Consider the following 50,588-nt stretch of genomic DNA (forward strand, 5'->3'; position numbering starts at 1 on the left):
AGGATCGCCACTTCCGGCGCGTTGACGATCGGCGTGAAGCCGGTGCCGCCAATGTGGCCGAGGCTGGAAATGGTGAAGCAGGCGCCTTGCATGTCGTCAGCGGTGAGCTTCTTGTCGCGGGCCTTGGCGGCCAGCGCAGCGGCTTCGGCTGCCAGTTGCAACAGACTCTTCTGGTCAACGTTCTTGATGACCGGTACGAGCAGGCCTTCAGGGGTGTCGACGGCGAAGCCGATGTTCACGTATTTCTTGCGGATGATCGCTTTGCCGCTTGGTGCCAGCGAACTGTTGAAGTCCGGCAGCTCCTTGAGCAGGTGCGCGCAGGACTTGAGCAGCAGCGGCAGGATGGTCAGCTTCACGCCGGCCTTCTCTGCAGCGGCTTTCTGAGCGATACGGAACGCTTCCAGCTCGGTGATATCAGCCGAATCGAACTGAGTCACATGCGGGATGTTCAGCCAGCTGCGGTGCAGGCTCGACGCACCGATCTGCATCAGGCGGGTCATCGGCACTTCTTCGATTTCACCGAAGCGGCTGAAGTCCACGACCGGAATCGGCGGGATACCCGCGCCGCCGGTTGCGCCAGCAGCGGCGGCCGGTGCTTCCTTGGCCTTCTGCATCATGGCCTTGACGTAAACCTGCACGTCTTCTTTCAGGATGCGACCGTGCGGACCGCTGGCGCCGACAGCGCTCAGCTCGACACCGAATTCACGGGCCAGTTGGCGTACGGCCGGGCCTGCGTGAACCTTGGCGCCAGGCTTGGCTGGAGCAGCAACCGGAGCGGCGGCAGCAGGAGCAGGAGCAGGAGCAGCGGCTGGCGCAGGAGCGCTCGCAGCAGCGCCAGCAGGTGCCGGGGCAGCGGCAGGCGCTGCACCTTTGACTTTCAGCTTGAGGATCAGGTCGCCGGTACCGACTTCGTCGTCCAGCTTGATGGAAACGCTTTCCACCACACCAGCGGCAGGCGATGGAATTTCCATGCTCGCCTTGTCGGATTCCAGGGTGATCAGCGACTGATCGGCTTCAACCGAGTCACCGGCCTTGACCAGCACTTCGATGATCTTGGCCTTGCCCGCCGAACCGATGTCCGGAACGTGGATGTCCTGAACGCTGTCTGCAACGGGAGCAGCAGGGGCAGCTGCCGGAGCAGGCGCAGCGGCAGGTGCAGGCGCTGCAGCCTGGGCAGGAGCGGCGGCAGGTGCAGCAGCACCGGCCACTTCCAGGTCCAGGATCAGGTCGCCAGTGCCAACTTCGTCATTGAGCTTGACGCTGATGGCCTTGACCACGCCAGCGGCAGGCGACGGGATTTCCATGCTCGCCTTGTCGGATTCCAAGGTGATCAGCGACTGATCAGCCTCGACGGTGTCGCCGACCTTGACCTGGATCTCGATGATCTGGGCCTTGCCCGACGAACCGATGTCCGGCACGTGCACTTGCTGTACCGAAGCGGCAGCCGGTGCAGCAGCGGGCGCGGCCGGCGCTGGAGCTGCGGCAGGAGCAGGTGCGGCCGCAGCTTTTGCAGCAGGCGCAGCGGCAGCCGCTGGAGCCGCAGCAGCGGCGCCTTCGACTTCCAGTTCCAGCAGTTCGTCGCCTTCTTTCAGACGATCGCCCAGCTTCACTTTCAGGCTCTTGATGATACCGGCCTTCGGCGCAGGCACTTCCATGCTCGCCTTGTCCGACTCAAGTGTCAGGATGCTCTGGTCGGCTTCGATGCGGTCGCCGACCTTCACAAACAGTTCAATTACTTCACCTTCACCGCTGCCGATGTCAGGTACGCGAATGAGTTCGCTCACAGAATCTCTCCTCAGCAGTCCAGTGGGTTGAGTTTTTCCGGGTTGATACCGAACTTGGCAATGGCTTCAGCCACCACCTTAGGTTCGATGTCACCACGGTCAGCCAGTGCTTCCAGGGCTGCCAACACCACGAAATGACGGTCGACTTCGAAGAAATGACGCAGTTTCTTGCGGCTGTCGCTGCGGCCAAAACCGTCGGTGCCCAGGACTTTGAATTCCTTGGACGGTACCCACTGACGGATCTGCTCGGCGAACAGTTTCATGTAGTCGGTAGAGGCGATGACCGGACCTTTACGGCCATTCAGGCACTCTTCCACATAGCTCAGCTTAGGCTTCTGGCCAGGGTGCAGACGGTTGGTGCGCTCAACGGCCAGGCCGTCGCGACGCAGTTCGTTGAAGCTGGTAACGCTCCACACGTCGGCACCGACGTTGAACTCTTCACGCAGGATCTTCGCCGCTTCGCGCACTTCACGCAGGATGGTGCCGGAGCCCATCAGCTGAACGTGGTGTGCCGCTTCGCGGTTGTCTTCCTCGAGCAGGTACATGCCCCGCTTGATGCCTTCTTCGGCACCGGCCGGCATGGCTGGCTGCTGGTACGACTCGTTCATCACGGTGATGTAGTAGAAGACGTCCTGTTGCTCTTCGGTCATCTTCTTCATGCCGTCCTGGATGATCACCGCCAGCTCATAGCCGTAGGTTGGATCGTAGGTGCGGCAGTTCGGGATGGTGGCAGCCAGCAGGTGGCTGTGACCGTCTTCGTGTTGCAGGCCTTCACCGTTCAAGGTGGTACGGCCGGCGGTACCGCCGATCAGGAAGCCACGGGTACGGCTGTCGCCAGCGGCCCACGCGAGGTCCCCAATACGCTGGAAGCCGAACATCGAGTAGAAGATGTAGAACGGCAGCATCGGCTGGTTGTGGCTGGAGTACGAAGTACCGGCAGCGATGAAGGAGCTCATGGCGCCCGCTTCGTTGATGCCTTCTTCGAGGATCTGGCCCTTCTTGTCTTCCTTGTAGAACATCACCTGGTCTTTATCGACTGGCTCGTAGAGCTGGCCGACGGACGAGTAGATGCCCAGCTGGCGGAACATGCCTTCCATACCGAAGGTACGGGCTTCGTCCGGAATGATCGGCACGATGCGCGGTCCGATTTCCTTGTCCTTGACCAGTTGCGCGAGGATGCGCACGAAGGCCATGGTGGTGGAGATTTCACGGTCGCCCGAGCCGTCCAGGATAGCCTTGAGGGTATCAAGCGGCGGGGTCGGCACGCTGAAGCTTTGCGCGCGGCGCTGTGGAACGAAACCGCCCAGTGCGGTACGACGCTCGCTCAGGTAGCGGGCTTCGGCGCTGTTTGGCTCAGGCTTGAAGAACGGCAGGTTCTCCAGTTCTTCGTCCTTGACCGGGATGTCGAAGCGATCGCGGAACAACTTCAGGCTGTCGACATCGACTTTCTTGGTGTTGTGCGCGGTGTTTTTCGCTTCGCCGGCACCGGTGCCATAACCCTTGATGGTCTTGGCCAGGATGACGGTCGGTTGCTCTTTGTGGTTGACCGCTTCGTGGTACGCCGCGTAGACCTTGTACGGGTCGTGGCCGCCACGGTTGAGTTTCCAGATCTCGTCGTCGGACAGGTCTTCGACCATCGCCTTGAGTTCTGGCGAGTTGAAGAAGTGTTCACGCACGAACGCGCCGTCTTTGGCCTTGTAGTTCTGGTACTCGCCGTCGATGACTTCATCCATGCGACGTTGCAGGATGCCGTCGACGTCCTTGGCCAGCAGTGGGTCCCAGAAACGGCCCCAGATGACTTTGGTCACGTTCCACTGGGCACCGCGGAACACGCCTTCGAGTTCCTGGATGATCTTGCCGTTGCCGCGAACCGGGCCGTCGAGGCGCTGCAGGTTGCAGTTGATGACGAAGATCAGGTTGTCCAGCTTCTCGCGGCCAGCCAGGGAGATCGCGCCCAGGGATTCCGGCTCGTCGCACTCGCCGTCGCCCAGGAAGCACCAGACTTTTTGCTTGCCGGCAGGAATGAAGCCACGGGCTTCCAGGTACTTCATGAAACGCGCCTGGTAGATCGCCTGGATCGGGCCCAAACCCATGGATACGGTCGGGAACTGCCAGAAGTCAGGCATCAGCCAAGGGTGTGGATAGGACGACAGGCCCTGGCCGTCGACTTCCTGGCGGAAGTTGTTCATCTGGTCTTCAGTGATGCGGCCTTCCATGAACGCGCGGGCGTAGACGCCTGGCGAAGTGTGGCCCTGGAAGTAGATCAGGTCGCCGCCGTGTTCGTCGGTCGGGGCCTGGAAGAAGTAGTTGAAGCCGATGTCATACAGGGTCGCGCTGGAAGCGAAGCTGGAGATGTGACCGCCGAGGTCAGAATCTTTCAGGTTCGTACGCATTACCATGGCCATCGCGTTCCAGCGTACCAGCGAGCGAATGCGGCGTTCCATGAACAGGTCGCCAGGCATGCGTGCTTCGTGGGTTACCGGGATGGTGTTGCGGTAAGGCGTGGTGATGGCGTAAGGCAACTGCGAACCGCTGCGGGTTGCGAGTTCACCCATACGGGTCATCAAATAGTGAGCACGGTCTTCGCCTTCTTTGTCGAGAACCGATTCCAGGGCGTCCAGCCATTCCTGGGTTTCGACGGGATCGAGGTCTTGCATGGCTTGCTCCAGGGCGGAAAGGCTACCAGAATCGGTTGCCTGAGTTAGCGACTGGCCTTGTGGGCAGACGTTATGAATTCTTGGATTGCCGATAGGTTGTTCCGGCGGTGTGTAGTTTTACTACAAATCATCCGGCATTTCAGCCTTGCTAATGTATATACGAGTAGTAAAACTACAGATGAGCGGCTTGTGGCCCCCGGCTGCGTTGTGAGAATAATCGTTAAGGTTGGTCTTTTGCCAACCGAAAAAGGTGAAACCTTGATGTTGGCTGCCAATAATAAAGAATTTTCAGCTATTTCTAACTTTTGTTCGACACTCCTTCAGGTAGTGGGGGTACGAGATTCACTACATGCAGCCTGTTACACGCCGATCAAGGATAGACCATGAGCCTGCCCCCGCTTGTCGACCTGCCCGCCATTCTCTTGCCGTTTGTCACCCGCGCCGAGCAGTCGTTCCATGCTGCTGTCGAGGCACTGGATGACGACCATGGCCTGTCCGCATGGACGCCCGAGCGCTGGGCGCAATTTTCCCGAGTAACTGCCGCCAGCGACTTTGTCACCGAGCAATCGGTGCGCGATCCGCTGATGCTGCTGGAGCTGGTGCGCTCCGGCGAACTGGACCGTGGCTATGCCCCCGGCGAGTTATGCGCGCAGATCGCTGCAGCCGTAAATGCCGCCGAGACCGATGAACAGCTCAGCCGGGCATTGCGCCGCCAACGGGCGCGCCACCAGGTGCGGATCGTCTGGCGCGACCTGACCCGCCAGGCCGATCTGGTCCAGACGTGCCGCGACCTTTCGGACATGGCCGATGCCAGCATCGACCAGGCCTATCAATGGTTGTACGCACGGCATTGCCAGCAGTTCGGCGTGCCCACCGGCCGGCGCAGCGGCGAGCCGCAGCAGATGGTCGTCCTCGGCATGGGCAAGCTGGGTGCGGTCGAACTCAATCTGTCCTCGGACATCGACCTGATCTTTGCCTATCCCGAAGGCGGCGAAACGGTCGGGGTCAAGCGCCCGCTGGACAACCAGGAATTCTTCATCCGTCTTGGCCAGCGCTTGATCAAGGCGCTGGACCCGATGACCGTCGACGGTTTTGTGTTCCGTGTCGACATGCGCTTGCGGCCCTACGGTTCGTCGGGTGCCCTGGTGTTGAGCTTCAACGCGCTGGAGCAGTACTACCAGGACCAGGGCCGCGACTGGGAACGCTACGCGATGATCAAGTCGCGGGTAGTGGCCGGGGATCAAGTGGCCGGTGCGCAATTGCAAGAGATGCTGCGACCGTTCGTATATCGGCGCTACCTGGACTTCTCGGCGATCGAAGCGTTGCGCACGATGAAGCAGTTGATCCAGCAGGAAGTGCGGCGCAAGGGCATGGCCGACAACATCAAGCTCGGCTCCGGCGGCATCCGTGAGGTGGAGTTCATTGCCCAGGCCTTCCAGTTGATTCACGGCGGTCGCGACCTGAGCCTGCAACAACGTCCTCTATTAAAAGTACTGAGTACGCTGGAAGGTCAGGGCTACCTCCCGCCGGCGGTGATCAGTGAGCTGCGTGAAGGTTACGAGTTCCTGCGTTACACCGAGCATGCGATCCAGGCGATTGCGGATCGCCAGACCCAGATGCTGCCGGACGGCGCCCAGGATCAGGCGCGCATTGCCTTCATGCTGGGCTTTGCCGATTGGCCGGCGTTTCATGAGCGCCTGATGTACTGGCGCGGCCGCGTGGCCTGGCACTTTGCTCAGGTGATCGCCGACCCTGACGAGGAGCAGGGCGCCGAAAACGAAGTGGTGGTCGGGGGTGAGTGGCTGCCGCTGTGGGAGGAGGCTCAGGATGAAGAAGCCGCCTGCCGACAGTTGCAGGAGGGCGGTTTCGCCGATGCCCCCAAGGCACTTAAAGCTTTGGCCAGTTTACGCGGCAGCCCGCAATTGCGCGCCATGCAGCGGCTGGGGCGTGAACGTCTCGACGCCTTTATTCCGCGCTTGCTGGCCCAGGCTGTCGAGCACGCCAATCCGGATCTGGTGCTGGAACGGGTGTTGCCACTGGTGGAAGCCGTGGCCCGCCGTTCTGCTTATCTCGTCTTGCTGACCGAAAATCCCGGTGCCCTGCGCCGCTTGCTGACCTTGTGTGCAGCGAGCCCGTGGATCGCCGAACAGATCACCCGCTTTCCGCTGTTGCTCGATGAGTTGCTCAACGAAGGCCGGCTGTTCAAGCCGCCGTTGGCGCCGGAGTTGGCCGCTGAGTTGCGCGAACGCCTGACCCGGATTCCCGAGGACGACCTCGAGCAGCAGATGGAAGCCTTGCGCCATTTCAAGCTGGCGCACCGCTTGCGGGTCGCCGCTTCGGAAATCGCCGGCAGCCTGCCCTTGATGAAAGTCAGCGATTACCTGACCTGGCTCGCCGAAGCGATTCTGGAACAAGTACTGGCCCTGGCCTGGCGGCAAACGGTCGCCAAGTACGGCACGCCGCTGCGCACCGATGGCACCTTGTGCGATCCCGGCTTCATCATTGTCGGTTATGGGAAAGTCGGCGGCCTGGAATTGGGGCATGGTTCGGATCTGGACCTGGTGTTCATCCATGATGGCGATCCACAGGCAGAGACCGACGGGCCGAAGTCGATCGATGGCGCGCAGTTTTTCACCCGGCTGGGACAGCGGATCATTCACTTGCTGACAGCGCAGACCAACTCCGGTCAGCTCTATGAAGTCGACATGCGCCTGCGTCCGTCCGGTGCATCCGGGCTGCTGGTGAGTTCGCTGGGGGCATTTGCGCGCTACCAGGAAAATGAAGCCTGGACCTGGGAGCATCAGGCGTTGGTCAGGGCGCGGGTATTGGTGGGTAGCGACGACGTCGGCCGGGCATTCGAGCAGGTTCGCGCAGCGATCCTGGGCAAGGCACGCGACTTGCCGACCCTGCGCCAGGAGGTCAGCGAGATGCGCGCCAAGATGCGCGATAACCTGGGCAGCAAGAGTACCGCGGCCGGCACCGGGGCAAATGCCTTCGAAGCCACAGTGCCCTTCGACCTCAAGCAGGACGCCGGAGGTATCGTCGATATTGAATTTATGGTGCAATACGCGGCCCTGGCGTGGTCCGAAACGTACCCGCCATTGCTGCGCTGGACAGACAACATCCGTATTCTGGAAGAATTGGAGAAGGCCGGGCTGATGCCTGTCGAGGACGCCACTCTGTTGCGTGAAGCTTATAAAGCTTACCGCTCCGCCGCCCACCGGCAGGCCTTGCAGAAGAATGCCGGGGTGATACCGGGCGACCAGTTCGCGGACGAACGGCGACAGGTCATGCGGATCTGGCATGAACTGGGGCTAAGCTGATATCGCGATAGCAGAAGCGACAAGATTCAAATGTGGGAGCGAGCCTGCTCGCGAAGAGGTCGTCATAAGCAACATGTATGCTGACTGTCACTCCGTCTTCGCGAGCAGGCTCGCTCCCACAGTAGATTTGCAGTGTTTTGTAGAATTCTCGAGGCGGGGAGGCGTAGGCCTCCCCGGTTCGTTTATGGAAACCACATGAAAATTCTGATCGTTGGGCCCAGTTGGGTCGGTGACATGGTGATGGCGCAGACACTGTTTCAGTGTCTCAAGCAACGCCACCCGCAATGCGAAATCGACGTGCTGGCCCCCGAGTGGAGCCGGCCGATTCTTGAGCGCATGCCCGAAGTTCGCCAGGCCTTGAGCTTCCCGCTCGGCCACGGCGCACTGGAACTGGCGACGCGTCGGCGCATCGGCAAATCCCTGGCCGGCCAGTACGACCAGGCGATCCTGTTGCCCAATTCCCTGAAGTCGGCACTGGTCCCGTTCTTTGCCGGCATCCCCAAGCGCACCGGCTGGCGTGGTGAGTTCCGCTACGGCCTGCTCAACGACGTACGCACGCTGGATAAAGAACGTTACCCGTTGATGATCGAACGCTTCATGGCCCTGGCCTACGAGCCAGGCCTTGAACTGCCCAAGCCTTACCCGCGCCCAAGCCTGCGGATCGACCCGGTGACTCGCGAGGCGGCATTGGCCAAGTTTGGCCTGGCCCTCGACCGCCCGGTGTTGGCGCTGTGCCCCGGTGCCGAGTTCGGCGAGTCCAAGCGTTGGCCGTCCGAGCATTACGCCAAGGTGGCCGAAGCGAAGATTCGCGAGGGCTGGCAAGTCTGGCTGTTCGGTTCGAAAAACGATCACGCCGTGGGTGAAGACATCCGTTCGCGGTTGATTCCCGGCTTGCGTGAAGAGTCGGTGAACCTCAGTGGCGGCACCTCGTTGGCCGAGGCCATCGATTTACTGTCCTGCGCCGATTCGGTGGTGTCCAACGACTCTGGCCTGATGCACGTCGCCGCCGCGCTGAACCGCCCGCTGGTGGCAGTCTATGGCTCGACGTCACCGGGGTTCACGCCACCCTTGGCCGAACACGTCGAGATCGTGCGCCTGGGCATCGAATGCAGCCCATGCTTCGACCGCACCTGCCGTTTCGGGCATTACAACTGCCTTCGGCAACTGATGCCGCAGGCGGTGAACGAAGCCTTGCAGCGTTTGCAGGGCACTGTGGTCGAGGTCAAATAGTTTGCGGGTATTGCTGATCAAGACTTCATCGCTGGGCGACGTGATTCATGCGCTGCCGGCGCTGACCGACGCCTCGCGGGCCATCCCCGGCATCACCTTCGACTGGGTGGTGGAAGAAGGCTTCGCTGAAATTCCGACCTGGCACCCGGCGGTGGGCAAGGTGATTCCGGTGGCGATCCGTCGCTGGCGCAAAAACCTCTGGCAGACCATCAAGAGTGGCGAGTGGAAGCGCTTCAAGCAGAGCCTTCGCGCCACGAAATACGATCTGGTCATCGATGCCCAGGGCCTGCTCAAAAGCGCTCTGCTGACCCGGTATGTGAAAGCCCCGGTGGCCGGCCTCGATAAAGGTTCGGCGCGCGAACCCGTCGCCGCGCGTTTCTATAACCGGCGCCTGGCGGTTGCCCGCGGTCAGCATGCGGTAGAGCGGGTGCGTCAGTTGTTCGCCATCGCCCTGGGTTATGACTTGCCCAAGGGGCTGGGCGACTACGGCCTGAGCGTCGAGCGCCTGGTGGAATTGCCGCGCAAGAACCCCTATGTGGTGTTCCTGCATGGCACCACCTGGGACACCAAGCACTGGCCTGAGGCCTACTGGCGCGAGCTGACCGAACGGGTCGGTTACCTCGGCGTGGGCGTGAAACTTCCCTGGGGCAACGGCGCGGAAAAGGCCCGTGCCGAGCGTATCGCTGCCGGCTTCAAGCACGTCGAGGTTTTGCCCAGGCTGAATCTGGCCGGGGTCGGCAAGGTGCTGGCTGGCGCGCAAGCCTGCGTGGCGGTGGACACCGGCCTCGGTCATCTGGCTGCGGCCCTTGATGTGCCAACGCTGTCGCTTTTCGGCCCGACCAATCCGGGCCTGACCGGGGCCTACGGCAAGTCGCAGATTCACATGGCCAGCGATTTCCCCTGCGCCCCGTGTTTGCAAAAGAAATGCACTTATCAACCGACGGCCGAAGATGCCAATCGGTTTGACCTGAAACGCGAGTGGCCATTGTGCTTCACGCGCCTGAATCCCGAGCGTGTCGCGAGCCGACTGAGCACGTTGTTACTGGCTGAGGAGCTGCGCTGATGCAATTGGCATTTGTCCTGTACAAGTACTTTCCCTTTGGTGGCCTGCAGCGAGATTTCATGCGCATCGCCCTGGAGTGCCAGAAGCGCGGACACCAGATTCGCGTCTACACGCTGATCTGGGAAGGCGAGGTGCCACCGGGTTTCGAGGTGCTGGTGGCGCCGGTCAAGGCATTCTTCAACCATCGGCGCAACGAAAAACTCAGTGAGTGGATGGAAGCGGACCTGGCCAAGCGTCCGGTGGATCGCTTGATCGGCTTCAACAAGATGCCGGGTTTGGACGTCTACTACGCCGCTGATGGCTGTTTCGAAGACAAGGCGCAGAACCTGCGCAATTCGCTGTACCGACGCTGGGGTCGCTACCGCCATTTCGCCGAGTACGAGCGTGCGGTGTTCGCCAAGGACGCCAAGACTGAAGTGTTGATGATTTCCGAGGTCCAGCAACCGCTGTTCATCAAGCATTACGGCACGCCACTGGAGCGCTTCCACCTGCTGCCGCCAGGCATTGCCCAGGATCGTCGCCGGCCGGCGGATGCGGACGAAATTCGTGCCGGGTTCCGCGCTGAATTCAATCTGAAGGACGATGACTTGCTGCTGGTGCAGATCGGCTCCGGGTTCAAGACCAAGGGCGTGGATCGCAGTCTCAAGGCCCTGGCCGGGTTGCCCGCTGATCTGAAGAAGCGCACCCGGCTGTTTGTAATTGGCCAGGACGACCCCAAGTTATTCCAGATGCAGAGCGCCACGCTGGGGCTCGGCGACAACGTGACGTTCCTCAAGGGTCGCAGCGATATTCCGCGTTTCCTGTTGGGCGCCGATCTGTTGATCCACCCGGCCTACAACGAAAACACCGGCACCGTGCTGCTTGAAGCATTGGTGGCTGGGTTGCCGGTGCTGGTCAGTGCGGTATGCGGGTACGCCCATTACATCGCCGAGGCCGACGCCGGCCTGGTGCTGGACGAGCCATTCGATCAAGTCCAGTTGACCCAGTACCTGACCGGTATGCTGAACGACGCTCAAGCAAGGGCGGCCTGGAGCCGCAACGGTTTGGCCTTCGCCGAGACGGCCGACCTCTACAGCATGCCGCAGCACGCGGCCGATGTGATTCTGGCGGAGCACGCTTAAATGAAGTTGATGCTGGCTGAACCGTTCAAGAGCCTCTGGGCCGGACGCGATCCGTTCGCCGAAGTCGAGGGCTTGCAGGGCGAGGTATACCGGGAGCTTGAGGCTCGCCGCACGCTGCGTACCGAAGTGAACGGCAACGGGTTTTTCGTGAAAATCCACCGTGGCATCGGCTGGGGCGAAATATTCAAGAACCTGCTCACTGCCAAGTTGCCGGTCCTGGGGGCTGGCCAGGAGTGGAAGGCCATCCAACGCCTGCAGGAAGTCGGCGTGCCGACCATGACCGCCGTCGCTTATGGCGAGAAGGGCAGCAATCCGGCGGACCAGCATTCGTTCATCGTCACCGAAGAGCTGGCCCCGACTGTCAGTCTCGAAGATTACAGCATCAACTGGATCAAGCAGCCGCCCGAGCCAAAACTCAAGCGTGCGCTGATTGCCGAAGTGGCGCGCATGACCGGCATGATGCACCGTGCCGGGGTAAACCACCGTGACTGTTACATCTGCCACTTCCTGCTGCACACCGACAAGCCGGTGACCGCGGACGATTTCAAACTCTCGGTGATCGACCTGCACCGCGCCCAGACCCGTCCGACGATCACCGCGCGCTGGCGTAACAAGGATCTGGCGGCGCTGTATTTTTCCGCGCTGGATATCGGCCTGACCCGACGCGACAAGCTGCGTTTCCTCAAGGGCTATTTCCAGCAGCCGCTGCGCCAGGTCTTGAGCGAAGAAGCCGGTCTGCTGAGCTGGCTCGAAGGCAAGGCCAACAAGCTTTACGAGCGTAAACAGCGATACGGGGACGCGCTCTGATGGCAGGCTGGAGGCTTGAGCCTGCTTACAACGATCTGGCAGAAGACTTCGGCAGCCTTGATGCCGTGTTTGCGCTGCAAGGTGAGCGCCTGACCCGCGATCCGTTGTCGGAGGTCATTCGCGTCCAGCGCAATGGCGTCAACTATTACGTCAAGCGCTACGTGGGGGCGGGCAAGGGCTTGCGGCGCTACCTGGGTAAGCCACGGGTGAAAATGGAGTGGCAGAACCTCAAGCGTTTCGCCAAGTGGGGCATCCCCACCGCCGAGGTAGTGGCCTGGGGCCTGGAGCGGCGCGGTGCGGCGTACGATCGTGGGGCGATGATCACTCGCGAACTGCCACATACCGAAGACCTGTCGGCACTGGCCGAGCGGCACGATGCGAAACTGGCGGACCGCGCCTGGGTCGACAACATCAGCCGACAATTGGCCAGTTACACCCGCACAATGCACGAACATCACTTTACCCATAACGATTTGAAGTGGCGCAACCTGCTGGTCGACGATCAGGCCCGCCTGTTCCTGATCGACTGCCCCAACGGTGATTTCTGGAGCGGTTTCTGGCTCAAATACCGAATCACCAAGGACTTGGCCTGCCTGGACAAGGTCGCCAAGTATCAACTGTCGGCTACCCAGCGCCTGCGCTTTTACCTGCAATACCGCCAGTGCAGCCGACTCAATGCCGCCGATAAAAAGCGCATCCGGCACGTGGTGAGATTTTTCGAGGGACGCGAATGACTGATTTTCTGGCCGCTGAAGACCGTGCGCTGCTTGAGCGCCACGGCCTCGGTACTTTCGATGCGCTCTGGGCCCGGCAGCTCGATGCCGTGGACGAACCCAACACTTCGCGTGGAGGCTGGAGCAGCGTGTTTCGACTGGATCTGGAGGGTCAGGGTTTCTACCTCAAGCGTCAGAGCAATTACCAGATGCACACCTTGCACGCGCCCTTTGGCGAGCCGAGTTTTGCCCGGGAGTTTCGTAACATCAGCCGTTACGAAAAGCTCGGCATTCCAGCGCTGAAAGCGGCGTTTTTCGGTGAGCGCAAGGTCGACGGCGAAGTCCGTGCGATTCTCCTCACGCGCGCCCTGGACGGCTGGGATGACCTGGATGCGCTGCTGAAGCGCTGGTCGGACCTCGGCGAGGCACAACATGTGGCGATACTTCAAGCCTGCGGAAAACTGGCGCGGCACCTGCACGGCAAGCGTCAGGTGCATGGCTGTTTTTACCCCAAGCATATTTTCCTGTGTGCCACCGGTGACGGCTACCAGGCGCAACTGATCGATCTGGAAAAGACTCGGCCACTGTTGTTCGGCCAGCGGGATCGGGTCAAGGACCTGGAGCCGCTGTTGCGTCGGGCGCCGGAATGGAGCGAGGCACAGCTGCGCATTTTGCTGGCCGCCTATCTGGATCAATCTCGGGACAGCACGCTGATCGATAGCTGGCTGGCGCGTCTGACCGCGCGACGTAGCCATAAGGAGAAGCGCTGATGCGTTTGTCCGAGCTGAAGAACGCTGGCCGTCAGCCGAGCCTGCCCATCAGTCTTTCATTGGCCGATGCTGCCGGGCCGGCGCAGTTGCAGTTGCTGACCCTGTTGCGGGTATTGCCTGGGCAGCGTTATGTCGGTGCCGGTGTCTGGCGCGGCCGGCCGGTGCTGGCCAAGTTGCTGGTTGGCAACAAGGCGGCGCGGCATTTCCAGCGCGAGTTGGACGGCGTGCGACTGCTCTGCGCCCAAGGCCTGACCACGCCACTCCTGTTGGCTGATGGCCTGAAGGATGGCGAGGGTGGCTGGCTGCTGTTTGAGTTCCTCGAGGGTGCCCAGAGCCTGGGAGATGCCTGGCAGCAGGTGGAAGGCCTGCCGGTGCTGGCCGACGAGCAGTCAGCCGTGCTGGCGCAAGCCTTGGGTGCGATCGGCCAGATGCATCGAAAAGGTTTGTGGCAAGAAGACCTGCACCTGGACAACCTGTTGCGCCAGGGCAATCGACTGTATTTGATCGATGGCGCCGGGATCTGCAGTGAAACGGCGGGCCAGCCACTCTCGCGCCAGAAGGTCCTGGAAAACCTCGGGGTGTTTTTCGCCCAGTTGCCCAAGTCGCTGGAGCCGTTCACCGAAGAATTGCTGGTGTACTACCTGCTGAGCAACGGCGAGCATGCCCTGCCCATGGAGGCGCTGCAGAAGCAGGTCGACAAGGTTCGTAGCTGGCGCCTGAAGGACTTCCTGATCAAGACCGGTCGCGAATGCACGCTGTTCAGCGTCCGGCGCGGTGCGTTCGGCTTGCAGGCGATCCGTCGAGAGGAAGAGGCGGCAATGCTGCCGGTATTGGCCCAGGCTGATGCCTTGCTGGATCAGGGGCATCTGTACAAGACCGGTGGCGCGGCGAGCGTCGGCAAGGTCGAGGTGGACGGTCGTACGCTGGTGATCAAGCGCTACAACATCAAGGGTTTCGCCCATTGGCTCAAGCGCTTCTGGCGCCCGAGCCGTGCCTGGCACTCCTGGCGCGAGGGCAATCGCCTGGCCTTCCTCGGCATCGCCACGCCCAAGCCGCTGGCGGTGCTGGAAAAGCGTTTTCTCTGGTTGCGCGGTCGTGCCTATCTGATCACCGAGCATCTGCCGGGGCCGGACATCATCGAGCGTTTTGCGCCGTACATTGAAAGCGGCGATGCTCCTGAGGCCGAGCTACTGGCGCTGGATCACCTGTTCGGCGAATTGATTCGTGAGCGCATCAGCCACGGCGACTTCAAGGGCCACAATCTGTTCTGGCAACAGGATCGTTGGGCGCTGATCGATCTGGATTCGATGTGCCAGCATGGCTCGCTCGCCAGTTTCGCGCCGGCGTATGCTCGGGATCGGGCGCGGTTCATGCGCAACTGGCCTGAGACAAGTGCGCTTTATCAGGTCATCGATCAGCGATTGCCCAAGGACATCTCTGGCGCGGCCTGAGTCCCTTCAAAAGATAGGCGGACAAGTTCCTGCGAACGGTCCTACATGATTTTGAGAAGCCATGAACTGTGGCCTGAATGACCGCGATGCTAGTTTGCCTGACGCTTTCGGAGGGCAGGCTTTGACGATCAAGACGGTAGTTGCATCAGGTGTCATCTCACTGGCTTTGACAGGGTGCGGGACCGTCTCGACGGTCTTTCAGGACGAGGCCGACGCGGCCCATGGCCTTCGACGGCAAAAAACCTATTGTCAGTCCATTCCTCGGGTCTACAGCGGCCTGGCCTACGATTTTTGCATCTTGAATGCGCCGCCCGATCCAACCGGCATCTACGTCCCGGTCATTTTGGTGGACCTGGTGTTAACCGGTGTGCTGGATACTGTTGTCCTGCCGTATACGATTTACCGGCAGGGCATGGATGGCAATATCCGCATTTACTGGCGGCCTGCGGGCGGGTAACCAGCGGCAAGCTCCACACCGCGGTCGCTTGCAGCTTGCCGCTAGAGGCTTGAAGCTGCTTTTAAGCTATAATCCCGCCCTTTAGCTGTCTCTCGCCCGTTGCGAGGGCACATTAATTTTTGAGGCGCATCGCGCCTGCACGCAGACTAAAGAGGCTAGACCCCTGTGGCATTGACGATTCTTGGCCTGTCCGGCGCCCTTAGCCATGATCCTTCCGCAGCCCTGTACATCGACGGCAAGCTGGTCGCGGCGGCGGAAGAAGAGCGCTTCGTACGCGATAAACATGCAAAGAACCGCATGCCCTACGAGTCGGCGAAGTTCTGCCTGGAGCAGGCAGGCATCAAGCCGTCCGACGTTGACGTGGTGGCGATTCCGTTCGCCCCAATCAGCATTTTCGGCAAGGCTCGCTGGCAGTACGCCAAGCGTTACTGGTACGCCCCGGACCGTGCACTCGACGCGATCCTGATGGGCAACCGTCGCTACAAGCGCTATCGCAACAAGATCGTCTGGTGCCTGGAGCAACTGGGTTTTGATCCGAAGAAGATCAAGATCGAGCCGGTTGAACACCACCTGGCCCACGCCTCCAGCGCCTATCACTGCTCCGGTTTCAAAGAGAAAACCGCGATCCTGGGCATCGACGGCAAGGGCGAGTACGCCACGACCTTCTTCGGTTATGGCGAGAATGGCAAGATCCACAAGATCAAGGAATTCTTCGATCCGGACTCCCTCGGCGGCCTGTACGGCGCGATCACCGAGTTCCTCGGTTTCGACATGCTCGACGGCGAGTTCAAGGTCATGGGCATGGCGCCGTACGGCGACGCCAGCAAGTACGATTTCTCGCGTTTGGCTTCGTTCGAAAACGGCGAGCTGGTGATCAACACCGACTACGCCAACGTGATCGGCCTGCGTCGCTATAAAGAGAAGGGCAAGGGTTACTACTTCTCACCGAAGCTGATCGAGTGGCTGGGTCCGAAGCGCGAAGGTGACATCGCCGACGAGCCTTACATTCACTATGCCGCCAGCATTCAAGCGCTGTTTGAAAAAATTGCCTTGCAGATGATCGACCATTACCTGGGCGACGTGCTCAAGGAAACCGGCAAGCTGGCCTACGCCGGTGGCTGTGCGTTGAACGTCAAGCTCAACCAGAAAATCATCGCTCGCGACGACGTCAAGGAGCTGTTCGTACAGCCGGCATCCGGCGACGCCGGTACTGCGGTGGGCGCGGCAGCCTATGTGTCCCATGCCCGCGGCGTACCGGTCGAGAAGATGGAACACGTTTACCTCGGTCCGTCGTACAGCAACGAAGACGTGATCGCGGCCTGTGCTCGTCACGAGAACAAACCAGCGTGGCGCAAGCTCGACAACATGCCCGAGCAGATCGCCAAGATCATGGTCGACGGCAACCCGGTGGCCTGGTTCCAGGGCCGCATGGAGTTCGGTCCGCGCGCGCTGGGCGGTCGTTCGATCATCGGTTGCCCAAGCGTGGCCGGCGTGGCCGATCGCATCAACCACCAGATCAAGTTCCGCGAGCGCTGGAGGCCTTTCTGCCCGTCGATGCTCGACACCGTCGCACCACAGATGATCAAGATCGATCACCCGGCGCCGTTCATGACCTTCACCTTCGAAGTAGCTGAAGAGTGGAAAACCCGTGTGCCGGAAGTCGTTCATGAAGACGGCACGTCCCGGGCCCAGGTGCTCAAGCGCGAATACAACCCACGCTACTACGACATGATGAAGGCGCTGGAAAACCTGACGGGCAACGGCGTGTCGCTGAACACCTCGCTCAACCGTCGTGGCGAACCGATGATCTGCTCGCCGACGGACGCCTTGAACATGTTCTTCGGTTCGGATCTACAGTATCTGATCATGGAAGACATCCTGGTGGTCAAAGAGGGCGCGGACACCTATGACACGCTCGGCTGAACGCCATGTGCTGCAGTTTTGTCACGGCTATGACGGGCCGTTCCTGGACTGCGCCCGGCAGTACGCCAGCCTGTTCGCGGGCACCGGCTATCGCGTGACCACGGTGTTTCTGACCGGGGTCGCCGACGCTGAGGTGGCCGCCGGTTGCGCCTCGGATGAAGTGTTGTTCATGGAGTACAGCTCCAAGGCCATTCGTGGCCTGAAGCTGGGCGCCATTGGCGATCTGCGCAAGATCGCCGCGTCGCGCAATTTCAGTTTCTGCATTGCCCATCGCTTCAAGCCGATCTACATCGCCTTGCTCGGCACCTCGTTGCCGGTGATTGGCGTGCACCATGCGTTTGACGATTACAAGCGCGGCACACGCAAGCTCTTCGCGCATATTTTCCGCAAGCGCCTGAGCCTGCTCGGGGTGTCCGATGCCGTGCGTGATGACATGCGCCAATGCCTGCCGAAGTGGCCGGCGGCAAGGATCCAGACACTCTATAACCGGATCGATGTACCGGCTTTGCAGGCTAGCCAGGTGTCGGCTCGCGAGGCGCGCGAGACCCTCGGCCTGTCTGCGGATGCCTGGATCGTCGGCAACGTCGGACGTCTGCACCCGGACAAGGATCAAGCCACGTTGCTGGAAGGTTTTGCCCAGGCGCTCCCCGGGTTGCCGGCCAACAGCCAACTGGTCATTTTGGGTAGCGGTCGTCTGGAACAGGATCTGAAGGCCCAGGCTCTCGAGTTGGGGATTGGCAACCGGGTACTGTTCCTTGGTCAGGTCCCTGAGGCCCGGCGGTATTTCAGCGCTTTCGATGTGTTTGCCCTCAGTTCCGATCATGAACCATTCGGCATGGTGCTGCTCGAAGCCATGGCGGCGGGCGTGCCATTGCTCGCAACGGCCTGTGGCGGAGCCAAGGAAGTGGTCGAAGGCGTTGGTATCCTGTTTCCCCTGGGCGATGCCGAGCACTTGGCTCAAGGCCTGCAACATCTGGCCGCAATGGACGAGCAGCAACGTCGCCAGTGCGCCGAGTTGATGCTTGAGCGCCTGCGTGAACGCTTCTCCGACCGCGCGGTGCGCGATGCTTTCTGGCACCTGCCGCACGTTACCGAACTGGCACAGAGGGGCTGATGCTCAACCGATTTCAAGGCTGGCGCGAACGCGGCTGGTCGCTATCCGATGCCTCGACTTATGCCGAGGCCTGGCAGCGTTATGGCGGCAGCGTCGCCACTCACCCGCTGGTGGTCGAGCGCCTGGCGCGGCTCGCCGACATCCCAGTGCGATACCTGGCGTGGGAGCAAGGCGGCGAAATCAAGGCGGCGATTCCGACCTGGGGTCGCGACCTTGCCTTGTCCAAGGACGTGCTCAAGCGTCACGGCAAGAAGGGCTTGTTCGACCTGGGCAATGCCGAAATCATCCTGCCGGCTGCCGCCGATGCCCAGGCACCTTTGCGCCATCGTGGTCGCTACTTGTCGGCGCTCAACGAAAACCGTTTCACCGGTATCAGGCTGCAGGCCGAACAACTGGCCATGGCCCGCACGCCCGAAGAGTTGTCGAAGAAATTTCGCTACAACCAGCGTCGCGAACTCAGGTTGCTGGAGGAGGCGGGTGGCGTCGTGCGAGCGGTTTCCGAGTTTTCCAGCCAGCAGCTGGGCGCGATTTATTGCGATTTGTTCCTGCGCCGCTGGGGTTTCCCGGCGACCGGTGCCGAGCGCATGGCCGAGGTCATCGAGTTGTTGCGCGAGTTTCTGATCGGTTCGGTGATCTTCCTCAATGATGCCGCCATCGCCATTCAACTGGTTTATCGCGTTGAGACGCCGCAATGGATCAGCGTTGAATACATCAATGGCGGTGTCGATCCCGAAACCCGCGAGTTCAGTCCCGGTAGCGTACTGAGTTTTCTCAACACCCAAAGCGCCTGGGAGCACGCCAGGGCACTGGACAAGCCCCTGCGCTTTTCCTTTGGCCGTGCCGACCGGGAATACAAGGATCGCTGGTGCAACCCTGTGCCGGTCTACACCGTATGAGTCAAGCCATGACCCGCAAACAGCAATTGCTCAAGCGCCATCGGCGCAATAAACGCATCGGTCTGCTGGTCGCGCTGGTGCTGTTGATCCTGTCCGGCATCCTGGTGGTGTGGTGGTTGCCACTGGTGCTTGCGCTGCTGGGCTGGGTGGCGCACGAAGCCTGGTTTGCCGATCACCTGTTCTATAGTGCCAAAGACGACTATCAGTACACCTTTACGCCCTATACCCCGCAGCCCAAGGTTCACCTGAACGGGGAGCACCTGCGCCTGGATGAGGGTGTCATGCTGGTCGACGACGCGACGCTGGTGCTGGCGCTCAAGGTAAAAAGCACGTGGCTGGGCCGCTTCTTCGATCCAGTGGTCGAGTTGACGGGGGGCGACAGCCCTGACCGGCAGACCTTCGAACGGGGAGTGGACGGCCTGCGTTACCTCAACCTCAGCGGCCAGGCCCAAGTGCTGTCGCGCGGTGAGTTGCGTCTGCGTGGGCGATTCTGCCGGCTACAGGGTGAGCCTGTGTTGTGGGCTTTTGAACATCCGGACTTTCGCCGTCAACGAGTGATGGTCATCGCCCCCCATGCCGATGATGCCGAGCTCGCGGCTTACGGTTTGTACAGTCAGGCGGACGAGGCCTGGATCGTGACGCTCACCGCCGGTGAAATCGAAGCCGAACATTATCAGCGCATGGGCATGAACAAGGTCGAGGCGGCGCGCCTGAAAGGCCGTTTGCGTGCCTGGGACAGTATTGCCGTGCCGCGCTGGGCGGGAGTGCCGCCAGGCCATTGCGTGCAGTTGGGCTATTTCTGTTTGCAACTGGAAGCCATGCAGGCATCGCCCGCCAAGCCGATAGGCTCACGGGAAGCGGATTTGCATGACACCCGGTTATTTCGCCAATTGAACCCGTTTGGCCTGCCGGGCGATGTCGATGGCGCGCCCACCTGGAACAATCTGCTGGCAGATCTGCAAGCCCTGCTGTTGCGTGCCCGGCCTGAGGTAATTGTATTGCCGCACCCGACCCTTGATCCCCATCCCGATCATTTCTGTGCGCAGGCAGCAGTGCTCGAAGCGCTCAAGGGGCTTGATTGGCAACCGACGCTGTTGGGCTATGCCAATCACCTGCATGACAACGATCGCTGGCCGATGGGTGACACCGGCACCGGTATTGCCCTTCCTCCCGTATTCGATCTTGGTCAGCAGATGCATCCCTACTGCCTGCAGCTTTCCCAGGCTCAGCAGCGTGACAAGGCAATGGCATTGGCGATGATGCACGACCTGCAACCGCCGCCGCCATTCAAGCGTCGCTTGCGGCGTAGGTTGCAGCGGTTGCTGGCGGGCCGGGCCGGTTCGCGTTACGGCGAAAATGAATTTTTTCGCAAGGCTGTGCGGCGCCAGGAACTGTTTTGGCGTTTATAAGGTGTCATGGGCCTGAAGGTCGGCCGTCTGAGGGCAGGTCCGGTTTCAGGTGTTGCTCCATTTGCCTGTTGTGGCAAGGAAGACGATGAAAGTTCTATTTCTGGTGCAGAAAGATCAGCGGGCCATCCTGGACCGTCTGTACGACGGGGTGGCGGCTCATTGCGAGTGCGACTTGCGGTGGTTGAGCAGCGAGGAACAGCGCAACCTGCGCAGTTATTTCCGGCGTGAAGTCGATGTGTCCCGGTACGACCGGATCGTGTTTTTCCTGCGGTTCAAGCAGGAGATCCGCCAGGTCGGATTTATCCGCACGATTCCCAACCTGGTCATCCTCGAGCACGATGCCTACCAGAACTACATTCCTTGCAAGTACACCGGTAAGTTCAGTGCGCACTACCGTCGATTGCCATGGGCGCGAGTCATCAGTTCCGGTTTCGTTGTCACCGAGCGCCTGCGTTCGGAGGGCTTCGATGCAGTGTTCGTTCCCAAGGGCTACGACCAGACGCAGCTTGAAGATCAAGGGCGCGAGCGGGATATCGAGCTGGCGTTCGTTGGCAGTACCAACAGCGTTGCCTATAGCGGCCGCAAGGCGCTGCTCGATGAGCTGGCGAGTGTCGAACCCCTGGTTGTCACGCGTACCAAATCCGGCGAGGAATACCGCGATACGCTTAACCGCATTCGCTTTTTCGTCAGTGCGGACGTCGGCATGGGCGAATTCATGATCAAGAACTTCGAAGCCATGGCCTGTGGCTGTGTCTTGCTAGCCTATGACCAGGGTGCCGCGGAATGCCAAGCGCTGGGCTTGCAGGATATGCACAACGTGGTCTTGTATCGGGACATTGCACAGCTTCAGGAAAAGCTCGCCATTCTGCGCAGCGACCCGCAACTGGCGCAGCGTATCGCGCACAACGGTCAGGAGCTGGCGGTCAGCCAGTTCAGCTTTGCACGCATCGGCCAGCGTATCGTCGAGGAGCTTGAGCCCGCACTGCGTGCTCGTGCGCCGCTGAGTCTGTTGGAAAGAATTCGACTCAATTTGGGTGTTTGACAAGTGTAGGCCGGCCATTGATATTGCTGACCACTTTTACCCTATTGAGAAAACCGTGCATTTTTCCCGCGAGAGTGACATCACGCTAGTGGTCACAAGCTGTGGTCGCCTGGATCTGCTGAAGACTACTCTCGAGAGCTTCGATCGATTCAATACGGCCCCTATCCGTGAAGTGTTCATCACTGAGGATGCGGGTGACGAAGGCGTTCACGCAGTCATTCCAGCCAACTGGAAGGAACACTGCACGGTGTTCGTCAATCGACCCAAGCTGGGTCAACTGGCGTCAATCGACCTGGCGTACGAACACGTCAGCACGAACTACATCTTCCATTGCGAGGATGACTGGGAATTCTATCGCCCAGGGTTTGTGGAAGACTCCATGACCATTCTCCAATTGCGCCCGGAAATCCTGCAAGTGTGGCTGCGTAGCTATACTCATGATCTGCGGGTTCACAGCCCCTACATTCATTTGGGGCCGCGTGAGGTCGTCGGTGGAGTGGCTTGCCATCCAATGATTTCCGACAAGCCGCAGTGGCAGGGGTTCTCGCTGAACCCGGGCCTGCGGCGGGTAAAGGAATATCGATTGTGCGCGCCATTTTCCGGGCACAGTGGCGAGAAAGCGCTGTCACAGCGATACGCACAGCTGAATCTGACTGCCCTGACGCTTGAAGCGGACGCAGTCATGCACACCGGGTTTGGCCTGCACGTGCAAACGCCGATCGAGCGACAGCGCAAGGCGCGTCGTAGTCGGCGCGAACAGGTCAAATTCGTTTTGTTTTTGTTGTTGGGAGTCTGCATTGGCTGGACCATCAAGTAGCAACACCGCAGCTTATCCCCATTACCTTTTGTATTGGCTGCTTGCCCTATGAGTATTCTCAATGTGATGTGGGCCGGTGGCGCTCCCTTTGCCTCGATCCACAAGGTGCATCAGCAGATTCTGTCTCATGCCTTGCCCTCGGCCCCGGTGAAAACCTGGTTGCTTCAGGGAGGTGCGCGCGAATGTGGAGTGAACGTTGGTGAGATCCGGGAATGGGGGCTGACTTCTGCCCAATTGAAAGGGCGGCATTTCTGGCGATTGACCAAACCCTGGATGCGCGCCCGGTTTCACCGCGCTCTCAAGGACAGCGACGCGCGTTTGCTATTGCTTGACGGGCTGGGAGTGGCGCGCACGCTGTTGCCGATACTCAAGGGGTTGCCGCATATCCGCGTGGTGGTCATTTTCCATGGGGCGACGCGACTGCATGCAGGTGACCGAGCGCTCTTCCAGCAGCTCCCACCTTCCCAGCTGGCATTGGCTGCCGTGTCGAACACCCTCGCAACTTCCCTGAACCGTGACTTGCAGGTACCGGTCGTGACATTGCGCAGTGCCTTTGAGCCTGCCGCTTTCCATAGCGCTTTACTTCCTCGGGAAGAGGCGTTGAACCGCTTGGGCCTGTCTGTGGCCGGAGGGCCAATATTGGGAGCGGTGGGGCGCCTGGTTTCGGAGAAGGGCTTCATTTGCCTGCTCGATGCCTTTGCAGGGGCATTGCAAAAGCGCGCCGACCTGCGATTGGTCATTGTCGGGGAGGGCAGCGCCCGGGCCACGCTGCAAGCCCGAATCGATGACCTGGGACTGCGTGAGCAAGTCTTGCTGCCGGGCCATCTCGATGACGCGGCGCGTCTTTATCGTGCCTTCGACTGGGTGGCGATCCCTTCGCGGGAAGAAGGCCTGGGGTTGATCATGCAGGAGGCGGTCATGGCGGGCGTTCCGGTACTGTGCAGTGAGTTACCGGTGTTTCGCGAACAGTTGGCCGATAGCGGCTGGTATGCCCCGGTTGATGACGTGAGTGCGTGGCGAGAAGCGATCTTGCGAGCGTTCAGTGTCTCTGCCGAAGCGGTCGCTGCTGAACAATTCCAGGCGTTAGCGCCGGATCAAGCCTGGCTGAGCTTCAGCCAGACCGCCCGTGCGCTACTCTCATGATGGCAATACTGCCTGCTCCAATGCCTGCATCGGAAAGGTGTCGTTCAGGTTCTCGCGCGCAATATAGCGAGCGAAATGCTGCAGGTTTCGCTTGATCAAGTGGCGAGGCAATGGGGCTCGCAGGAACCGCATGTCAGCCACGTCAATCAGTCCCATACGATTGTCGGGCGTGATCACGATGTTGCCCAGATGCAGTGAGCGGAAGTAAATCCCCGATTGATGGAGGCTGCGTATCAGACCGGCCAGTTCGGGCAAGGCTTGCGGCCAGTTGAATCCGTCCTTGCTGGCGACCTGGCGCAGGGTCTGGCCTGGCAATGGCTGGTACAGCACGGCTGTCATGCCCGGCGCCTGCAGTCGGTAATACTGCAGGACCTGCAAGGTCGGCACACCGAGCTTTTGCAGTTCGAGCGCGTTGTCGATAAAGCGTTTCGAGTATGGACGAAACAAGGCAGAGGAAAAAATACGCTTGCGGCGAAATAGTTTGAGGATATTCCCATCTTGCAACAGGTAGACTTTTGGCCCGTAACTGTCGGCCTCGAGTACTTTGGCACCGTCAATCAATTGATCTAGGGCTGCTTGAGGAAGCCGGGAACATTGCATCGTAGAAAGCCTTGTTGGAAGAACGGGGCACAGTGGCGGGCAATGATGCCGAAAAAATTCAGCTTTAACCATGTCGGGTTGGGTAGGCGAACGCTTACAGGAGCAATTTGATGCAAGAAACTCGTTGGGCGCAAGCATGGATGGCAGTAGGTCTTTTGTGGTTTTTGTTGGCCATCGCCATTGCGCCTACCAACAAGCTCTATCAACAAGGCTTGGTGGCGTTTCTCTGGTTGCCTGCAATCATCTTCTGCTGGCCCGCGCGGGCCCGGCTTCGGGAATTATTCCATGACCAGCGCTGGATCTACCTGCCGTTGCTCGGGCTGGTGATCTGGTCACTGCTCAGCCTTTCCTGGTCGAATACCCCTGACCTGGAGCGCGCAGCCAAGCGTGTGCTGTACGTCGTGGTATTCCTGTTGTTTTTCCCGCTATTCGCCAGTGCCCGTCCCGAGCGCGTGATCCGCATCATGCAGTGGGGAGGTATAGGGTTGGCTGTCACTGCATTGGTGGCGATCGTCAAATTTTATGGGATGCAAGGCAACGCCTGGAGTTCACGTGTGGAAGGGTTGGGCGAATTGGCCCATCCGATTCTGGGCGGCTACGTCATCGGGCTGGCTGCGGTGTGGCTGGTGCTCTGGGCGCCACGTACTGGCGTGATGCAGGTGGTTTGTGCCGTTGCGTTGGGTTTCCTGGGGGTATTCGTTCTGCTCAGCCAGAGCCGCGGCGCTGCCTTGGCAATGTTTCTCACGATACTTGCCATGCCAATCTGGTGCCGTGACCGGCGCAGTCGCATCATTGCGGCGGCCGCACTGATTGTCGCCATGCTTGCGTTCTGGCTTTTCGAATCCCTGGTACTGGCGCGCGGCGCTTCTTATCGCCCGCAGATCCTGTTGGCCAGTCTGCAAATGATCGCCGAGCACCCATGGCGGGGCCTGGGCCTTGGCAGTCACTACACGGTGTTTGCCGATGGGCAGTATTTTGACCACGCGCACAACCTGTTCACCCATGTGGCCATCGAATTGGGCCTGCCGGGATTATTGTTGTGGGCTGCGACCTGGATCGCTGTACTGCGCGAAGCGTGGAAGGTTAGGGAAACACTCTATGCCAAGGGAATCATCGGCATATGGCTTTTCTCTACCCTGGCGATGCAGTTTGACGCCGCCAGCCTGAATGGCACGCCAAGGGCTGAATGGTTTATCAGCTGGTTGCCCATTGGCCTGGCCAGTGTTTTGGTATGGGCGCGGGCCAATCCTGACGCTTGTGATAAAATTTCGCGTTCTTCCTAACCAGTGAGCTCTACGATGAGTGACGCACCGCCCAAAGCGGGACAGGACTCCAGCCTGAAAATCTATTTTCGGCTGTTGGGTTATGTAAAACCTTATCTCGGCCTTTTCTTGCTGAGTATCGTGGGCTTCGTGATCTTTGCCTCCACACAGCCGATGCTGGCGGGGATTCTCAAGTATTTCGTCGATGGCCTGAGCAATCCTGAAGCGGTGCTCTTTCCCGATGTCCCCTACCTGAAAGACTTGCAGCTGCTGATGGCCGTGCCATTGCTGATCATCCTGATCGCGGCGTGGCAAGGCCTGGGCTCTTTCCTCGGTAACTATTACCTGGCGAAGGTGTCATTGGGGCTGGTGCATGACCTGCGCGTCGAGTTGTTCAATAAATTGCTGGTGCTGCCGAATCGCTACTTCGATACCCACAATTCCGGGCATCTGATCTCGCGAATCACGTTCAACGTGACCATGGTGACCGGTGCCGCCACCGATGCCATCAAGGTAGTTATCCGCGAAGGCCTTACCGTGGTCTTCCTGTTTGCCTACCTGCTGTGGATGAACTGGAAACTGACCCTCGTGATGCTGGCGATCCTGCCGCTGATTGCACTCATGGTGGGCAATACCAGCAAGAAATTCCGCAAGCAGAGCAAGAAGATCCAGGTGGCGATGGGCGACGTGACCCATGTGGCTTCCGAGACTATCCAGGGTTATCGCGTAGTGCGCAGTTTCGGTGGCGAGAGCTACGAAGAGCGGCGTTTTGCCGAAGCCAGCCAGGGCAACACCGACAAGCAACTGCGCATGACCAAGACCGGTGCGGTCTATACGCCGATGTTGCAGCTGGTGATCTACACCGCCATGGCCGCGCTGATGTTCCTGGTGTTGTTCCTGCGTGGTGATGCAACCGCCGGTGACCTGGTGGCCTACATCACTGCGGCGGGTCTGTTGCCCAAGCCGATCCGGCAGTTGTCGGAAGTCAGTTCGACCATTCAGAAAGGTGTCGCGGGTGCCGAAAGCATTTTCGAGCAACTGGACGTTGAGCCGGAAGTCGACAACGGAACCGTTGAGCGTGATCGCGTCAACGGCTATCTGGAGGTGCGCAACCTGAGCTTCACCTATCCAGGCACCGAGCGTGAGGTGCTGAAGAACATCAGCTTTACCGCCGCGCCTGGACAGATGATCGCCCTGGTGGGTCGCTCTGGCAGCGGCAAATCGACTCTCGCCAGCCTGATACCGCGCTTCTACCATCATGAAGTCGGTGAAATCCTGCTCGACGATGTCGAAATCGAAGACTATCGCTTGCGCAATTTGCGTCGGCACGTAGCGCAAGTCACACAGCATGTGACCCTGTTCAATGACACCATCGCTAACAATATCGCCTATGGCGATTTGGCTGGCGCACCTCGCGAAGACATTGAAAAGGCTGCCGCGGACGCCTATGCAATGGACTTCATCGCGCAGATGCCACAAGGCCTGGATACCCAGGTCGGGGAAAACGGCGTACTGCTGTCCGGCGGTCAGCGCCAGCGCCTGGCGATTGCCCGGGCCTTGTTGAAAAATGCTCCGTTGCTGATTCTCGACGAAGCAACCTCGGCACTTGATACCGAGTCCGAGCGCCATATTCAGGCAGCGCTGGATCAAGTCATGAAGGGGCGTACCACGCTGGTCATCGCTCACCGGTTGTCGACTATCGAAAAGGCCGACCTGATCCTGGTGATGGACCACGGCGAAATCGTCGAGCGTGGCACCCACGCCCAGTTGCTGGCGCAAAATGGCTACTATTCGCGGCTGCACGCGATGGGGCTCGATACGCCGGCCGAAGACATCGCCTGATACCGACATCAGGGTGAGCCAGACTCACCCTGTGTTAATATCGCGCCCCTGTTCATTTTGTATGTGGGTTGCTCCATGAAGTTGTCCATGCCGCGATTCGATCAAGCCCCTGTCTTGGTGGTCGGCGATGTCATGCTCGACCGTTACTGGCATGGTGGTACCTCACGGATTTCCCCTGAGGCGCCAGTACCGGTGGTCAAGGTCGATCACATCGAGGACCGCCCGGGCGGTGCCGCCAACGTTGCGTTGAACATTGCCGCCCTCGGCGCACCGGCCTCGCTGGTCGGAGTGACCGGCGACGATGAAGCCGCCGACAGCCTGGTCAATAGCCTCAAGGGTGCCGGTGTGCGCGCGTTGTTCCAGCGCATTGCCCACCAGCCGACCATCGTCAAGCTGCGGGTCATGAGTCGTCACCAGCAATTGCTGCGCATCGACTTCGAAGAACCCTTCGCCACCGACGCTTTGGCGTTGTCCGTGCAGGTCGATGAATTGCTCGAAGGCATCAAGGTGCTGGTACTGTCCGACTACGGCAAGGGCGCGCTGAAAAACCATCAGGCGTTGATCCAGGCCGCCCGTGCCCGAGGCATTCCGGTGCTGGCGGATCCCAAGGGCAAGGACTTTTCCATTTATCGCGGTGCAAGCCTGATCACGCCGAACCTCAGCGAGTTCGAAACCATCGTCGGGGGGTGCGTCGATGAGCATGATTTGGTGAACAAAGGCGCGAAGCTGATGCACGACCTGGACCTGGGCGCCTTGCTGGTGACCCGTGGCGAGCACGGCATGACCTTGCTGCGCCCGGATCATCCGGCTTTGCACCTGCCGGCACGTGCCCGTGAAGTGTTCGACGTGACCGGTGCTGGCGATACGGTAATTTCCACTTTGGCAGCGGCGATTGCTGCTGGCGAGGAACTGCCACACGCAGTGGGCCTGGCCAACCTGGCGGCAGGCATCGTGGTCGGCAAGCTCGGTACGGCGGCTATCAGCGCGCCGGAATTGCGGCGTGCCATCCAGCGCGATCAGGGTTCAGAGCGCGGTGTGCTGGGCCTGGAGCAGCTGTTGCTGGCAGTCGATGATGCGCGTGCGCATAACGAGAAGATCGTTTTTACCAACGGTTGCTTCGACATCCTGCATGCCGGGCACGTGACGTACCTGGAGCAAGCGCGGGCTCAAGGTGATCGCCTGATCGTTGCGGTCAACGACGATGCGTCGGTCAGCCGCCTGAAAGGGCCTGGCCGTCCGATCAACAGTGTCGACCGACGCATGGCGGTGCTGGCAGGCCTGGGCGCTGTCGATTGGGTGATCAGCTTCGCTGAGGGCACACCGGAGAACTTGCTGCGCGAGGTGAAGCCGGACGTGCTGGTCAAGGGTGGGGACTACGGGATTGACCAGGTGGTCGGTGCAGACATCGTGACCGCTTACGGCGGGACGGTGAAAGTGCTGGGGTTGGTGGAGAACAGCTCCACGACTGCCATTGTCGAGAAGATCCGCCAGTCTGAATGATGCGCTGATCATTCCCACGCTCTGCGTGGGAATGATCAGGGGCGTGCGGCCTTGCGCGGTACGATCTTCTTCAGCAACTGCTTTGCCTTCCCACGCAACCGCGCCAATCCCGAATCCTTCGCTGGAGGCGTCAAGCCCTGCTGCCGTACCCAGTCCTTCCAGCGAATCCGCTCATCTTTCACCAGCCAGCCTTCCTGCCTGGCAAAGCTTTCGGCCAGGTACAGTCCACGGGTGCTCGCTGGGTGCAGTTGATCCTTTTTCAAGGTGTAGAGCTCGGCCAAGGGATGGCCATCCTTCAATGGCATCAGGTACAGATCCGGGCGCTTGCGATCCAGGCGGGCCACCAGTTGATCGCCTTCCAGTCGTTCGTCGACGTGAAACAGGCTCAGGGATTTGGCTTCCTTGGGGACCTCCAAGCGTAAATCGTAAATCAATTGCAGCGATGCGGTTGGCAAGTGCACATAGGCCCGAGGCCGTTCGATCAGTGGCAGGTTGGCGCAGCGCACCGGACGCGCCGAGCCGGACAGCGGCGACAGGCGAAACGGCAGGGCTTCGCGGTAGTGCAGTGCGCTCGAATAGGGGGCGGGTAACCAAGTGTCGATGAAGCGCCCACCGAGCCAGCCTTCCGGGGTTTCCAGCAGGCATTCTTCGGCGATTTCCTGAATGGCGGTGTGCAGCGGCAGGTTCAGCTCGTGGGCGGGCACGTAGCCGGAAATCAGCTTGAGCACCACGTCGCCGCGATCCTGCCGCCGTTGACGTACCAGCACCCAGTAATCGCGATTCTGCCAATGCAGTGTCAGGCGTACAGAGACTCCAAGGTTGGCCAATTCAAGGGAAAACCGTTCCGTATCGGCGACGCTTACCGGGCGTCGACGTTGCAGGATCTGGGCGAAATTCAACGGTCTCCCGACGCTCTGATAACTCAGGCCTTCGGGAGTCGCTTCGACGAATAACGGCAGGGTCTTGAAGTTGCTCGGGTTCTTTCTAATGAGCGTACGCGGCATGTCGGCTCCTGCTTTAGGCCGCGTGAGGCGGCATCAGTTGCTACGTAGGACCTGTGCAACGGTCGCCACGTTATGGGCGAGGTGCAGCGGATTGATCGTTCCGACAATAGCGCTGGCCACACCGGGATGTTCGAACAACAATTGGAAACTGGCGCGCACCGGGTCCACCCCTGGACTCAGGCACACATGACCGCTGGCGAGGGCTTTTTTGACCAGAATGGCTTTGCCATGACCAGCAGCATAGTCAATGACCGCTTTTTCGCTTTGCTCGTTCAGATTGTAGGTGACCATTGCGCAATCACCTTGCTCCAGCGCCTTCAAGCCGCCTTCGACTGTCTTGCCGGAAAAGCCAAAGCCACGGATCTTGCCTTCGGCCTTGAGCGCGGCGAGCGTGGCATAGACTTCGCTTTCATTGAGGATCGCCAGGTCGTTGCCGTCGGAGTGCACCAGCACCAGGTCGATGAAGTCAGTCTCAAGGCGTTGCAGGCTGCGTTCGACAGAGAGACGGGTGTGCGCGGCGCTGAAATCGTGGCGGGACTGACCGTCGGCAAATTCTTCGCCGACCTTGCTGACGATCACCCAATCCTGACGCTGACCACGCAACAACGGGCCAAGGCGCTCTTCGCTGCGGCCATAGGCCGGCGCGGTGTCGATCAGGTTGATACCCAGGTCGCGCGTGAGCTTGAGCAACATCCGCGCTTCATCGTCGTCGGGAATCTGGAAGCCATTGGGGTACTTCACGCCTTGGTCGCGGCCGAGTTTTACCGTGCCCAGGCCCAGGGGCGATACCAGCAGGCCGGTGCTGCCCAGGGGACGATGCAAGTCGTGCAGAGTCGGTTGGCTCATGGCAGCAATTGCTCCCAGGCCGGGATGGCCATCGGCGGTTTTGGCAGTGGCGGCAAAGCGGTGACCGGACCCGGTTGAATGCCATCGCGGTCAAGGCTGGCGATGACGCGGTCGGCGAAGTCCGGCGCCAGGGCCAGTTTGGTTGGCCAGCCCACCAGCAGGCGACCTTCCTCGGCCACGAAGGCGTTGTCGGGACGTGTCAGCCCCGATTGCAGTGGTTCCGCACGGTCTACACGCAACGTTGCCCATCGCGCTGTGCTGAGGTCGATCCATGGCAATAACTGGCCAAGTTCTTTCTGCGCGGTGGCGATTTGTTCGGCCGGCTCACGATTCACGCCTTCGGTTTCAGCGATATCGCCGCCCAGGTACCAGACCCACTGGCCATCGGCCGCCGGGTGCGTGGTCACGGTGATGCGTGGTTTGGTTCCACCGCCCAGGCAATGGGCGTACAGCGGTTTGAGGCTTGGGCCTTTGGCGATGATCATGTGCAGCGGGCGGCGTTGCATGGCGGGCTGGGTCAGCCCCAACGCTTCGAGCAACGCCGCCGTTCCGCCTCCGGCGCTCAAGACGATGCGTTGGGCGCGGATTTCGCGCTCGTCCACCTTCAGGCCAATCAGCACGCCACCCTCCAGCAGCGGCTCGATCTTCTGGCCGGCGAGCAGGCCATCGCCCGCGAGGACGGCCAGGCGCTGGATCAGGCTTGGTACGTCGATCACCAGTTCCGCCAGGCGATAGACCTTGCCCTTGAAGCGTTTGTCCTGGAGGGCCAGCGGCAGTTGATCGCCCTTGACCTGATCGACACGACCGCGCACGGCTTTGCTGGCGAAGAAGCTGGTGAGGTTGCCGGCGATGGTTCCCGGGGACCAGAGGTAATGCGCCTCGGACAGCAGGCGCACGCCCGAAAGATCCAGTTCGCCATTCCCGGCCAGGGCTTCACGCCAGCGACGCGGCATGTCGGCGATGGCTTCCGAGGCGCCGGTCAGGGCGCCATGCAGAGCGTACTTGGCGCCGCCATGGATGATCCCCTGGGACTTCACACTTTGCCCGCCGCCGAGGCTGGCGCTTTCCACCAGCACGGTCGAGAAACCCTGGCGACGCAGGCGCGCATTCAGCCAGAGGCCGGCAACACCAGCGCCGACAATGAGAACGTCGGTGGAAATAACGGATGGCATGCAGCGACCTCAGTGTTCAAGACGAGGTCGCAGTATACAGAGCTCAGACGATCTTTTTCCTCAATGCCCTGCAGTCTTGGAGAACAGCTGAATCACCACAACCCCCAGCACAATCATCGCCATCCCCAGCATCGCCGGCACATCCAGCTTCTGCCCGTAGATGAACAACGCCGCGACGCTGACCATCACGATGCCCATGCCGGCCCATACCGCGTAAGCGACGCCTACCGGCACGCTGCGCACCACCAGGGTGAGCATCCAGAAAGCGATACCGTAGCCGACGATGACCAGCAGCAGCGGCAACGGCGTACTGAAGCCCTTGACCGCTTTCATCGAAACAGTGGCAATCACTTCGGCGCAGATGGCAATGGCCAGGTAGTAGTAAGCGGTCATGGTTCAATCCTCGTATGAAGTGTTGCCTGTTGAGTTCGGCATTCTAGAGATTCTCCAGATGCGGTAAAGTCATTACCTATCTGTTATGAAGATGGGTTTGTCGATGCAATGGAATCTTGAACAACTGCGTTTATTCGTCGGTGTGGCGGAGCAGCGTTCGTTTTCTGCCGTGGCACGGGACCAGCGCAAAGCCCAGTCGGCGGTTAGCAGCTCGATAGCACTGCTGGAGGAAGACCTGGGTGTGAGCCTGTTCGATCGCAGTAGCGGTCGCCAGCCGAAACTCACCGAGGCCGGCAACGCTTTGCTGGAAGAAGCGCGAGAAGTGCTGCGCCAATGCGAGCGTCTCAATGGCCGGGCGCTGGCGATGATGCGCGGCCAGGAAGCTCGCTTGCGTCTGGCGCAGGACGAGGCCATGCCGTACCAGCCGGTTATCGAAAGCTTTGAAGCCCTGGCGGAAAAATTTCCCAGCCTTGAAGTGCAACTGACCAGCGCCGCCCAAGGCGATGTGGCGCGCAAACTGGTGGAGCGGCGGGCCGACCTGGGGCTGTTGTTTTATCACGATCAAATTCCTGAAGCCCTGGAACGGCGGGTATTGGGCAGCGTTGAGATGGTCACGGTGTGTGGCGTCGGGCATCCGTTGGCGGCGAAGGCTGAAGTGAATTGCCAGGAACTGGCGCAGCATCGCCAGTTGCTGATGTCCACGCAGTCCAGCATTTACCCCGGCAGCGAACCGGCCAGCCCGCAGGTCTGGCGGGCCGACAGTTTTTACGTGATGGCCGAATGGCTGGTACGCGGCCTCGGCTGGGCCTGGCTGCCGCGGCACGTGGTGCAGTACTCGGCATACCAGGGCTTGATCGTCGAATTGGCCAGCGAATGGACCCCGCCGGCCTTGGTGGTTGAGTTGGTGTGGCGCCGCGATGAGCCACTCGGGCCGGCCGCTCGATGGCTGGCGGAGCGTTTTGCCGTGCATTTGCAGGCGATCGGTGAAAAAACCGATAAACTCCGCCGCCATGAATAGAACTCTCTACACCGCGCTGTTTTACCTGGGGCTGCCATTGGTGGCGATTCGTCTGTGGCTGCGCTCGCGCAAGGCACCGGCCTATGCCAAGCGCATCGGCGAGCGTTTCTCCTACGGGATGCCGACGATGAAGCCCGGTGGGATCTGGGTACATGCGGTGTCTGTAGGCGAAAGCATTGCCGCCGCACCGATGATTCGGGCCTTGCTGCAGCGTTACCCACAACTGCCGATCACCGTGACCTGCATGACGCCGACCGGCTCGGAGCGCATCCAGGCGTTGTTCGCCAACGAACCGCGCATCCAGCACTGCTATTTGCCGTACGACTTGCCGTGCGCCGCCAAGCGTTTTCTTGATCGGGTCCGGCCGAAGCTGGCAGTGATCATGGAAACCGAGCTCTGGCCCAACCATATCCATCAATGCGCCAGGCGGGGGATTCCCGTGGCCCTGGCCAATGCTCGACTGTCTGAACGTTCGGCCAGGGGCTATGGCCGCTTCGGTAAGCTGACCGGGCCGATGTTGAGCGAGATGAGCCTGTTCGCGGTGCAGACCGAGGCCGAGGCCCAGCGTTTTCGTGAGTTGGGTGCGCGGGCGGAAACCGTTGAAGTCACCGGCTCGATCAAGTTCGACCTGACCATCGATCCGCAACTGTTGCAACGTGCCGCCGAGTTGCGCGGGCAATGGCAGGCACTGGAACGCCCGGTATGGATCGCCGCCAGTACCCATGATGGCGAAGACGAGGTGGTACTGGCGGCCCATCGCCAGTTGCTGGCGAGCCATCCCGACGCCTTGCTGATTCTGGTGCCGCGCCATCCCGAGCGTTTCAACGCGGTATTCGAACTGTGCCGCCAGCAGGGTTTTGCCACGGTGCGGCGCTCCAGTGCAGAGGCGGTCACCGCCGCCACATCGGTGCTATTGGGTGACACCATGGGCGAACTGTTGTTTCTCTACGCCCTGGCCGACAGCGCATTCGTTGGCGGCAGCCTGGTGCCTAATGGCGGGCATAACCTGCTTGAGCCGGCGGCTTTGGCCAAGCCGGTGCTCAGTGGCCCGCACCTGTTCAACTTCCTTGAAATTGCCGCGCAGTTACGCAGTGCCGGCGCATTGCAGGAGGTTGAGGATGCACAAGGGCTGGCGGTGGCGGTGCAGCGGCTGTTCGAATTTCCGCGGGATGCGCAGCGGATGGCCGAGGCGGGATTGAAGGTGATGCGCACCAATCAGGGTGCGTTGCAGCGGTTGCTGGATGGACTAGGCCGTTTAATTGACCGCTAACCTGCAGGAGCCGGCTTGCTGGCGATGGCGTTGTTGAAATCGCCCTCGCCAGCAAGCCGGCTCCTACAGTTTTTTAGGGGCGGGCCTTGAGCTGTTCCGCCGCAGCCTTCGCCAGGTCCGGCGGCAGGAAGTCCTTGTCCGGGTTGTAGTTGGGGTTGAGCCAACGTGCCAGATCCTGGAGATCTCCCGGGTTCAATGTACCGGCCTGCTGCTTCAAGCGCAGGTTGTCGAGGATGTAGTCGTAGCGGGTGTTGTTGTAGTCGCGTACCGAGGTGTAGAGCGAACGCTGCGCATCCAGCACGTCGACGATGTTGCGCGTACCGACCTGATAACCGATTTCCGTCGCTTCCACAGCACTCTGGTTGGAGATGATCGACTGCTTGCGCGCCTGCACCTGCTCGACGTCAGTATTCACCGCACGGTGCAGGTCGCGGGTGTTTTCGACGATTTGCCGGCGCAGGGATTCGCGTTGCTGTTCGGTCTGGTCCAGTTGCGCATAAGACTGGCGCACCTGGGAGTTGATCAGGCCGCCGCTGTAGATCGGGATGTTCAATTGCAGGCCCACGGTGGTTTGCTCGACGTTACCGCCATAAGCCTGGGGAAAGCCGTTCGGGTTGCTGAAACCCAACGCATCGTTGTCGCCTTTTTCGTACTGCGCCACCGCGTCGAGGGTCGGCGCATGGCCGGCCTTGCGCTGCTTGAGGGTTTGCTCGGCGGCGCTGACGGCGTAGTTACTGGCCAGCAGGTTGAGGTTCTGCTTGGCCGCGGTTTCAACCCAGGCCTTGGCGTCGTTCGGTGCCGGCGGCAGGATCGGCAAGTTGTGGCTGATGCCCTGGATCGAGTTGTACTGGCGGTTGGTCAGTGTCACCAGGGCTTCGAAGGCATCATCCACCTGGCGCTGGGCAACGATGCGGTTGGCGCGCGCGGTGTCGTAACTGGCTTGTGAGTTGAGCACGTCGGTCTTGTCCGAGAGCCCGACATCGAAGCGTTCGTTGGACTGATCGAGTTGACGCTTGAACGCGGCTTCCTCGGCCTTGGTCGAGGCCAGGTTGTCCTGGCTGCGCAACACGTTGAAGTAGCTGTCGGCGGTCTGCAGGATCAGGTTCTGCTGGGTCGCCGAGAGTTGCAGCGCAGCCTGTTCATTGACGTCCTTGGCGGCCTGGAACTGGAACCAGCGATCGGCGCGGAAAAGCGGCTGCGCCAGGGTTGCCTGGTACGAATGCGCATTGCGGTTGGTCGTGGCCGAAGGCTGGTCGATGGCCGTGCGTACGCTGGCGACATTGGCGCCGCCCGACAGGTTGGGCAGCAAGCCGGCGCGGGCCTGGGGCACGACTTCCTTCTGCGCGCCATATTGGGCGATGGCGGCGGCGAGGTCGGCGTTGTTGTTGACCGCTTCCTGATAGACGCTGACCAGATCGGTCTTGGTCGATAAGGGCGCTTCTGCTGCCCAGGCCATTCCATTGGACGCACAAGACACGGCAAGGGCCAGTGAGAGTTTGCGCAGCATGAGGCGATCCCTAAAAGATTATGCTGATAATTTGAGCGCCAAGGCTACGGCGCGGCACCTGCAGCGTCAATGCGCAGCGTGGCCGTAGCGAGTGTAGTTGCGCGTTCGTCCGGCAACAATCCTGTAATTGCGCCATTCATCACGGTGTTTGCAGCGGTGTTGGCGTTCTTGGGCAGTTATGTCTAGACTGGCCGGGTTCTTGTCGGGGTGCCTTGCTATGAGGCTGAGATCGAATAATTTCGGATCCCGTTGAACCTGATCAGGTTAGCGCCTGCGTAGGGAACAAGATTTCTCGTCACCCGGCGAGTCCTCTTGTGCTTCGTCCGGGATGTTGTTCGACAATCGAATACCCCTCGAGCACTGAGCACAGCACAGCTGGTTTTCCCAGCGCACGTGCGTCCATTCGTTTACAGGTTCGCTCCGACAAAATTCCACTGCCTGGATGCTGTCTGGAGAGCCCGTGATGACTACAAAAGCAAAAATCGCCACCAACCTGAGTGACTCGGCCAAGGTCGATCAACAATCGGTTCAGCCGTTTACCCGTTCGCAAAAAATCTATGTCCAGGGCACTCGCCCGGATATCCTCGTGCCGATGCGCGAAATCAGCCTGGACGTGACGCCGACCGACTTCGGAGGCGAGGTCAACGCGCCGGTGGTGGTGTACGACACCTCGGGTCCTTACACCGATCCCAATGTCATCATCGATGTGCGCAAAGGCCTGGCCGATGTGCGCTCGCCATGGATCGAATCCCGCGGTGACACCGAGCGCCTGAGCGGCCTGAGTTCCAATTTCGGCCAGGAGCGCCTTGCCGATCCGGAACTGACCAAGCTGCGTTTCGCCCACGTCAACAACCCGCGTCGCGCCAAGCCGGGCGCCAACGTCAGCCAGATGCATTACGCGCGCAAAGGCATCATCACCGCCGAGATGGAATACGTCGCCATCCGCGAGAACATGAAACTGGAAGTGGCCCGCGCGGCCGGCCTGCTGGACCAGCAACACGCCGGCCACAGCTTCGGCGCCAGCGTGCCGAAAATCATTACGCCAGAGTTTGTCCGTGACGAGATTGCCCGCGGTCGCGCGATCATTCCGGCCAACATCAACCACACCGAGCTGGAACCGATGATTATCGGCCGTAACTTCCTGGTGAAGATCAACGGCAACATCGGCAACAGTGCGCTGGGTTCGTCCATCGAAGAAGAAGTGGCGAAATTGACCTGGGGCATTCGCTGGGGTTCGGACACGGTCATGGACCTGTCCACCGGCAAGCACATTCACGAAACCCGCGAGTGGATCATCCGCAACTCGCCGGTACCGATCGGCACCGTGCCGATCTACCAGGCCCTGGAAAAAGTCGGCGGCGTGGCTGAAGACCTGACCTGGGAGCTATTCCGCGACACGCTGATCGAGCAGGCCGAGCAGGGCGTCGACTACTTCACCATCCACGCCGGCGTGTTGCTGCGCTACGTGCCAATGACGGCCAAGCGCGTGACCGGCATCGTTTCCCGTGGTGGTTCGATCATGGCCAAGTGGTGCCTGGCGCACCACAAGGAGAACTTCCTTTATACCCATTTCGAAGACATCTGCGAAATCATGAAGGCCTACGACGTCAGCTTCTCGCTGGGCGATGGCCTGCGTCCGGGCTCGATTGCCGACGCCAACGACGAAGCGCAGTTCGGCGAACTGGAAACCCTCGGCGAGCTGACCAAGATCGCCTGGAAGCATGACGTGCAGTGCATGATCGAAGGCCCGGGCCACGTGCCGATGCAGTTGATCAAGGAGAACATGGACAAGCAGCTCGAATGCTGCGACGAGGCCCCGTTCTACACCCTCGGCCCGTTGACTACCGACATTGCGCCGGGCTACGACCACATCACCTCCGGCATCGGTGCGGCCATGATCGGCTGGTTCGGTTGCGCCATGCTCTGCTACGTGACGCCGAAAGAGCACTTGGGGCTGCCGAACAAGGATGACGTGAAGACCGGGATTATCACCTACAAGATCGCCGCGCACGCCGCCGATCTGGCCAAAGGACATCCCGGCGCGCAGATCCGCGACAATGCCTTGAGCAAGGCGCGTTTCGAATTCCGTTGGGAAGACCAGTTCAACCTGGGCCTGGATCCGGACACCGCTCGTTCGTATCACGATGAGACGTTGCCGAAGGATTCGGCCAAGGTCGCGCACTTCTGCTCCATGTGCGGGCCGAAATTCTGCTCGATGAAAATCACCCAGGAAGTCCGCGAGTATGCGGCCAACCAACGGATCGAAGCGGTCGACGTGGACATTGCCCAAGGCATGGCGGAACAGGCCGAGCGCTTCAAGCAGGAAGGCAGTCAGCTTTACCAGAAAGTTTGATCTGACCCGGGATTGGCGGTGCCTGTGGCGCCGCCTTCGCGAGCAAGCCCGCTCCCACATTCGACCTGTGTACGCAGGACCAATGTGGGAGCGGGCTTGCTCGCGAAAGCGCCAGATTAGACAGCGAAATTCTCAATGACAAAACATATTCCTCTGAGATAACACCCTTGAGCATTCAACCGAGTACTTATTCACCTGGCATCGCGGTGCCAGCCGACAAGCGTGTGTTCGGCGGTCGCGATCTGTTTTCCCTGTGGTTCTCTCTCGGCATCGGCCTGATGGTCTTGCAGACCGGTGCGCTGCTCGCGCCAGGCCTGGGTCTGTCCGGCTCGTTGCTGGCGATTTTCCTCGGCACGTTGGTCGGCGTCCTGTTGCTGGCTGCCGTCGGCGTGATCGGCAGCGATACCGGACTGTCGTCGATGGCCGCACTCAAGCTCAGCCTGGGCAATCGTGGCGCGAGCCTGCCAGCCGTACTGAACCTGCTGCAGCTGATCGGTTGGGGCTCGTTCGAGATCATCGTCATGCGCGATGCCGCCAGCCTGTTGGGCGCAAAGGCCTTCAGCGACGGCAGCGCGCTGTCCAATCCAGTGCTGTGGACGCTGTTCTTCGGCGCGCTTGCGACCCTATTGGCCGTCAGCGGCCCCTTGACCTTCGTGCGCCAGATCCTGCGCAAATGGGGCATCTGGCTGCTGCTGGCAGCGTGCACGTGGCTGACCTGGAACCTGTTCGCCAAGGCCGACCTCGCTGCCTTGTGGGCCCAGGCCGGCGACGGTTCGATGCCGTTTGCCGTGGGTTTTGACATTGCCATCGCGATGCCGCTGTCGTGGCTGCCGCTGATCGCCGACTATTCGCGTTTCGGCAAGCGGGCGAAAAACGTTTTCGGTGGTACCGCAATCGGCTTCTTTATCGGTAACTTCTGGCTGATGAGTTTGGGCGTGGCCTACACCCTGGCGTTCGCGCCGAGCGGTGAAGTCAATGCCTTGCTGTTGGCATTGGCGGGCGCGGGCCTGGGCATTCCGCTGTTGCTGATTCTGCTGGACGAATCGGAAAACGCCTTCGCCGACATTCACTCGGCAGCCGTTTCCAGCGGAATCCTATTGCGCCTGAAAGTTGAGCACCTGGCCTTGGCCATTGGCGTGATCTGCACCCTGATCGCCCTGCTGGCGCCACTGGCCCAGTACCAGAACTTCCTGCTGTTGATCGGCTCGGTGTTCGCGCCGCTGTTCGGCGTGGTGCTGGTGGATCACTTCATCCTGCGCAAGCGCAGTGGCCAGGTTGCCTCAGCTGCATTGCGCTGGCCGGCGCTGCTCGCCTGGTTGGGCGGGGTCAGCACCTATCACCTGCTGGCTAATCTGTATCCGGATGTTGGCGCAACCCTGCCGGCGTTGATCCTCGCAGGGCTGCTGCAGTTGGTGCTGGGTCGGGCCTTCAGTTACGGCCAGGAAACAGCTCGGGCTTGATGATGCCGTTCAGGCGAGGGTAGGGGATCTTCAATTCGACATGGCCCAGCGCGTAAGGCGCGATGCTGCTGGTTTCGTACTTGAGGATCACCCCGCCATAGGTCAACGCCACGTTCTGGGTTTTCTGGAACGGCCAGCTCTTGACGAACTCCGGTTCCTGATCGAGCTTGGTGCTGATCAACCAGCTGTTGTGCGCCACCTGCGCCGCTTTCCAGAACGCCTCTTCCTGCCCTGGCACCAGCATGTCTGTAAGCGTCAGCACTTTCTGCTGTTGGCGAGAGTAGTTGATGAAACCTCGACCCGGTGTGCCATGGGCGCCGCCGGTGTCCAGGTAACTGGACAATTCGATGATCACCAGGCCGTCATGCTGTTCACGTACCTTGGCCTGCAAATAGCTGCTGTTGCGCGGGCCGGCGGTGCGCAAAAACTGTTCGCGATAGGCCGCCAGTGTCGGCGCCACCGGGGCGTCGGGCGAGGTGCGGGTCATTTGCAGCAGGCGTTTTTCGATGATGCCGTCAAGCGCAGGCTCGGCGGGAAAGTGCAGGGTGTCGATGTTCACCAGCGGGCAGTCCTGGTCCGAACAGCCTGGCTTGAGCTGCTCGGTGGCGTCGCGGGTGGTTTCCAGCGGCGCGCGATAATTGAGCTGGAACAGGCTTTGGCAAGCGCCAAGGGTCAGGGCGAGAGCGGCCACGGAGGCAATTTTAAAAAGTGACATGGGCGTCCTTGATAAAACAGGGAAAGGCAAAAAGTTACCCGCTTCGACTATCAACGGAGCAGTCAGTTCGCCACTAAGCTAATTAGAGTGGGTTTCGCACTCACCGTCTATCTCGCTGAAGGTAAAGGGGCTGCATCAAACCTCACGGGCGCGTTAGGATGGCGCGAAGTCGAGGTTCCGGGAATGAGCCTCGTATCGGTTTGAAGTAAGAGGATAGTCATGACTGATTTTGCCAAAGCCATTCCGACCGCCGTGGATATCGTTCGGCGTGAAAAGTGCTTCGAGGGTTTCTACAAGCTCGATCGGGTGCACTTGCGCCACGAATTGTTCGCCGGCGGCATGAGTCGCGAAATCAGCCGTGAACTGTTCGTGCGCCACGATGCGGTGTGCATGCTGCCCTATGACCCGCAGCGCGACGAAGTGGTGCTGATCGAGCAGTTTCGCGTCGGCGCCATGGGCAAGACTGACAATCCATGGCTGATCGAACTGGTCGCTGGTCTGATCGACAAGGATGAGCAACCGGAAGAAGTTGCTCACCGCGAAGCGCAGGAGGAAGCTGGGCTTGTGATCGGGGCACTGTGGCCGATGACCCGATATTTTCCATCGCCGGGCGGCAGCAACGAATTCGTGCATTTGTACCTCGGACGTTGCGATAGTAGTGGGGTAGGCGGCCTGCATGGGCTGGAGGAAGAGGCTGAGGATATCCGCGTCACGGTGTGGGCCTTTGAAGATGCCCTGCAAGCCGTACGCGACGGACGTATTGCCAACGCGCCCAGCATCATTGCCTTGCAATGGCTGGCACTGAACCGCGTTGAAGTGAGGGGGCTATGGTCGTAAACAAGTTGCGCGATCGCTATCGGGTTGACCTCGTGGGGCTGCAGGCGTCCTGTGAGGCGAACTACGCGCGCCTGATGCGACTGTTGCCGGACATGCGCAGCGAGCCAGCGGCGCGGCGAATTGCCGTGACCCATGGCGACCAGATGCTGGGCGTGCTGGCGCTCGAAGTGCTGCAGGTTTGTCCCTACACCACGACCCTGCAGGTACGCCAGGAACACAGCCTGCCGTGGCTGCCGGTGCCGCAACTGGAGGTGCAGGTCTATCACGACGCGTGCATGGCCGAAGTGGTCAGCGCCGAACATGCACGGCGCTTTCGCGGCATCTATCCTTACCCGAACGCCTCGATGCACCAGCCCGACGAAAAGGCCCAGCTGAACATGTTTCTGGGCGAGTGGCTTAGCCATTGCCTGGCACTGGGGCATGAGTACGAAGTCGTCCGTTAGTTGTGAACTGCGTCAGGTTCACAGGTTTCCCCTTTCGATCGTCTCCCAGCATAATCACGTCTCTCACCCAATCCGTGTTCACGCCCTGGGAGAACACCTTGCCGAGCGTATCCTCATTGACCAGCGCCGATCCGGCATTCCTGGTGCAACTCTCCGACAGTCATCTGTTTGGCGAGGCGCACGGCACGCTGTTGGGCATGAATACCCGCGACAGCCTGCAAAAAGTCATTGAATTGGTGCGAGTGCAGCAGTCCCAGATCGACCTGCTCCTGGCCACGGGCGATCTGTCCCAGGACGGTACTCTTGCGTCATACCAGCAGTTTCGTGAATTGACCCGGCAACTCGACGCGCCGGCGCGTTGGATTCCCGGCAACCACGACGAGCCGCAAATCATGGCCGAGGCCGCGGTGCAAAGTGCTTTGCTGGACTCGGTGGTGGATATCGGCAACTGGCGGGTCACACTGCTCGATTCGGCAGTCCCCGGCTCGGTGCCGGGGTATTTACAGGACGAACAGTTACAACTGCTGGCTCGTTCATTGAGCGAAGCACCGGAGCGGCACCATCTGGTGTGCTTACACCATCATCCGGTATCGATCGGCTGTGCGTGGATGGAGCCTATCGGGCTGCGTAATCCTGAAGCGTTTTTTGAGGTTCTGGATCGTTTTCCACAGGTGCGCGCCGTGCTGTGGGGGCATGTGCATCAGGAAATCGATCAATTGCGTAACAACGTGCGTCTGATCGCCTCGCCATCGACCTGCATTCAGTTCGAACCGGGCAGTGAGGATTTCAAGGTCGGAGAGCAGGCGCCGGGGTATCGCTGGCTGCGGCTGTTGCCGGATGGTCGGCTTGAAACCGGTGTGGAGCGGGTGACCGGGTTCAATTTTCAGGTGGATTACGGATCAAGCGGCTACTGACACGCCTACCTTCACTGTAGGAGCGAGCACGCTCGCGAAAAACGCGATGACGACACTGCAAAACAGGTAACCAGCGTTATCGTTGGCGACCATCACGAGCATGCTCGCTCCTAAAGGGGGCATCCAACATCTACGACACCCTGTAAACTCCGTCTCTTTACCCGACGCTCAGGGAGTTCAAATGTCCGGCTCGATCCTTTATATCCATGGCTTCAACAGCGCGCCGGCGTCGAAAAAGGCCACTCAATTGAGTGAAGTGATGGAGCGCCTGGGCTTGAGCGACCATCTGCGTGTGCCGGCCCTGCATCACCATCCCCGCGAGGCCATTGGCCAGCTGGAGCAGGCGATTGAAGCGCTCGGACGGCCACTGCTGGTCGGAAGCTCACTCGGCGGCTACTATGCGACTCACCTGGCCGAGCGCCATGGCTTGAAAGCCCTGTTGATCAACCCTGCCGTCAGCCCGCATCGGATGTTCGACGGGTTCCTGGGTACACAGAAAAACCTGTATACCGAACAGACTTGGGAAATGACCCACGACCACGTAACGGCCCTCGCCGAGCTGGAAGTGCCGGCACCCCAAGACCCACAGCGCTATCAGGTATGGTTGCAGACCGGTGACGAAACGCTGGACTATCGCCTTGCCCAACAGTATTACCGGGCTTGCGCCTTACGCATCCAGGCGGGTGGCGACCATGGTTTCCAGGGTTTCGCCGAGCGGCTTCCGGCAATGCTGAGTTTTGCCGGCATTGGCGTAGATTTGTACCAGGCGATTGATTTCACCGCGCTGTGAAACCTTGCCTCTATTTTCAATGAAAGACTGACGACGAGACCCCATGGCCACTCCCAGCGCTAGCTCTTATAACGCCGACGCCATCGAAGTCCTCTCGGGCCTCGACCCGGTGCGTAAACGCCCCGGCATGTACACCGATACCAGTCGGCCGAATCACCTCGCCCAGGAAGTCATCGACAACAGTGTCGACGAAGCCTTGGCCGGGCATGCCAAATCGGTGCAGGTCATCCTCCACGCCGATCACTCGCTGGAAGTCAGCGATGACGGCCGTGGAATGCCAGTGGATATCCATCCCGAAGAAGGCGTTTCGGGCGTCGAACTGATCCTCACCAAGCTTCATGCGGGCGGCAAGTTCTCCAACAAGAACTACCAGTTCTCCGGCGGTCTGCACGGGGTGGGTATTTCGGTGGTCAACGCCTTGTCGACCGAAGTCCGGGTGCGTGTAAAACGTGACGGCAACGAATACCAGATGACCTTCGCCGACGGTTACAAGAAAACCGAGCTGGAAATCCTCGGGACGGTCGGCAAGCGCAACACCGGGACCAGCGTATTCTTTTCCCCGGACCCGAAATACTTCGATTCTCCGAAATTCTCCATCAGCCGCCTCAAGCACGTGCTCAAGGCCAAGGCTGTCCTGTGCCCGGGGTTGCTGGTCAGTTTTGAAGACAAGGCCAGCGGCGAGAAAGTCGAATGGCATTACGAAGATGGGCTGCGTTCCTACCTGGTCGATGCCGTCAGCGAATTTGAGCGTCTGCCGGACGAGCCGTTCTGCGGCAGCCTGGCCGGTAACAAGGAAGCCGTGGACTGGGCGCTGCTGTGGCTGCCGGAAGGTGGCGACGCGGTGCAGGAAAGCTACGTCAACCTGATCCCGACCGCCCAGGGCGGTACCCACGTCAACGGCCTGCGCCAGGGCTTGCTCGATGCCATGCGCGAGTTCTGCGAGTTCCGCAGCCTGTTGCCGCGCGGTGTGAAGCTGGCGCCGGAAGACGTCTGGGAACGCATTGCTTTTGTGCTGTCGATGAAGATGCAGGAGCCGCAATTTTCCGGCCAGACCAAGGAGCGCCTGTCGTCCCGTGAAGCGGCGGCGTTCGTCTCGGGTGTGGTCAAGGACGCCTTCAGCCTGTGGCTCAACGCCAACCCGGAAACCGGACTGGCACTGGCGGAACTGGCGATCAACAACGCCGGCCGTCGCCTGAAGGCGAGCAAGAAGGTCGAGCGCAAACGCATTACCCAGGGGCCGGCATTGCCGGGCAAGCTCGCCGATTGTGCCGGGCAGGACCCGATGCGCTCCGAGCTGTTCCTGGTGGAAGGTGATTCCGCCGGCGGTTCGGCCAAGCAGGCGCGGGACAAAGAGTTCCAGGCGATCCTGCCGCTGCGCGGCAAGATCCTCAACACCTGGGAAGTCGACGGCAGCGAAGTGCTGGCCAGCCAGGAAGTGCACAACATTGCCGTGGCCATCGGCGTCGATCCGGGCGCTGCGGACATGAGCCAGCTGCGCTACGGCAAGATCTGTATCCTCGCCGACGCCGACTCCGACGGGCTGCACATTGCAACGCTGCTCTGCGCATTGTTCGTCCAGCATTTCCGCCCATTGGTGGATGCTGGTCACGTCTACGTCGCCATGCCGCCGCTGTACCGTATCGACTTGGGCAAAGAGATCTACTACGCCCTGGATGAAGCCGAGCGCGACGGGATTCTCGATCGCCTGGTGGCCGAGAAGAAGCGCGGCAAGCCGCAGGTCACTCGATTCAAAGGCCTGGGTGAGATGAACCCACCGCAGTTGCGCGAAACCACCATGGATCCCAATACCCGGCGTCTGGTGCAACTGACCCTCGGTGAAGATTTCGCCGCGACTTCGGAAATGATGGACATGCTGCTGGCGAAAAAACGCGCCGGTGACCGCAAGAGCTGGCTGGAGTCCAAGGGCAACCTGGCGGAGGTGCTGGGCTGATGCGGCTGGGCTTTGCCCTGGCGTGTGCGTTGCTGCTGACCTCGATGACGGTGTCTGCCAGGCCGACACCGCAGTTGCGCCTGTTGTCCGAACATGTGGTGGATGGCATGCGCGGTGGCAACCTGTCCGGGCTGGCCCAGTGCGGCAACGAGCTGTGGACAGTCTCCGACCGTGACGACGATCAGATCTACCGCCTGGAGACTGGCGAGGGTGCCTGGCACGCGGAAGCGGTGGGCATCGGTGTCCCGCCCGTACCCGACAGCGGCTTGCCCTGGGGTTTGCGTTCGCGGGCCTGGGTGTCGTCGTTCGTGCGCGGCGGTGACCTGGACTTCGAAGGGATCACCTGCGACAGCACCGGAAATCGCTACGTGGTCAGTGAGTCCCATGCGGCGGTTCTGCAAATTCCGCCAACCGGACCGACCTCCTGGCTGAAGATTTCGCCGATCATGGTTCGCGAGGCCCGGGCCAGTGGCCTGTTGCTGCGTTTCAATGCATTGTTCGAAGGCCTGGCGATCAATCCGCAAGGTGACCAATTGTGGTTGGCTGCCGAGCGCGAGAGTCGCGGTTTGCTACTGGTCAAGCGCAAGCAAACCGTGTGGGACTGCGATGGCGGTTGTGTGCTGCTGAGCGAAGGGGGAAAGGAAATGCAACCTGCACAATTTCCCAGCGCCAGAGCCATGCCCCGGGATTTTGCCGATATGTCATGGTTCGACGGCAAGCTGTTTACCCTCGAGCGCAACGCGTACGAGATTTGTCGTCGTGATGCGGTGACGGCCAAGGTCGAACGCTGCTGGTCGTTTGCCGATGAGGCATTGCAGGAAAATCGTCGTTATCCCCAGGACTTTGCACTGACCGAAGCGTTGATCGTGGACGCCGAGGGTGCCTGGATCGGTGTCGATAACAACAACGGTGCCCGCGCCGATGGCGAGGTACGTCCGATCGTCTGGCGCTTCGCTGCACCTGAAGGTGGCTGGAGTGCCAAGCCATGAGCCAGCAAACGCCGGGCAAACGTGCCGGTCGGGTGTTGATGGTCTTGGCCTGGTGCGCCGCGTTGTTCCTGGCGACGCGGTTTTTCGGCCAGTGGGAAGAGCGTCAGCAAAACCCGAATGTGGTAGTGAGCTCGGAGCTCGGCGATGGTTTCGTCGAAGTGAAACTGATCGGCAACGGCCAGGGACATTTCGTTGCCAGCGGCCATATCAATGGCCAGCCGGTGAATTTCATGCTCGATACCGGGGCGACCGACGTGGCGATCCCGGCACAATTGGCGCAGCGGCTGAAACTGGAACAAGGCTTCGGGGTGACCCTGAGCACCGCCAATGGTCGCACCGAGGGTTATCGAACCCGCGTCGACCGGCTGCAACTGGGCGACATTGTGTTGCGTGATGTGCGCGCCATCGTCGTGCCAGGCCTGGATGGCGATCAAGTGCTGCTCGGTATGAGCGCGCTGAACAAACTTGAATTTACCCAGCGCGGTGGCACCATGCTGCTGCGCCAGACAACGAACCGATGAGGCCCGCATGAGCGACTCCCTTGATCTCAGCCTGGACGGTGTAGAACGCCGATCACTGGCTGACTTCACCGAAAATGCCTACCTCAACTACTCCATGTACGTGATCATGGACCGTGCCTTGCCGCATATCGGCGACGGCCTGAAACCGGTACAGCGGCGTATCGTCTACGCCATGAGTGAGCTGGGGCTGGACGCCGATTCAAAGCACAAGAAATCGGCGCGTACCGTCGGTGACGTGCTCGGCAAGTTCCACCCCCATGGCGACTCGGCCTGCTACGAAGCCATGGTCCTGATGGCCCAGCCATTCAGCTACCGCTACACGCTGGTGGATGGCCAGGGTAACTGGGGTGCGCCAGACGATCCCAAGTCCTTCGCCGCCATGCGATACACCGAAGCGCGGCTGTCGCGCTATTCCGAAGTGCTGCTCAGCGAGCTGGGCCAGGGCACCGCGGACTGGGGGCCGAACTTTGACGGCACACTCGACGAGCCACTGGTGTTGCCGGCGCGTTTGCCGAACATCCTGCTGAACGGCACCACCGGTATTGCCGTGGGCATGGCCACCGACGTGCCGCCGCACAACCTGCGCGAAGTCGCCAGCGCCTGCGTGCGTTTGCTTGATGAACCCAAGGCCACGGTCGAACAGCTCTGCGAGCACATCCAGGGTCCGGATTATCCGACTGAAGCAGAAATCATCACGCCGCGCGCCGACCTGCTGAAAATCTATGAAACAGGTCGTGGTTCGGTGCGTATGCGCGCCGTTTATCACATCGAAGACGGCGACATCATCGTCACTGCGCTGCCGCATCAGGTTTCGGGTGCCAAGGTGCTGGAACAGATCGCGGCGATGATGCAGGCAAAACCATCGAAAGCCCCGCAAATCGCCGATTTGCGCGACGAGTCGGACCACGAGAACCCGTGCCGCATCGTGATCATTCCGGGCGCCCGGAAAAATTTCGACCACGATGCCTTGATGCAGCACCTGTTCGCCAGCACCGAGCTGGAGTCTAGCTACCGGGTCAACATCAACATCATCGGGCTGGACGGCAAGCCGCAGTTGAAAAACCTGCGGGCGCTGCTGGTCGAGTGGTTGGCGTTCCGGGTCCAGACCGTGCGTCGTCGCCTGCAGTTCCGCCTGGACAAGGTCGAGCGTCGCTTGCACCTGTTGGACGGTTTGTTGATCGCCTACCTCAACCTGGATGAAGTGATCCATATCATCCGCACCGAGGAGCATCCGCGGGCCAAGCTTATCGAGCGTTTCGCCTTGAGCGAAATCCAGGCTGATTACATCCTCGACACCCGCCTGCGTCAGTTGGCGCGACTGGAAGAGATGAAGTTGCGGGCCGAGCAGGATGAACTGCTCAAGGAACAAGCCAAGCTGCAAGCGCTGCTGAGTAGCGAAGCCAAGTTGAAAAAACTGGTACGCACCGAGCTGATCAAGGACGCCGAGACCTATGGCGACGACCGTCGCTCGCCAATCGTCGAGCGTGCTGAAGCCAAGGCGCTGACCGAGCACGATCTGCTGCCGAACGAAAAAGTCACCGTCGTGCTCTCGGAAAAAGGCTGGGTTCGCTCCGCCAAGGGGCATGACATCGACGCTACCGGGCTTTCCTACAAGGCTGGGGATGGTTTCAAGGCCTTGGCGGCGGGGCGTTCCAACCAGTTCGCGGTGTTTATCGACTCCACCGGTCGCAGCTACTCGGTGGCCGCACACACGCTGCCATCGGCCCGTGGCCAGGGCGAACCGCTGACCGGCCGTCTGACGCCGCCGCCAGGGGCGAACTTTGAATGCGTGCTGATGCCCGAAGATGATGCGCTGTACGTCATTGCCTCGGACGCCGGGTACGGTTTCGTCGTAAAAGGTGAAGACCTGCAGGCCAAGAACAAGGCGGGCAAGGCATTGCTGAGCCTTCCAAACAACGCCAAGGTGATCCTGCCGCGGCCGGTGGCCGATCGTGAGCACAACTGGCTGGCGTCGGTGACCACCGAAGGTCGCTTGCTGATCTTCAAGATCAGCGATCTGCCACAATTAGGTAAGGGCAAAGGCAACAAGATCATCGGGATTTCCGGTGAGCGCGTAGCCAGCCGCGAAGAATATGTCACGGACATCGCCGTTGTGCCGGATGGCGCTACGTTGGTGCTCCAGGCAGGTAAACGTACATTGTCACTGAAAGCGGACGACCTTGAACACTACAAAGGTGAACGTGGCCGCCGTGGTAACAAATTGCCACGTGGCTTCCAGAGGGTAGATGCGCTACTCGTCGAAAACCTCAATTAAGCGTCCTAGAGCGCCTGATCTTCGATTTAACGCGTAGATCGGCGCTTTGGCGCTGGAGTCGGAACGCATATTCACGGATGATATGGCCTTTCAAGCGCCGGCGTGGCCGAGCGTTCTTCATATTTATTGAGTATTTTCACTGTGATTAGCCTTGTGGCAATCACCTGGATGGGACGATGACTGCTCTGCGCCTTCCTTTTATTTTGATGCTCGCCGGCGTACTTGGCCTGGCGGGTTGCAGCGTTCACCAGCCGGTGTCGCTGTACCAACTGGACAGTGGAAGTCCGGTTCCGCCTGCGAAAAGCGCGGGCATGGCGGTTTTGTTGGGCCCGGTAACCGTGGCGGACTACCTGCAGCGCGAAACCCTGCTGCAGCGTCAGCCCGATGGCAGCCTGCAAGCCTCGACCGATGGCCGCTGGGCTGGCAGCCTGTCTTCCGACATCGATCAACTGCTGCTGCGTCAGGTGGCCGGTCACCTGGACAGCCAGCGCGTAGTGTTGGCGCCGGCGACAACAGGGTTTACCCCGGATGTCCAGGTGCTGCTGACCATCACGCGCCTGGATTCGGGAGCGTCGCAGCCAGCGATCCTCGATGCGCAATGGCGTTTAATCGACCGTCGTGGTCAGGTGCGCGACAACCGCATCATTCACCTGCAGGAACAGCACGCAGGCAGCACCGCGTCCCAGGTTCAGGCTCAGGGTGTGTTGTTGCAGAAGCTCGCTGAACAGCTGTCGGTCGCGCTCAAGCCGCTGGCTAACCAGCCACCGATTGCCGAAGCACCTCGCAAACCGGCAGCCAAGCCCGCAGCGCCGGCGGCGGAGCAGGAAAAACAGCCGAAGATCCCGATGGCTGCACCGATCCGTACGGATATGGAAGTGTTTCGCTTCTAGGTTCGGACCGATACAACACAAAGCCCGCCTCGTGCGGGCTTTGTTGTTTCTGCAGGCTGGCGATCTCTAGCGGCTGTCCCGGCCTCTTCGCGGGCAAGCCCGCTCCCACAGTGATTGATGTCGTACACAAAATCTGTGCTCAACAGAGAACCTGTGGGAGCGGGCTTGCCCGCGAAGGCGTCGGTACAGTGTCTAGTCCTGAAATAGGTTTACATCTATTTCACCCAGCGCCCGATGCACCGCATCGGGCGTTTTGTATTTTAAAGACAGGTGCGGGCGCTCCTGGTTGTAGATCAAGATTGCCTCCCGCACCATC

41 protein-coding genes and 1 riboswitch (1 of these 42 cut by a window edge) are annotated in these 50,588 nt (G+C 60.5%); of the genes, 32 read left to right on the plus strand and 9 right to left on the minus strand.

Features of this window, described 5'->3' with window-relative positions; translation table 11 throughout:
* On the minus strand, positions 1-1,784 hold the 5' portion of the coding sequence (gene aceF, locus CGA21_RS16020) for a dihydrolipoyllysine-residue acetyltransferase (RefSeq protein WP_188264576.1). 175 nt of this gene lie to the left of the window's left edge; only the first 1,784 of its 1,959 coding nucleotides appear in the window; its start codon is at positions 1,782-1,784; the stop codon falls past the left edge of the window.
* A gap of 11 nt (positions 1,785-1,795) precedes the next feature.
* Positions 1,796-4,441 carry a pyruvate dehydrogenase (acetyl-transferring), homodimeric type gene (aceE, locus tag CGA21_RS16025; RefSeq protein ID WP_188264577.1) on the minus strand — a complete coding sequence of 882 codons (2,646 nt, stop codon included), beginning with the start codon at positions 4,439-4,441 and terminating at the stop codon, positions 1,796-1,798.
* 383 nt (positions 4,442-4,824) lie between these two features.
* Here aceE and glnE point away from each other — a divergent pair, with 383 nt between their 5' ends.
* The 16 genes from glnE (at position 4,825) to CGA21_RS16105 (ending at position 23,720) form a co-directional block, all read left to right on the plus strand.
* Entirely contained in the window at positions 4,825-7,764 is a 2,940-nt protein-coding gene (glnE, locus tag CGA21_RS16030; protein ID WP_188264578.1) for a bifunctional [glutamate--ammonia ligase]-adenylyl-L-tyrosine phosphorylase/[glutamate--ammonia-ligase] adenylyltransferase, read from the plus strand.
* Positions 7,765-7,959: 195 nt separating this feature from the next.
* Positions 7,960-8,994 (plus strand): lipopolysaccharide heptosyltransferase II, encoded by a 1,035-nt coding sequence (gene waaF / locus CGA21_RS16035; protein ID WP_110754084.1) that lies wholly within the window; start codon positions 7,960-7,962, stop codon positions 8,992-8,994.
* Between the two features lies 1 nt (position 8,995).
* Positions 8,996-10,057 (plus strand): lipopolysaccharide heptosyltransferase I, encoded by a 1,062-nt coding sequence (gene waaC / locus CGA21_RS16040; RefSeq protein ID WP_188264579.1) that lies wholly within the window; start codon positions 8,996-8,998, stop codon positions 10,055-10,057.
* On the plus strand, positions 10,057-11,178 hold the full coding sequence (locus tag CGA21_RS16045; RefSeq protein ID WP_188264580.1) for a glycosyltransferase family 4 protein: 1,122 nt from the start codon (positions 10,057-10,059) through the stop codon (positions 11,176-11,178). Before waaC ends, CGA21_RS16045 begins: the two co-directional genes overlap by 1 nt.
* The gene (gene rfaP / locus CGA21_RS16050; RefSeq protein WP_020796217.1) at positions 11,179-11,985 is read left to right on the plus strand and encodes a lipopolysaccharide core heptose(I) kinase RfaP; all 807 of its coding nucleotides are present in this window, start codon (positions 11,179-11,181) and stop codon (positions 11,983-11,985) included. It begins immediately after the preceding gene.
* On the plus strand, positions 11,985-12,719 hold the full coding sequence (locus tag CGA21_RS16055) for a lipopolysaccharide kinase InaA family protein (protein WP_188264581.1): 735 nt from the start codon (positions 11,985-11,987) through the stop codon (positions 12,717-12,719). The genes rfaP and CGA21_RS16055 overlap by 1 nt, the downstream gene beginning before the upstream one ends.
* Complete coding sequence (locus CGA21_RS16060) at positions 12,716-13,468, plus strand: lipopolysaccharide kinase InaA family protein (protein ID WP_188264582.1); 753 nt, start codon at positions 12,716-12,718, stop codon at positions 13,466-13,468. The genes CGA21_RS16055 and CGA21_RS16060 overlap by 4 nt, the downstream gene beginning before the upstream one ends.
* A complete protein-coding gene (locus tag CGA21_RS16065; protein ID WP_188264583.1) occupies positions 13,468-14,919 on the plus strand; it encodes a lipopolysaccharide kinase InaA family protein in 1,452 nt (483 codons plus the stop codon). The genes CGA21_RS16060 and CGA21_RS16065 overlap by 1 nt, the downstream gene beginning before the upstream one ends.
* A gap of 121 nt (positions 14,920-15,040) precedes the next feature.
* On the plus strand, positions 15,041-15,376 hold the full coding sequence (locus tag CGA21_RS16070) for a YceK/YidQ family lipoprotein (protein WP_248678179.1): 336 nt from the start codon (positions 15,041-15,043) through the stop codon (positions 15,374-15,376).
* Between the two features lie 165 nt (positions 15,377-15,541).
* Entirely contained in the window at positions 15,542-17,299 is a 1,758-nt protein-coding gene (locus CGA21_RS16075; RefSeq protein WP_188264585.1) for a carbamoyltransferase, read from the plus strand.
* The gene (locus CGA21_RS16080) at positions 17,283-18,413 is read left to right on the plus strand and encodes a glycosyltransferase (protein ID WP_110754066.1); all 1,131 of its coding nucleotides are present in this window, start codon (positions 17,283-17,285) and stop codon (positions 18,411-18,413) included. The genes CGA21_RS16075 and CGA21_RS16080 overlap by 17 nt, the downstream gene beginning before the upstream one ends.
* A complete protein-coding gene (locus CGA21_RS16085; RefSeq protein WP_188264586.1) occupies positions 18,413-19,309 on the plus strand; it encodes an antimicrobial resistance protein Mig-14 in 897 nt (298 codons plus the stop codon). Before CGA21_RS16080 ends, CGA21_RS16085 begins: the two co-directional genes overlap by 1 nt.
* 8 nt (positions 19,310-19,317) lie before the next feature.
* On the plus strand, positions 19,318-20,718 hold the full coding sequence (locus CGA21_RS16090) for a PIG-L family deacetylase (RefSeq protein ID WP_188264587.1): 1,401 nt from the start codon (positions 19,318-19,320) through the stop codon (positions 20,716-20,718).
* Between the two features lie 85 nt (positions 20,719-20,803).
* Positions 20,804-21,760, plus strand: coding sequence for a glycosyltransferase (locus CGA21_RS16095; RefSeq protein ID WP_110754062.1), 957 nt, complete (start codon positions 20,804-20,806; stop codon positions 21,758-21,760).
* A 55-nt stretch (positions 21,761-21,815) separates the two neighbouring features.
* Positions 21,816-22,577 (plus strand): glycosyltransferase family 2 protein, encoded by a 762-nt coding sequence (locus CGA21_RS16100; protein ID WP_188264588.1) that lies wholly within the window; start codon positions 21,816-21,818, stop codon positions 22,575-22,577.
* A 48-nt stretch (positions 22,578-22,625) separates the two neighbouring features.
* A complete protein-coding gene (locus CGA21_RS16105) occupies positions 22,626-23,720 on the plus strand; it encodes a glycosyltransferase (RefSeq protein WP_110754058.1) in 1,095 nt (364 codons plus the stop codon).
* Here CGA21_RS16105 and CGA21_RS16110 read toward each other — a convergent pair.
* Complete coding sequence (locus CGA21_RS16110; RefSeq protein WP_110754056.1) at positions 23,715-24,320, minus strand: serine/threonine-protein kinase; 606 nt, start codon at positions 24,318-24,320, stop codon at positions 23,715-23,717. The genes CGA21_RS16105 and CGA21_RS16110 overlap by 6 nt on opposite strands.
* A 110-nt stretch (positions 24,321-24,430) precedes the next feature.
* Here CGA21_RS16110 and CGA21_RS16115 point away from each other — a divergent pair, with 110 nt between their 5' ends.
* The 3 genes from CGA21_RS16115 (at position 24,431) to hldE (ending at position 28,924) form a co-directional block, all read left to right on the plus strand.
* On the plus strand, positions 24,431-25,603 hold the full coding sequence (locus CGA21_RS16115; protein WP_110754054.1) for an O-antigen ligase family protein: 1,173 nt from the start codon (positions 24,431-24,433) through the stop codon (positions 25,601-25,603).
* A gap of 15 nt (positions 25,604-25,618) precedes the next feature.
* On the plus strand, positions 25,619-27,424 hold the full coding sequence (msbA, locus tag CGA21_RS16120) for a lipid A export permease/ATP-binding protein MsbA (RefSeq protein WP_110754052.1): 1,806 nt from the start codon (positions 25,619-25,621) through the stop codon (positions 27,422-27,424).
* Between the two features lie 75 nt (positions 27,425-27,499).
* Positions 27,500-28,924: a bifunctional D-glycero-beta-D-manno-heptose-7-phosphate kinase/D-glycero-beta-D-manno-heptose 1-phosphate adenylyltransferase HldE gene (hldE, locus tag CGA21_RS16125; protein ID WP_110754050.1), complete on the plus strand. Its 1,425-nt coding sequence runs from the start codon at positions 27,500-27,502 to the stop codon at positions 28,922-28,924.
* Between the two features lie 35 nt (positions 28,925-28,959).
* On the opposite strand, the gene CGA21_RS16130 is transcribed toward hldE, so the two are convergent.
* Genes CGA21_RS16130 through CGA21_RS16145 form a run of 4 tightly spaced genes read right to left on the minus strand, consistent with a single transcriptional unit; the run spans position 28,960 to position 32,339 of the window.
* Entirely contained in the window at positions 28,960-29,928 is a 969-nt protein-coding gene (locus tag CGA21_RS16130) for a metal ABC transporter ATPase (RefSeq protein WP_110754048.1), read from the minus strand.
* Positions 29,929-29,961: 33 nt separating this feature from the next.
* Positions 29,962-30,774: an aldo/keto reductase gene (locus CGA21_RS16135; RefSeq protein WP_188264589.1), complete on the minus strand. Its 813-nt coding sequence runs from the start codon at positions 30,772-30,774 to the stop codon at positions 29,962-29,964.
* Positions 30,771-31,946: an NAD(P)/FAD-dependent oxidoreductase gene (locus CGA21_RS16140; protein ID WP_188264590.1), complete on the minus strand. Its 1,176-nt coding sequence runs from the start codon at positions 31,944-31,946 to the stop codon at positions 30,771-30,773. The genes CGA21_RS16135 and CGA21_RS16140 overlap by 4 nt, the downstream gene beginning before the upstream one ends.
* Positions 31,947-32,006: 60 nt before the next feature.
* Positions 32,007-32,339, minus strand: coding sequence for a DMT family transporter (locus tag CGA21_RS16145; protein WP_008055699.1), 333 nt, complete (start codon positions 32,337-32,339; stop codon positions 32,007-32,009).
* A 103-nt stretch (positions 32,340-32,442) separates the two neighbouring features.
* On the opposite strand from CGA21_RS16145, the gene CGA21_RS16150 reads away from it, so the two are divergent.
* Together CGA21_RS16150 and waaA are read left to right on the plus strand one after the other, a co-directional pair.
* Positions 32,443-33,357, plus strand: a complete 915-nt coding sequence (locus CGA21_RS16150) for a LysR family transcriptional regulator (protein ID WP_110754099.1) — start codon at positions 32,443-32,445, stop codon at positions 33,355-33,357.
* A complete protein-coding gene (waaA, locus tag CGA21_RS16155) occupies positions 33,350-34,627 on the plus strand; it encodes a lipid IV(A) 3-deoxy-D-manno-octulosonic acid transferase (RefSeq protein ID WP_188264591.1) in 1,278 nt (425 codons plus the stop codon). Before CGA21_RS16150 ends, waaA begins: the two co-directional genes overlap by 8 nt.
* A 73-nt stretch (positions 34,628-34,700) precedes the next feature.
* Here waaA and CGA21_RS16160 read toward each other — a convergent pair whose 3' ends face one another.
* Positions 34,701-36,134, minus strand: a complete 1,434-nt coding sequence (locus tag CGA21_RS16160; RefSeq protein WP_179056868.1) for a TolC family outer membrane protein — start codon at positions 36,132-36,134, stop codon at positions 34,701-34,703.
* Positions 36,135-36,327: 193 nt separating this feature from the next.
* Positions 36,328-36,433, plus strand: a riboswitch (TPP riboswitch).
* A gap of 164 nt (positions 36,434-36,597) precedes the next feature.
* On the opposite strand from CGA21_RS16160, the gene thiC reads away from it, so the two are divergent.
* Both thiC and cytX read left to right on the plus strand, forming a co-directional pair.
* The gene (gene thiC / locus CGA21_RS16165) at positions 36,598-38,487 is read left to right on the plus strand and encodes a phosphomethylpyrimidine synthase ThiC (protein ID WP_110754039.1); all 1,890 of its coding nucleotides are present in this window, start codon (positions 36,598-36,600) and stop codon (positions 38,485-38,487) included.
* A 167-nt stretch (positions 38,488-38,654) separates the two neighbouring features.
* A complete protein-coding gene (cytX, locus tag CGA21_RS16170; protein ID WP_110754037.1) occupies positions 38,655-39,947 on the plus strand; it encodes a putative hydroxymethylpyrimidine transporter CytX in 1,293 nt (430 codons plus the stop codon).
* Here the strand turns inward: cytX and CGA21_RS16175 are convergent.
* A complete protein-coding gene (locus CGA21_RS16175; RefSeq protein ID WP_188264592.1) occupies positions 39,916-40,662 on the minus strand; it encodes an RsiV family protein in 747 nt (248 codons plus the stop codon). The two genes, cytX and CGA21_RS16175, sit on opposite strands and share 32 nt — an antisense overlap.
* A 219-nt stretch (positions 40,663-40,881) precedes the next feature.
* Between CGA21_RS16175 and CGA21_RS16180 the strand changes: the two genes are divergently transcribed.
* The 9 genes from CGA21_RS16180 to CGA21_RS16220 all read left to right on the plus strand — a co-directional run bounded on the left by CGA21_RS16180 (position 40,882) and on the right by CGA21_RS16220 (position 50,272).
* Positions 40,882-41,499 carry an NUDIX domain-containing protein gene (locus CGA21_RS16180; RefSeq protein ID WP_110754032.1) on the plus strand — a complete coding sequence of 206 codons (618 nt, stop codon included), beginning with the start codon at positions 40,882-40,884 and terminating at the stop codon, positions 41,497-41,499.
* A complete protein-coding gene (locus CGA21_RS16185; RefSeq protein ID WP_008063540.1) occupies positions 41,490-41,942 on the plus strand; it encodes a DUF1249 domain-containing protein in 453 nt (150 codons plus the stop codon). Before CGA21_RS16180 ends, CGA21_RS16185 begins: the two co-directional genes overlap by 10 nt.
* 98 nt (positions 41,943-42,040) lie before the next feature.
* On the plus strand, positions 42,041-42,856 hold the full coding sequence (gene cpdA, locus CGA21_RS16190; RefSeq protein ID WP_110754030.1) for a 3',5'-cyclic-AMP phosphodiesterase: 816 nt from the start codon (positions 42,041-42,043) through the stop codon (positions 42,854-42,856).
* Positions 42,857-43,037: 181 nt separating this feature from the next.
* Positions 43,038-43,646: a YqiA/YcfP family alpha/beta fold hydrolase gene (locus CGA21_RS16195; protein ID WP_188264593.1), complete on the plus strand. Its 609-nt coding sequence runs from the start codon at positions 43,038-43,040 to the stop codon at positions 43,644-43,646.
* 43 nt (positions 43,647-43,689) lie between these two features.
* Positions 43,690-45,597, plus strand: coding sequence for a DNA topoisomerase IV subunit B (parE, locus tag CGA21_RS16200; RefSeq protein WP_110754026.1), 1,908 nt, complete (start codon positions 43,690-43,692; stop codon positions 45,595-45,597).
* The gene (locus CGA21_RS16205) at positions 45,597-46,586 is read left to right on the plus strand and encodes an esterase-like activity of phytase family protein (RefSeq protein WP_188264594.1); all 990 of its coding nucleotides are present in this window, start codon (positions 45,597-45,599) and stop codon (positions 46,584-46,586) included. Before parE ends, CGA21_RS16205 begins: the two co-directional genes overlap by 1 nt.
* Positions 46,583-47,107, plus strand: coding sequence for a TIGR02281 family clan AA aspartic protease (locus tag CGA21_RS16210; RefSeq protein ID WP_020798564.1), 525 nt, complete (start codon positions 46,583-46,585; stop codon positions 47,105-47,107). Before CGA21_RS16205 ends, CGA21_RS16210 begins: the two co-directional genes overlap by 4 nt.
* 7 nt (positions 47,108-47,114) lie before the next feature.
* Positions 47,115-49,382: a DNA topoisomerase IV subunit A gene (gene parC / locus CGA21_RS16215; protein WP_110754022.1), complete on the plus strand. Its 2,268-nt coding sequence runs from the start codon at positions 47,115-47,117 to the stop codon at positions 49,380-49,382.
* Positions 49,383-49,558: 176 nt separating this feature from the next.
* A complete protein-coding gene (locus CGA21_RS16220) occupies positions 49,559-50,272 on the plus strand; it encodes a membrane integrity-associated transporter subunit PqiC (protein WP_188264595.1) in 714 nt (237 codons plus the stop codon).
* Positions 50,273-50,588: the final 316 nt, after the last annotated feature.

Source organism: Pseudomonas sp. PSB11, from assembly GCF_014596605.1.
Taxonomy (GTDB): domain Bacteria; phylum Pseudomonadota; class Gammaproteobacteria; order Pseudomonadales; family Pseudomonadaceae; genus Aquipseudomonas; species Aquipseudomonas umsongensis.

Bases quoted from the DNA above. Each gene is read 5' to 3' on its own strand.
- CGA21_RS16135 (WP_188264589.1), bottom strand. From the start codon at position 30,774: ATGAGCCAACCGACTCTGCACGACTTGCATCGTCCCCTGGGCAGCACC.
- CGA21_RS16195 (WP_188264593.1), top strand. From the start codon at position 43,038: ATGTCCGGCTCGATCCTTTATATCCATGGCTTCAACAGCGCGCCGGCG.
- CGA21_RS16140 (WP_188264590.1), bottom strand. From the start codon at position 31,946: ATGCCATCCGTTATTTCCACCGACGTTCTCATTGTCGGCGCTGGTGTT.
- CGA21_RS16090 (WP_188264587.1), top strand. From the start codon at position 19,318: ATGACCCGCAAACAGCAATTGCTCAAGCGCCATCGGCGCAATAAACGC.
- CGA21_RS16210 (WP_020798564.1), top strand. From the start codon at position 46,583: ATGAGCCAGCAAACGCCGGGCAAACGTGCCGGTCGGGTGTTGATGGTC.
- CGA21_RS16110 (WP_110754056.1), bottom strand. From the start codon at position 24,320: ATGCAATGTTCCCGGCTTCCTCAAGCAGCCCTAGATCAATTGATTGAC.
- CGA21_RS16115 (WP_110754054.1), top strand. From the start codon at position 24,431: ATGCAAGAAACTCGTTGGGCGCAAGCATGGATGGCAGTAGGTCTTTTG.
- hldE (WP_110754050.1), top strand. From the start codon at position 27,500: ATGAAGTTGTCCATGCCGCGATTCGATCAAGCCCCTGTCTTGGTGGTC.
- CGA21_RS16065 (WP_188264583.1), top strand. From the start codon at position 13,468: ATGCGTTTGTCCGAGCTGAAGAACGCTGGCCGTCAGCCGAGCCTGCCC.
- parE (WP_110754026.1), top strand. From the start codon at position 43,690: ATGGCCACTCCCAGCGCTAGCTCTTATAACGCCGACGCCATCGAAGTC.
- rfaP (WP_020796217.1), top strand. From the start codon at position 11,179: ATGAAGTTGATGCTGGCTGAACCGTTCAAGAGCCTCTGGGCCGGACGC.
- parC (WP_110754022.1), top strand. From the start codon at position 47,115: ATGAGCGACTCCCTTGATCTCAGCCTGGACGGTGTAGAACGCCGATCA.
- waaA (WP_188264591.1), top strand. From the start codon at position 33,350: ATGAATAGAACTCTCTACACCGCGCTGTTTTACCTGGGGCTGCCATTG.
- waaF (WP_110754084.1), top strand. From the start codon at position 7,960: ATGAAAATTCTGATCGTTGGGCCCAGTTGGGTCGGTGACATGGTGATG.
- CGA21_RS16045 (WP_188264580.1), top strand. From the start codon at position 10,057: ATGCAATTGGCATTTGTCCTGTACAAGTACTTTCCCTTTGGTGGCCTG.
- CGA21_RS16180 (WP_110754032.1), top strand. From the start codon at position 40,882: ATGACTGATTTTGCCAAAGCCATTCCGACCGCCGTGGATATCGTTCGG.
- CGA21_RS16095 (WP_110754062.1), top strand. From the start codon at position 20,804: ATGAAAGTTCTATTTCTGGTGCAGAAAGATCAGCGGGCCATCCTGGAC.
- CGA21_RS16085 (WP_188264586.1), top strand. From the start codon at position 18,413: ATGCTCAACCGATTTCAAGGCTGGCGCGAACGCGGCTGGTCGCTATCC.
- CGA21_RS16080 (WP_110754066.1), top strand. From the start codon at position 17,283: ATGACACGCTCGGCTGAACGCCATGTGCTGCAGTTTTGTCACGGCTAT.
- glnE (WP_188264578.1), top strand. From the start codon at position 4,825: ATGAGCCTGCCCCCGCTTGTCGACCTGCCCGCCATTCTCTTGCCGTTT.
- CGA21_RS16205 (WP_188264594.1), top strand. From the start codon at position 45,597: ATGCGGCTGGGCTTTGCCCTGGCGTGTGCGTTGCTGCTGACCTCGATG.
- CGA21_RS16175 (WP_188264592.1), bottom strand. From the start codon at position 40,662: ATGTCACTTTTTAAAATTGCCTCCGTGGCCGCTCTCGCCCTGACCCTT.
- msbA (WP_110754052.1), top strand. From the start codon at position 25,619: ATGAGTGACGCACCGCCCAAAGCGGGACAGGACTCCAGCCTGAAAATC.
- CGA21_RS16105 (WP_110754058.1), top strand. From the start codon at position 22,626: ATGAGTATTCTCAATGTGATGTGGGCCGGTGGCGCTCCCTTTGCCTCG.
- CGA21_RS16130 (WP_110754048.1), bottom strand. From the start codon at position 29,928: ATGCCGCGTACGCTCATTAGAAAGAACCCGAGCAACTTCAAGACCCTG.
- aceE (WP_188264577.1), bottom strand. From the start codon at position 4,441: ATGCAAGACCTCGATCCCGTCGAAACCCAGGAATGGCTGGACGCCCTG.
- CGA21_RS16220 (WP_188264595.1), top strand. From the start codon at position 49,559: ATGACTGCTCTGCGCCTTCCTTTTATTTTGATGCTCGCCGGCGTACTT.
- CGA21_RS16145 (WP_008055699.1), bottom strand. From the start codon at position 32,339: ATGACCGCTTACTACTACCTGGCCATTGCCATCTGCGCCGAAGTGATT.
- CGA21_RS16055 (WP_188264581.1), top strand. From the start codon at position 11,985: ATGGCAGGCTGGAGGCTTGAGCCTGCTTACAACGATCTGGCAGAAGAC.
- CGA21_RS16060 (WP_188264582.1), top strand. From the start codon at position 12,716: ATGACTGATTTTCTGGCCGCTGAAGACCGTGCGCTGCTTGAGCGCCAC.
- CGA21_RS16160 (WP_179056868.1), bottom strand. From the start codon at position 36,134: ATGCTGCGCAAACTCTCACTGGCCCTTGCCGTGTCTTGTGCGTCCAAT.
- CGA21_RS16150 (WP_110754099.1), top strand. From the start codon at position 32,443: ATGCAATGGAATCTTGAACAACTGCGTTTATTCGTCGGTGTGGCGGAG.
- CGA21_RS16185 (WP_008063540.1), top strand. From the start codon at position 41,490: ATGGTCGTAAACAAGTTGCGCGATCGCTATCGGGTTGACCTCGTGGGG.
- thiC (WP_110754039.1), top strand. From the start codon at position 36,598: ATGACTACAAAAGCAAAAATCGCCACCAACCTGAGTGACTCGGCCAAG.